54 protein-coding genes and 1 pseudogene (1 of these 55 only partly in view) are annotated in these 57,543 nt (G+C 59.6%); 24 read left to right on the top strand and 31 right to left on the bottom strand.

Annotation, left to right across the window (positions count from 1 at the left end; all coding sequences use genetic code 11):
• A protein-coding gene (gene gatA / locus EB809_RS00280; protein WP_123632572.1) for an Asp-tRNA(Asn)/Glu-tRNA(Gln) amidotransferase subunit GatA crosses the window boundary here: on the bottom strand, positions 1 to 74 show its start. Its footprint begins 1,375 nt before the window's first position; only the first 74 of its 1,449 coding nucleotides appear in the window; its start codon is at positions 72 to 74; its stop codon lies off the left edge, out of view.
• Positions 75 to 127: 53 nt separating this feature from the next.
• Positions 128 to 415: an Asp-tRNA(Asn)/Glu-tRNA(Gln) amidotransferase subunit GatC gene (gene gatC / locus EB809_RS00275; RefSeq protein WP_123632571.1), complete on the bottom strand. Its 288-nt coding sequence runs from the start codon at positions 413 to 415 to the stop codon at positions 128 to 130.
• A gap of 295 nt (positions 416 to 710) precedes the next feature.
• Here gatC and EB809_RS00270 point away from each other — a divergent pair, with 295 nt between their 5' ends.
• The 7 genes from EB809_RS00270 (at position 711) to EB809_RS00240 (ending at position 10,258) form a co-directional block, all read left to right on the top strand.
• Entirely contained in the window at positions 711 to 1,754 is a 1,044-nt protein-coding gene (locus tag EB809_RS00270; protein WP_004581576.1) for a rod shape-determining protein, read from the top strand.
• Positions 1,755 to 1,913: 159 nt separating this feature from the next.
• Positions 1,914 to 2,786, top strand: coding sequence for a rod shape-determining protein MreC (mreC, locus tag EB809_RS00265; RefSeq protein WP_411711033.1), 873 nt, complete (start codon positions 1,914 to 1,916; stop codon positions 2,784 to 2,786).
• A complete protein-coding gene (gene mreD, locus EB809_RS00260) occupies positions 2,783 to 3,262 on the top strand; it encodes a rod shape-determining protein MreD (protein WP_123632569.1) in 480 nt (159 codons plus the stop codon). The genes mreC and mreD overlap by 4 nt, the downstream gene beginning before the upstream one ends.
• 12 nt (positions 3,263 to 3,274) lie before the next feature.
• Positions 3,275 to 3,892 (top strand): Maf family protein, encoded by a 618-nt coding sequence (locus EB809_RS00255; RefSeq protein WP_123632568.1) that lies wholly within the window; start codon positions 3,275 to 3,277, stop codon positions 3,890 to 3,892.
• The gene (gene rng, locus EB809_RS00250) at positions 3,889 to 5,367 is read left to right on the top strand and encodes a ribonuclease G (RefSeq protein WP_123632567.1); all 1,479 of its coding nucleotides are present in this window, start codon (positions 3,889 to 3,891) and stop codon (positions 5,365 to 5,367) included. The genes EB809_RS00255 and rng overlap by 4 nt, the downstream gene beginning before the upstream one ends.
• 70 nt (positions 5,368 to 5,437) lie before the next feature.
• Positions 5,438 to 9,322, top strand: coding sequence for a YhdP family protein (locus EB809_RS00245; RefSeq protein ID WP_123632566.1), 3,885 nt, complete (start codon positions 5,438 to 5,440; stop codon positions 9,320 to 9,322).
• A 102-nt stretch (positions 9,323 to 9,424) separates the two neighbouring features.
• Complete coding sequence (locus tag EB809_RS00240) at positions 9,425 to 10,258, top strand: carbon-nitrogen hydrolase family protein (RefSeq protein ID WP_123632565.1); 834 nt, start codon at positions 9,425 to 9,427, stop codon at positions 10,256 to 10,258.
• Between the two features lie 22 nt (positions 10,259 to 10,280).
• Here EB809_RS00240 and yjgA read toward each other — a convergent pair whose 3' ends face one another.
• From yjgA to EB809_RS00175, 13 genes are all read right to left on the bottom strand, one after another.
• Positions 10,281 to 10,811: a ribosome biogenesis factor YjgA gene (gene yjgA, locus EB809_RS00235; protein WP_123632564.1), complete on the bottom strand. Its 531-nt coding sequence runs from the start codon at positions 10,809 to 10,811 to the stop codon at positions 10,281 to 10,283.
• A 40-nt stretch (positions 10,812 to 10,851) separates the two neighbouring features.
• On the bottom strand, positions 10,852 to 12,213 hold the full coding sequence (mgtE, locus tag EB809_RS00230; protein ID WP_123632563.1) for a magnesium transporter: 1,362 nt from the start codon (positions 12,211 to 12,213) through the stop codon (positions 10,852 to 10,854).
• Between the two features lie 303 nt (positions 12,214 to 12,516).
• Entirely contained in the window at positions 12,517 to 12,786 is a 270-nt protein-coding gene (locus EB809_RS00225) for an HPr family phosphocarrier protein (protein ID WP_123632562.1), read from the bottom strand.
• Positions 12,783 to 13,673, bottom strand: coding sequence for an RNase adapter RapZ (rapZ, locus tag EB809_RS00220; RefSeq protein ID WP_123632561.1), 891 nt, complete (start codon positions 13,671 to 13,673; stop codon positions 12,783 to 12,785). Before rapZ ends, EB809_RS00225 begins: the two co-directional genes overlap by 4 nt.
• A gap of 28 nt (positions 13,674 to 13,701) precedes the next feature.
• Complete coding sequence (gene ptsN / locus EB809_RS00215; RefSeq protein WP_123632560.1) at positions 13,702 to 14,169, bottom strand: PTS IIA-like nitrogen regulatory protein PtsN; 468 nt, start codon at positions 14,167 to 14,169, stop codon at positions 13,702 to 13,704.
• Positions 14,170 to 14,197: 28 nt separating this feature from the next.
• Positions 14,198 to 14,506 (bottom strand): ribosome hibernation promoting factor, encoded by a 309-nt coding sequence (hpf, locus tag EB809_RS00210; RefSeq protein WP_123632559.1) that lies wholly within the window; start codon positions 14,504 to 14,506, stop codon positions 14,198 to 14,200.
• Between the two features lie 107 nt (positions 14,507 to 14,613).
• Positions 14,614 to 16,137 carry an RNA polymerase factor sigma-54 gene (locus tag EB809_RS00205; RefSeq protein ID WP_190294789.1) on the bottom strand — a complete coding sequence of 508 codons (1,524 nt, stop codon included), beginning with the start codon at positions 16,135 to 16,137 and terminating at the stop codon, positions 14,614 to 14,616.
• 287 nt (positions 16,138 to 16,424) lie between these two features.
• Positions 16,425 to 17,150 carry an LPS export ABC transporter ATP-binding protein gene (gene lptB / locus EB809_RS00200; protein WP_123632558.1) on the bottom strand — a complete coding sequence of 242 codons (726 nt, stop codon included), beginning with the start codon at positions 17,148 to 17,150 and terminating at the stop codon, positions 16,425 to 16,427.
• Positions 17,150 to 17,698, bottom strand: coding sequence for a lipopolysaccharide transport periplasmic protein LptA (gene lptA, locus EB809_RS00195; protein WP_123632557.1), 549 nt, complete (start codon positions 17,696 to 17,698; stop codon positions 17,150 to 17,152). Before lptA ends, lptB begins: the two co-directional genes overlap by 1 nt.
• Complete coding sequence (gene lptC, locus EB809_RS00190; RefSeq protein WP_203141728.1) at positions 17,676 to 18,269, bottom strand: LPS export ABC transporter periplasmic protein LptC; 594 nt, start codon at positions 18,267 to 18,269, stop codon at positions 17,676 to 17,678. Before lptC ends, lptA begins: the two co-directional genes overlap by 23 nt.
• Positions 18,269 to 18,817 (bottom strand): KdsC family phosphatase, encoded by a 549-nt coding sequence (locus EB809_RS00185; RefSeq protein WP_123632556.1) that lies wholly within the window; start codon positions 18,815 to 18,817, stop codon positions 18,269 to 18,271. Before EB809_RS00185 ends, lptC begins: the two co-directional genes overlap by 1 nt.
• Before the next feature lie 46 nt (positions 18,818 to 18,863).
• The gene (locus EB809_RS00180; protein ID WP_123632555.1) at positions 18,864 to 19,832 is read right to left on the bottom strand and encodes a KpsF/GutQ family sugar-phosphate isomerase; all 969 of its coding nucleotides are present in this window, start codon (positions 19,830 to 19,832) and stop codon (positions 18,864 to 18,866) included.
• Positions 19,833 to 19,846: 14 nt separating this feature from the next.
• Complete coding sequence (locus EB809_RS00175) at positions 19,847 to 20,809, bottom strand: calcium/sodium antiporter (protein WP_123632554.1); 963 nt, start codon at positions 20,807 to 20,809, stop codon at positions 19,847 to 19,849.
• A gap of 378 nt (positions 20,810 to 21,187) precedes the next feature.
• On the opposite strand from EB809_RS00175, the gene EB809_RS00170 reads away from it, so the two are divergent.
• From EB809_RS00170 to EB809_RS00120, 11 genes are all read left to right on the top strand, one after another.
• Positions 21,188 to 22,000: an ATP-binding cassette domain-containing protein gene (locus tag EB809_RS00170; protein WP_123632553.1), complete on the top strand. Its 813-nt coding sequence runs from the start codon at positions 21,188 to 21,190 to the stop codon at positions 21,998 to 22,000.
• Positions 21,997 to 22,779 (top strand): lipid asymmetry maintenance ABC transporter permease subunit MlaE, encoded by a 783-nt coding sequence (gene mlaE, locus EB809_RS00165; RefSeq protein WP_123632552.1) that lies wholly within the window; start codon positions 21,997 to 21,999, stop codon positions 22,777 to 22,779. The genes EB809_RS00170 and mlaE overlap by 4 nt, the downstream gene beginning before the upstream one ends.
• Positions 22,779 to 23,228: an outer membrane lipid asymmetry maintenance protein MlaD gene (mlaD, locus tag EB809_RS00160; RefSeq protein WP_123632551.1), complete on the top strand. Its 450-nt coding sequence runs from the start codon at positions 22,779 to 22,781 to the stop codon at positions 23,226 to 23,228. Before mlaE ends, mlaD begins: the two co-directional genes overlap by 1 nt.
• A 27-nt stretch (positions 23,229 to 23,255) precedes the next feature.
• A complete protein-coding gene (locus EB809_RS00155) occupies positions 23,256 to 23,909 on the top strand; it encodes a phospholipid-binding protein MlaC (protein WP_123632550.1) in 654 nt (217 codons plus the stop codon).
• Positions 23,906 to 24,232 carry a lipid asymmetry maintenance protein MlaB gene (locus tag EB809_RS00150; RefSeq protein WP_190294788.1) on the top strand — a complete coding sequence of 109 codons (327 nt, stop codon included), beginning with the start codon at positions 23,906 to 23,908 and terminating at the stop codon, positions 24,230 to 24,232. Before EB809_RS00155 ends, EB809_RS00150 begins: the two co-directional genes overlap by 4 nt.
• Positions 24,233 to 24,425: 193 nt before the next feature.
• A complete protein-coding gene (locus EB809_RS00145; protein ID WP_123632548.1) occupies positions 24,426 to 24,668 on the top strand; it encodes a BolA family protein in 243 nt (80 codons plus the stop codon).
• A 72-nt stretch (positions 24,669 to 24,740) separates the two neighbouring features.
• Positions 24,741 to 26,003, top strand: coding sequence for a UDP-N-acetylglucosamine 1-carboxyvinyltransferase (gene murA / locus EB809_RS00140; protein ID WP_123632547.1), 1,263 nt, complete (start codon positions 24,741 to 24,743; stop codon positions 26,001 to 26,003).
• A 20-nt stretch (positions 26,004 to 26,023) separates the two neighbouring features.
• Positions 26,024 to 26,668, top strand: a complete 645-nt coding sequence (gene hisG, locus EB809_RS00135; protein ID WP_123632546.1) for an ATP phosphoribosyltransferase — start codon at positions 26,024 to 26,026, stop codon at positions 26,666 to 26,668.
• A gap of 60 nt (positions 26,669 to 26,728) precedes the next feature.
• On the top strand, positions 26,729 to 28,054 hold the full coding sequence (gene hisD / locus EB809_RS00130) for a histidinol dehydrogenase (RefSeq protein ID WP_123632545.1): 1,326 nt from the start codon (positions 26,729 to 26,731) through the stop codon (positions 28,052 to 28,054).
• Entirely contained in the window at positions 28,051 to 29,106 is a 1,056-nt protein-coding gene (gene hisC, locus EB809_RS00125) for a histidinol-phosphate transaminase (protein WP_123632544.1), read from the top strand. Before hisD ends, hisC begins: the two co-directional genes overlap by 4 nt.
• Positions 29,107 to 29,175: 69 nt before the next feature.
• Positions 29,176 to 29,934 (top strand): Nif3-like dinuclear metal center hexameric protein, encoded by a 759-nt coding sequence (locus EB809_RS00120; protein WP_123632543.1) that lies wholly within the window; start codon positions 29,176 to 29,178, stop codon positions 29,932 to 29,934.
• A gap of 63 nt (positions 29,935 to 29,997) precedes the next feature.
• On the opposite strand, the gene EB809_RS00115 is transcribed toward EB809_RS00120, so the two are convergent.
• Entirely contained in the window at positions 29,998 to 30,438 is a 441-nt protein-coding gene (locus EB809_RS00115) for a YhcB family protein (RefSeq protein WP_123632542.1), read from the bottom strand.
• 353 nt (positions 30,439 to 30,791) lie between these two features.
• Between EB809_RS00115 and zapE the strand changes: the two genes are divergently transcribed.
• From zapE to EB809_RS00090, 5 genes are all read left to right on the top strand, one after another.
• Complete coding sequence (gene zapE / locus EB809_RS00110) at positions 30,792 to 31,889, top strand: cell division protein ZapE (protein WP_123632541.1); 1,098 nt, start codon at positions 30,792 to 30,794, stop codon at positions 31,887 to 31,889.
• An 83-nt stretch (positions 31,890 to 31,972) separates the two neighbouring features.
• Positions 31,973 to 33,157, top strand: coding sequence for a thiolase family protein (locus tag EB809_RS00105; protein WP_123632540.1), 1,185 nt, complete (start codon positions 31,973 to 31,975; stop codon positions 33,155 to 33,157).
• Positions 33,158 to 33,657: 500 nt separating this feature from the next.
• Positions 33,658 to 35,523: a DUF1302 domain-containing protein gene (locus EB809_RS00100; protein WP_123632539.1), complete on the top strand. Its 1,866-nt coding sequence runs from the start codon at positions 33,658 to 33,660 to the stop codon at positions 35,521 to 35,523.
• Positions 35,524 to 35,555: 32 nt separating this feature from the next.
• The gene (locus EB809_RS00095; RefSeq protein ID WP_123632538.1) at positions 35,556 to 36,917 is read left to right on the top strand and encodes a DUF1329 domain-containing protein; all 1,362 of its coding nucleotides are present in this window, start codon (positions 35,556 to 35,558) and stop codon (positions 36,915 to 36,917) included.
• 358 nt (positions 36,918 to 37,275) lie between these two features.
• Positions 37,276 to 39,984 carry a LuxR C-terminal-related transcriptional regulator gene (locus EB809_RS00090; protein ID WP_123632537.1) on the top strand — a complete coding sequence of 903 codons (2,709 nt, stop codon included), beginning with the start codon at positions 37,276 to 37,278 and terminating at the stop codon, positions 39,982 to 39,984.
• Between the two features lie 221 nt (positions 39,985 to 40,205).
• Here EB809_RS00090 and EB809_RS00085 read toward each other — a convergent pair whose 3' ends face one another.
• The 14 genes from EB809_RS00085 to pilB all read right to left on the bottom strand — a co-directional run bounded on the left by EB809_RS00085 (position 40,206) and on the right by pilB (position 55,535).
• Positions 40,206 to 41,144 (bottom strand): acyltransferase, encoded by a 939-nt coding sequence (locus EB809_RS00085; RefSeq protein ID WP_123632536.1) that lies wholly within the window; start codon positions 41,142 to 41,144, stop codon positions 40,206 to 40,208.
• Positions 41,145 to 41,163: 19 nt separating this feature from the next.
• Complete coding sequence (locus EB809_RS00080) at positions 41,164 to 41,559, bottom strand: YkvA family protein (RefSeq protein WP_223807750.1); 396 nt, start codon at positions 41,557 to 41,559, stop codon at positions 41,164 to 41,166.
• A 3-nt stretch (positions 41,560 to 41,562) separates the two neighbouring features.
• Positions 41,563 to 42,474, bottom strand: a complete 912-nt coding sequence (locus EB809_RS00075) for a glucosaminidase domain-containing protein (protein WP_123632535.1) — start codon at positions 42,472 to 42,474, stop codon at positions 41,563 to 41,565.
• A gap of 328 nt (positions 42,475 to 42,802) precedes the next feature.
• Entirely contained in the window at positions 42,803 to 44,977 is a 2,175-nt protein-coding gene (locus tag EB809_RS00070) for a hypothetical protein (RefSeq protein ID WP_123632534.1), read from the bottom strand.
• Between the two features lie 204 nt (positions 44,978 to 45,181).
• Positions 45,182 to 45,736, bottom strand: coding sequence for a YfaZ family outer membrane protein (locus tag EB809_RS00065; protein ID WP_123632533.1), 555 nt, complete (start codon positions 45,734 to 45,736; stop codon positions 45,182 to 45,184).
• A 149-nt stretch (positions 45,737 to 45,885) separates the two neighbouring features.
• A complete protein-coding gene (gene yacG, locus EB809_RS00060; RefSeq protein ID WP_123632532.1) occupies positions 45,886 to 46,083 on the bottom strand; it encodes a DNA gyrase inhibitor YacG in 198 nt (65 codons plus the stop codon).
• A 141-nt stretch (positions 46,084 to 46,224) separates the two neighbouring features.
• Positions 46,225 to 48,573 (bottom strand): response regulator, encoded by a 2,349-nt coding sequence (locus EB809_RS00055; RefSeq protein ID WP_317848685.1) that lies wholly within the window; start codon positions 48,571 to 48,573, stop codon positions 46,225 to 46,227.
• Positions 48,574 to 48,724: 151 nt separating this feature from the next.
• Positions 48,725 to 49,465, bottom strand: coding sequence for a tRNA (N6-threonylcarbamoyladenosine(37)-N6)-methyltransferase TrmO (gene tsaA / locus EB809_RS00050; protein WP_123632531.1), 741 nt, complete (start codon positions 49,463 to 49,465; stop codon positions 48,725 to 48,727).
• Complete coding sequence (locus EB809_RS00045) at positions 49,462 to 50,520, bottom strand: hypothetical protein (RefSeq protein WP_223807749.1); 1,059 nt, start codon at positions 50,518 to 50,520, stop codon at positions 49,462 to 49,464. The genes tsaA and EB809_RS00045 overlap by 4 nt, the downstream gene beginning before the upstream one ends.
• Position 50,521: 1 nt before the next feature.
• The gene (locus tag EB809_RS00040) at positions 50,522 to 50,980 is read right to left on the bottom strand and encodes an HIT family protein (RefSeq protein WP_123632530.1); all 459 of its coding nucleotides are present in this window, start codon (positions 50,978 to 50,980) and stop codon (positions 50,522 to 50,524) included.
• Positions 50,977 to 51,606 (bottom strand): dephospho-CoA kinase, encoded by a 630-nt coding sequence (gene coaE / locus EB809_RS00035; protein ID WP_123632529.1) that lies wholly within the window; start codon positions 51,604 to 51,606, stop codon positions 50,977 to 50,979. Before coaE ends, EB809_RS00040 begins: the two co-directional genes overlap by 4 nt.
• A 15-nt stretch (positions 51,607 to 51,621) precedes the next feature.
• Complete coding sequence (locus EB809_RS00030; RefSeq protein WP_123632528.1) at positions 51,622 to 52,497, bottom strand: prepilin peptidase; 876 nt, start codon at positions 52,495 to 52,497, stop codon at positions 51,622 to 51,624.
• A 102-nt stretch (positions 52,498 to 52,599) separates the two neighbouring features.
• The gene (locus EB809_RS00025; RefSeq protein ID WP_123632527.1) at positions 52,600 to 53,817 is read right to left on the bottom strand and encodes a type II secretion system F family protein; all 1,218 of its coding nucleotides are present in this window, start codon (positions 53,815 to 53,817) and stop codon (positions 52,600 to 52,602) included.
• Positions 53,818 to 53,819: 2 nt separating this feature from the next.
• Entirely contained in the window at positions 53,820 to 55,535 is a 1,716-nt protein-coding gene (gene pilB, locus EB809_RS00020; protein ID WP_123632526.1) for a type IV-A pilus assembly ATPase PilB, read from the bottom strand.
• 310 nt (positions 55,536 to 55,845) lie between these two features.
• On the opposite strand from pilB, the gene EB809_RS21210 reads away from it, so the two are divergent.
• Entirely contained in the window at positions 55,846 to 56,382 is a 537-nt protein-coding gene (locus EB809_RS21210) for a prepilin-type N-terminal cleavage/methylation domain-containing protein (protein WP_123632525.1), read from the top strand.
• Between the two features lie 170 nt (positions 56,383 to 56,552).
• On the opposite strand, the pseudogene EB809_RS00010 reads toward EB809_RS21210, so the two are convergent.
• Positions 56,553 to 57,418: pseudogene (locus EB809_RS00010) on the bottom strand (IS3 family transposase); the annotation flags it as partial.
• Between the last annotated feature and the right edge of the window lie 125 nt (positions 57,419 to 57,543).

The following is a 57,543-nucleotide window of genomic DNA, read 5'->3' as shown; positions in this document are numbered from 1 at the left end:
CGGGTCAGTTCGACGCTGGAAACGGTGCCCTGCTCGAGGTCGCGGGCCAGTTCAGCAACAGTTTTGTCGTGCATAAAAGGTGTCCGTAACAGTCTGAGTCGTCATTCGGCTGGCAATGGGCTGCGCATCACTCGATCACGCGGGGCACCAGGTACAGGCCGTCCTCGGTCGCCGGGGCGATGCGCTGGAAGGCGTCGCGCTGGTCGTGTTCGGTGACTTCATCCGCGCGCAGTCGCTGGGTGGCTTCCAGCGGGTGAGCCAGCGGTTCGACCGACGAGGTGTCGGCGGACTGTAGCTGGTCCACCAGATTCAGGATGTTGCCCACGTCCTTCTCCAGGGCGCCGACCTGGTTGTCTTCCAGGCGGATGCGTGCCAGCAGGGCGACTTTTTCAATCTCCTCGCGGGATATGGCCACGTAACGTCTCCACTTAACGGTGAACTTATGGATGCTGAACCGGTCCAGGGACTCTGGTTGCGCGCCCCGGTCTGGTTCAGGCGTTTGTTTGATGGCGCAGTATGGTAACAGATTGCGGCGCGTTCGGGAGGCGGTGAGCGGCAGATTCCGGTGATGCGACAGGCAGTGGGGAGCATGCAGTAATCCAGATATGACGCTGCTTCCGGCCTGTTATGAGCCTTGCCTGTATACCGGCCCACTGCTAAAGTTGCCGCATTCATTTCGCGACTGTTTGTCTCAGGTTGAAAATACGCTAATGCTCATCAAGAAAATTCGTGGTCTTTTTTCCAGTGATTTATCCATCGATCTGGGGACGGCCAACACCCTTATTTATGTCCGTGACCGCGGTATTGTCCTGAACGAACCGTCTGTAGTGGCGATTCGCACCAATAATGCCCAGAAGATGGTTGCTGCCGTTGGTGGCGAGGCCAAGCGCATGCTGGGCCGTACACCGGGCAACATTACCGCCATCCGACCGTTGAAAGATGGCGTGATTGCCGACTTCGTGGTCACCGAAAAAATGCTGCAGCACTTTATCCACAAAGTGCACGAAAACAGCTTTATCACACCGAGCCCGCGAGTTCTGGTCTGTGTGCCGAGCAAATCGACCCAGGTGGAGCGTAAGGCCATTCGCGAATCTGCCATGGGCGCCGGCGCACGAGAAGTGTTCCTGATTGAGGAGCCGATGGCCGCGGCCATCGGCGCCGGCCTGCCGGTGGAAGAGGCCAGCGGTTCCATGATTGTCGACATCGGCGGCGGCACCACGGAAATTGCCATCATCTCCCTGAACGGCATCGTGTATGCGGAATCCGTTCGGGTGGGTGGTGACAAGTTCGACGAAGCGATCGTCACCTACGTGCGCCGCAACTACGGCAGCCTGATCGGCGACTCCACCGCCGAGCGCATCAAGCACGAGATCGGGTGCGCTTACGAAGGCGTCGAGATCCGAGAGATCGACGTGCGCGGCCGCAACCTGGCCGAGGGCGTGCCCCGGGCCTTTACCCTGAACAGTGAGGAAATCCTGGAAGCCCTGCAGGAGTCCCTGGCGCAGATCGTCCAGACCGTGAAAAGTGCGCTGGAACAGTCTCCGCCGGAACTGGCGTCGGATATTGCCGAGCGTGGTATCGTCCTCACGGGTGGCGGCGCCCTGTTGCGCGGCCTGGATAAGCTCCTGAGCGAGGAGACCGGCCTGCCGGTGATTGTCGCCGAAGATCCGTTGACCTGCGTGGCTCGGGGCGGCGGCAAGGCGCTTGAGGTGATCGACCGGGGCGGCATTGGCATGTTTTCACACGAAGGCTGATACAGCCTTCGCGAACAGATATTAGCGATGCGATGAGGCATCGCCTCTGGCCGCCGCTGTCGATTCGTCGCAGCGGCGGTTGTCGTTTTAAGCGGGGAGAATTGAGCTATCAAGACGCTGTTTGCAAGGGGGCCCATCCCGGGATTCCGGTTGTTGCTGGTGGTGGTTCTGTCGCTGGTGCTTGTGGTTCTGGATTCCCGCTTCGGGCGGGTCGACGAGCTGCGAAGCTGGCTCAGTTCCGCTTTGACGCCGGTGGTATGGCTGGGCCACGTTCCAGACAGTCTCTCGGACTGGGGGGCTGATGTTTTCACCAGTCGGGATGACCTGATCGAGGAAAACGAATCCCTGCGTGCCCGCTTGCTGGTACTCGAACGGCGCTCCATCAAGTATGCGTCCCTGGCTGCAGACAACATTGAACTGCGCAGTCTCAACGGCGTGGCCACACAGCTGGATGAGCGGGTTGTGGTGGCCGACGTCATTGGCGTCTCTCCCGACCCCTTCTCCCATGAACTGATCATCAACAAGGGATCCCGCGACGGGGTCACCGAAGGTCAGGCCATCCTGGATGCCAATGGTCTGATGGGGCAGGTTATCCAGACCAGCCGCTTTACATCCCGGGTGCTGTTGGTGTCTGACAGCAGCCACGCTGTGCCCGTGGAAGTCCTGCGCAGCGGCGTCAGGGCGATCCTGCTGGGCACCGGAAATCCCGATACACTCGATCTGGTGCATGTCCCCGACACGGCGGATATCCGCGAGGGCGATGAGCTGGTCAGCTCCGGCCTGGGCGGTCGGTTCCCGAAGGGGTACCCGGTTGCCACAGTCACTCGTATCCACAGCGAGCCCGGCGAACCCTTTGCCGATATCCAGGCTGAACCCAAAGCCAAACTGAATCAGAGTGACCTGGTGTTGGTGGTGTTCCAACCGCAGGTGCGCCATGGCGACGACGACTGCTCCCCGGGTGAGGTTGACTGCGCCCAGGCGGCTGCCGAAGCGGAATCCGGAAGTGCTTCAGACAGTGAGGGGAGCGAATGAGTCTATCCGTCATCAGTTACCCCGTGTTTGCGATCAGCGTCCTGATCTCCCTGGTCCTGAGCATTTCCCTGTTTCCGGTGGACTGGCTGGTCTATCGCCCTGAATGGTTAGGGCTGATGGTGTTCTACTGGACATTCAGGGCCCCCAGCCGGTTTGGTGTGCTGGTGGCGTGGGTGCTGGGGCTGTTCCTGGATGTGCTTGAGGCCAGCACACTCGGCATTAACGCTCTTGCCATGGCACTGGTGGCCTTTCTGGTGCTGACCACCCATCAGCGGCTGCGTATGTTTCCGATGCCACAACAGTGTCTGATGGTGTTTCTTCTGCTGGGCATCAACCAGATGTTCGTGCACTTCGTGAACCAGTTATTGGGCGCCGACAATCCGGGCTTTACCTATTTGCTGCCGGCGGTGACCAGCACCCTCGTATGGCCGTTTGTCTGTGGCATTCTTGATCGACTGAATCTGAAGCTGGCATAGCGCGAGGACACCATGAGCACGACGCGGCCCGTTATTCTGGCATCTGCATCACCCCGCCGCCGGGAACTGCTGGCGCAGATCGGACTCTCATTTTCGGTATGCCCGGTGGATCTCGATGAAACCTGCCTTCCTGGCGAGCGCCCCGAGCATTACGTGGAGCGCCTGGCCCGGGAAAAGGCCGAGGCGGGGCTGGCCCAGGCCGACGATCCGGCCAGTCTGGTCATTGGTTCGGACACCACAGTGGTCCGCGAAGACCGGATCATGGGCAAACCGACCAATGCGGCCGAGGCGGCGGACATGCTCCGCCATCTTTCCGGTTGCACGCACAAGGTGATGACCGCAGTGGCGCTGGCGGGCGAGTTTGGCTGCTACGCCCGGCTGGCGGTGACAGAAGTCCGCTTCAGGGCATTGAGCGACGAAGAAATTCATGCCTACTGGCAGACCGGTGAGCCCCGGGACAAAGCCGGAGGTTACGGTATTCAGGGCAGGGGAGCCGTTTTCGTTGACGGCCTATGGGGTAGCTACAGCGCCGTAGTCGGCCTGCCCCTGCAGGAAACTGCGGAATTGTTTGCAGAAGCAGGACAGCCGGTCTGGAAGACCTGGCTGCCGTCGGCGGAGAAGTCGGTATGAGTGAGGAAATCCTGATCAACGTGACGCCGGTCGAGACCCGGGTGGCCCTGGTCGAGAACGGCATGTTGCAGGAAACCTATATTGAGCGCACCAGCCGCAAAGGAATCGTTGGCAACATCTACAAAGGCAAGGTGGTCCGGGTCCTGCCCGGGATGGAGGCCGCGTTTGTCGATATTGGCCTGGAGCGGGCCGCTTTTATCCACGCTTCCGACGTTCTGGTGGTGGGCAACGGCGAGGAGTCCGCTTCCGACACGCCCAAGGCGGTGCCGGACATTCGCTCACTGCTGCGCGAAGGTCAGTCGTTGGTGGTCCAGGTCACCAAGGATCCGATCGGCACCAAAGGCGCGCGTCTGACCACGCAGCTGTCGATTCCCTCCCGTTATCTGGTGTTCATGCCAGAAGTCCAGCACGTCGGCATTTCCCAGCGGATTGAAGACGACACCGAGCGCGAGCGCCTGCGTAGCCTGGTCCAGGAAGGCGCGGAAGCGCTGGAGGCCAGTGGCGGCTACATTATCCGGACGGCGGCAGAAGGTGCCTCCCGCGACGATCTTCTGGGGGACATGACCTACCTGCACCGCCTGCACCAGTCGGTTGTGGAGCGCAACGCCACCGGTAAAGCGCCTTCGGTCATTTATCAGGACCTGCCGCTGTTTATCCGTACCATCCGGGACCTGGTGCGCCCGCAGACCGAAAAGGTGCGCATCGACTCCCGGGAGAGCTACCAGCGGGTGATGGAATTCGTGGAGGAGTTTGTCACCGAGTTCTCCGACAAGGTGGAGTACTACCCGGGCGAGCGGCCGATTTTCGATCTGTACAGCGTCGAGGACGAAATCCAGAAAGCCCTGAGCCGCAAGGTGCAGCTCAAGTCCGGCGGCTACGTCATCATCGACCAGACCGAGGCGATGACGACGATCGATATCAATACCGGTGCCTTTGTGGGGCATCGTAATCTGGAAGAAACCATCTTCAAGACCAACCTGGAGGCGGCCCGCGCAATCAGCCGCCAGCTGCGGCTGCGCAACCTGGGTGGGATCATCATCATCGATTTCATCGACATGGAAGACACCGAGCATCAGCGCCAGGTCCACCGGATGCTGGAGAAAATGCTCGAGCGGGACCACGCCAAGACCAAGATCACTGGCGTGTCGGAGCTCGGGCTGGTGGAAATGACACGCAAGCGGACTACCGAAAGCCTGGGCCAGGTGCTGTGCGAATCCTGCCCGATCTGTGACGGGCGTGGCTTCCTGAAAACCCCTGAAACGGTCTGCTATGAGGTGTTCCGCGAGATCATGCGGGTCAACCGGGCCTATGAGGCTGAAAGCTACCTGGTCATGGCCTCCCAGTCCGTGGTTGATCGCCTGCTGGACGAGGAATCCGACAACGTCGCGGATCTGGAAACGTTCATTGGCAAGAGCATTCGCTTCCAGGTCGAACCCTTTTACAGTCAGGAACAGTACGATGTGGTCCTGCTGTAACGTGTACCGCCGTCGCTGCTACCTCCCGACGGCGTTTTCCCCGGTTCAGGACTAGGCCGGCGGGCATTGCATGGACGTATCTGACCCGAAAGCCCGTCGCCGGGAAACGCCTCCCGACACCTCCCTGCCATTGCGCTGGCTGATCCGCCTGGCCAATCTGGTCTGGATGGCCGTGTTGGCTATCCTGATCGTCATCGCGCTCTATGTGGTGATCGGCCGGCAATTGATGCACGCCGTCGATCGCTATCAGGCGCAGATCGAAGCGGTGCTCTCCGAGCGCCTGGGCCAACCGGTGCACATCGATCAGTTGCACGGGCAATGGAAGGGCATGGATCCGGTGCTGGATCTTTCGGGCATGGAGATCCGCGATCCGAAACAACCGGAGAAGGTCATTGCCCGGGTCGAGCGCGTGGACATCCGGCTCGATTCGGTGGCTTCGCTGGTGCGACAGCGCCTGGTCTTCAATGACCTGGTCGCCAGCGGCATGGACCTGACGCTCGAGCAAAGCCCGTCAGGGGCCATTACTATCGAGGGACTGACATTGCCCCAGGCCGACGCCTCTGACGCCGAGGGAGACGAATCCGGGCCCCGAGCCTGGATCAATCGCCTGGGAGAGGTGCTGTCCGATCCTTCCGTCCAGCTCAACCAGGTGCACCTGGGCCTCAAGGTGCCTGACGAACCGCGTCGGACGTTCTTCATTCCACAAGTGGACCTGCGCTACTGGCGTGGCACCTTCAGTGCTTCCGGCCGTGCGATGCAGCCCGGCTCCACGACCCAGCTGGCCCGTTTCTATCTTGAGGGAGAGCACTTCTTCCGTGGCGATTTCGACGGCACGCTGTTTGTCGATGTGGATTCCGGTCGCCTGTTTGATGCCTTCCTGCAGCGTTATCAGTGGCAGAACCGTTTGATCGACAGCGTGGATGCCGGTGGTCAGGCGTGGTTGCGCTTCGCCGGTGGTGAGCTGGAGCGAGTCAATGCCCGCTTGTCGGTGCCGCACGTACAGATTCGGGCCGACGGCGAGACCCAGGCGCCGGTTGAATCGGTCCAGGCTCAGGTGGGCTGGCAGCGAACGGGGGACGACCGCTGGCGTCTGGATGTTCAGGGTCTGGGCTGGGATTGGGCCGGGCAATCGGCGCGTAACATCGACTTGCGCATCATCCGCGATGACGGCTGGAGCGTGGTCGCCTCAAAAGTCCCGTTGGGCATGTTGTCCGGCATGGCGCAGGCCATTGCACCGCTGGATGACGAGCTGCGCAACGCACTGGCGCATTACCAGCCCGGGGGCGAACTGCATGACCTGGCACTCCGGGTGCCGGAAACGGCCGATGATTTCCAGCTGACGGGGCGCTTGGCAGATGTGTCCGTACAGGCCTTCGATGGCGCGCCGGGCGTGCAGGGATTGAATGGCCGTCTGACCCTGTCCCGCTCAGCCGGTCAGGTGTCCGTGGACACCGACGATGTGACGCTGGGATTCCCGCAGGAATTCGCGCATGCCTGGATACTGGCGCACCTGCGGACCCAGGTTCATTGGCAGATTGATGGCCCCCACAAGCGCATCTGGTCTGACCGTATTGATATCCAGTATCAGGGTAAGACGAGACTTGCCGGCGCTTTCGATCTGAAGCTGCAGGAGCCGGGCGAGGACACGCTATCCATGCGGGTCGAAGCCTGGGATGCAACGGCGCCGATGCTGGCGGATTTCGTGCCGGGCAAGGTCGTGGATCCCGCTTTCTACGACTGGATCACCAGCGCTGTTGAAAGCGCAGACATTGACCACGGCGTCTTTTACGGTCACGGGCAGGTGAACAAGGGGTCTCCGCCGGGCAGTTTTACCACCAGCCAGCAATATCAGTTTACTGACGCCCGAATCCAATACGACGAGCGCTGGCCTGTAGTCACGGGCGCGTCTGGGCAAGTGGTGGTTCAGGGGGCAAAAGCTCGTATCCAGGTGGAGCAGGGCACAACCGGAGGCCTGACCCTCGAACCCACAACGGTGCGTGTGGACGGCGATGCCGAGCCGGCAGTGTTGCAGGTGCATACGGCGGCGCCTTTCAAGGGGGAGCAGGTGGCTGACTGGCTGGATCAGTCACCGCTGGGTGAGTTCGCCGGTTCCGCCGCCACGGCGCTGAATATCGGTGGCCAGTATCATCTGGATCTCGATCTGGATATCGGGCTGGCCGATGATGCGAAAACGCACGTCAAAGCGGATCTGAAAGCAGAAGACGGGCGCATTGCCTACAACGACTCGTCAGCAGTCTGGGAACAGTTGAACGGCACTGTGCACTACGATTCTGAATCCGGTTTTTCCGGCAAGCCGCTGTCCGCCCGCTTCCTGGACAGCCCTGTTGAACTGTCCCTGGCGCGGGATGGGGCCGACGCGCCGCTGAAACTGATCCAGACCGGGCGCATGAACCTGGATGACCTGGCGACCCGTTTTGGGATCGGCAACCTGCCAGGGATTGAAGGTCGTGCCGGCTATCGGGCGGAAATGGGGGTGTCTTCGGCGGGGGCGTCGTCCCTGAGGTTGACGTCGTCGCTCTCGAACGTTTCGATCGATTGGCCGGAACCTTTGCACAAGGCCATGGGCCAGCCGGTTCCCCTCAGTATGGTGATCAGTTGGGGCGACGATGGGGGCCTGATGCTGTCGGGTCACTGGTCGGATCGACTGGCTTTCCGTTTGCGTTGGCTGGACCAGGTGTTTGACCGGGGGCGGATTGAGTTGGGTGCCCAGTCCACGTCAGTGTCCGGTGCCGCGGGACTGGAGATTACCGGCCACCTGGCTCAACTGGATGCAGAGATTTGGCAAGATGCCCTGGAGAGCCACAACCTGGGTTCGGCGGGGGCCAGCTCCGGGGCGGGCAAGCAATGGCTGAATCGGGTGGCGTTGTCGGTCGATCGCCTTCAGGCCGCCGGTCAGTCGTTCAGCAAGGCACAGGTCACGGCGGTCGCGGATACTGAGGGGTGGCGCGTTACGTTCGACGGCCCTGACCTTGCCGGCCAATTGCGGCTGCCGTCCGGGAATGATCCCCTGACCGTGGATCTGGATCACATTGTCCTGGCGACCGGGGAGGACGACGGCGCAGCGGATCAGGCGCCGGTGTCGTTTGCCGAACGCGGCGTCGGGCAGTGGTCCGATGCGGACGTCACCATCGACAGCGTGCAGGTCGACGGCCGGGATTATGGCCAGTGGTCGTTCCTGCTGAGGCCGGCTGCCCGGGCCCTGAGCGTTGACAAGATCAAAGGCCAGGTCGGTAGTTTGGCGTTTGACGGCAGCCTGATCTGGTCAGCCGGAGAGAACGGCGAACAAACCCAGATCAATGGTGTGCTGGCCGGTAAAAACCTGGCGGACATCAGTCCCTGGATTGAGGGCAGTGTCCCGCTGCGCAGTAACAAGACCCGCGTGGAAATCGATCTGGGCTGGGATGGGCCGCCAGAAGCGGGCTCGCTGGAGACGGTCAAAGGAACGTTGGGATTCCGTATCGATGACGGTGTGATTCTCGAGCGCAGTAACACCGCCCAGATTTTCCGAGTGTTTGGCATTCTCAATTCGGACACCTTGCTGCGCCGTTTGAAACTCGATTTCTCGGATCTTTACGAGGCGGGCGTGGCGTTTGATGCCATTTCCGGAACGGCGCGCCTGGCGTCGGGAACGCTGACCTGGGATCCGGAACTGCAGATCGTCGGTCCGTCGGGTGCCTTCAAACTCACCGGCTCCGCGGATCTGGTAAAGGAAATGCTGGATATGCGCTTGGTGGTGGTGCTGCCGCTGACCCAAAACCTGCCGTTGGCCGCGATCCTGATGGGGGCTTCGGCGCCGATCGGCGGCGCACTGTTCGTCCTGGACAAGGTGCTGGGCGATCCACTGAGCCGTCTAACCAGCGCGACCTATTCCGTCACCGGGTCTTGGGGCGATCCCAAGGTCGAACTGCGCAACGTGTTCGACACCGGAAAGTGACCGAAGCTTGACGGCCCCCGGGTTTTCACGGTTTATTCAGGGCAGGTTGATCGTCGTCGTTGACGAGACGTCGACATGGAAAACGCCTCAGGAGGCAGCGCTATGACTCAAGAAAACCGCGTCGCGGTATTGCAGATGGTCAGTGGACACGATCTGGACCAGAACCTGGCGGATACCCGGGAGCTTCTGCAGCAGGCCAGCGACAAGGGCGCCCGGATTGCCGTGTTGCCGGAAAACTTTGCGGTGCTGAGTACCCGTCAGATGATGGAGCGGGGCCTGCTGGAGCGCGACGCGTCCGGACCTATCCGTTCATTTCTCGCCGAACAGGCCCGGCGCCTGGGCATCTGGATCGTTGGTGGCTCCCTGCCGATTGCCGCCCGCCCGGACGGAACCGAACTGGACAGCCGCGTGCGGGCCGCCTGCGTGGTGTTCAATGATCAGGGTGAGGAAGTGGCCCGTTACGACAAGATCCACCTCTTCGACGCGCAGGTAGAGGATGCCCAGGGCAGTTATCGCGAGTCCGATACGTTCGAGCCCGGCGAGGCGGTTGTGGTGGTGGATACGCCGGTCGGCAAGCTGGGATTGGCCATCTGTTATGACCTGCGCTTCCCGGAGCTGTTCCGACAGTTGCGAGGCAAGGGGGCTGAGTGGGTGACCTTGCCCAGTGCCTTTACCTACCAGACCGGGTTGGCTCATTGGCACCCATTGGTGCGGGCCCGCGCGATCGAGAACCAGTTCTGGATGGTCGCAGCAGGCCAGGGCGGTGAGCATGATTCCAAGCGGCGGACCTACGGGCATTCCATGGTGGTGGATCCGTGGGGTGCTGTGGTGACCGAACTCAGTGAGGGAATGACTCTGACGACCGCCGATCTGGACCCGAGTAAGCTCTCACTGACCCGGGATCGCATGCCCGTGTGGTCTCACCGGCGGCTCTAGTCGTGAATGTTTCGGGCGTCGCTCAGGCGCCCGGCGTTTCCTGCTGATCCACACACTCGCGCAGGTAACGAAACAGTTTCCGGGCGTGGCCGGTGTTCTTGTCTTTCTGCGCGTCCCGGCGGGCATTGCGGGCGAGGTTGCGCAGGTGCTGGATATCGGCTTCCGGGCAGTAGCCGAGAAATTCGCCCACTGCCGAATCACCTTCTTCCACCATGCGGTCACGCCAGCGCTCTGCCAGGTGATGGCGACGGGTATGTTCCGCACTGCCGGTATCGAACGCTTCGATGGCCCGGATGACCTCCTCTAGCTGATCCTCCTGACGCATCACCTTGCCAATGTACTGCAGATGACGACGCCGGGCTTCGTGCTGGCGAATGCGCTTGGATTCCTCAATTGCGGCACGTAACCGGTCACTGATGGGGAGGGGGTCGACCTGATCGGGCGTCAGTTCCAGCAGGCGTTTGCCGATGTCCTGAAGCGCATGCATCTCTCGCTTGAGTTCGGACTTGCTTTTGTAGTCCTCGTCATCCTGGTAGTCGTCGTCAGTGATCATGGTCTTTTCCGGGTTGTTGCAGATCGCCCTGGCGTGGCCATCAGGCGTATATCACGGTGGCCAGTCCCAGGAAGGACAGGAAACCCACCACATCGGTTACGGTTGTCAGTATCACGCCCCCGGCCAGGGCCGGGTCGATGTTCCTCGATTTAAGAAACAGCGGCAACAAGGTGCCGGCCAGTGCCGCCGCGATCAGGTTGATGATCAGGGCCGCGGCAATGATAACGCCGATCATCGGATCCCGGAACCAGATTGTGGCCGCGATCGAGACCACGACAGCCCAGAGGAGCCCGTTGAGCACCCCGGCCATGAATTCCCGGTTCAGCAGCCAGCGTACGTTGGCGCCGCTGATCTGGCCCACCGCCATGCCGCGAATGACGAGGGTCAACGTCTGGCTGCCGGCGATCCCGCCCATGCTGGCCACGATGGGCATCAGGACCGCCAGGGCCACGACCTTGGCAATGGTGCCTTCGAACATGCCGATCACGGATGATGCAATAAACGCCGTAATCAGGTTGATGCCCAGCCAGACCGCCCGGCGTTTGGTGGTCTTCATAACCGGCGCGAAGGTATCTTCGTCCTCGTCCAGACCGGCCATGCTCATCAGCGAGTGGTCCGCGTCTTCACGAATAACGTCGACCACGTCATCAATGGTGATCCGGCCCAGCAGCTTGCCTTCTTCGCTGACTACCGGCGAGGAGATCAGGTCGTAGCGTTCGAACAGGGTGGCGACCTGGGTGTCGGACAGGTTGACCGGGATCGGCTCGATGTCGGTGTCCATCACCTCCCGCACGGTGGCGCTGGGACTGGATACCAACATCTTGGTAATCGGCATGACGCCAATGTATTCGTCGCGGCGGTTAACCACGATCAGGCTGTCGGTCATCGGCGGCAGGGAGCGGTGGCGGCGAAGATACCGCAACACCACGTCGATGCTGAGATCCGGACGCACCGTGATGGTGTCCGTATTCATCAGGCCGCCGGCGGTGTCTTCCGGGTAAGCGAGGACTTCCTCCACCCGTTGGCGATCCTGGTCGTCCATGGTGTCGAGGACTTCCTGGATCACCGTGTCCGGCAGCTGCTGCAGCAGGTCGGCCAGGTCGTCCGACTCGAAGTCTTCGATAATGGACGCCAGTTCCTGGGCGTTCAGCTTGCTCAGGAAGTAGCTTCGGATGTCGTCGCTGAGGTACTGGAGGACTTCCCCTTCCAGGCTCTTGTCGACCAGGTTCCAGAGCAGGGCACGTTGGCGCGGCGGAGAGGATTCCAGCAGGTGAGCAATATCGCTGGGGCTCAGGCCACCATTGAGGATGCGCGCGACCTGCTGCAGGGCACCGCTGTCCAGCGCCTCGCCCAGGGTGCGGAGGCGCTGCCGGGCCTGGCTGTTTTCGACTGCGTCTGACATGACTTACCCATGAATCCGGATCAGGACGATCGGCGCGTCCTGCGGCTGATTCTCTGGCGGGCAATCCGGGGATTGCTGCGCCATCCTGTCTCGTTTTGTGGGATTCCTGGATAAGTCCTGAAATGTCTCGTCACCGAGCCGAGTGAAAGTGGACGGCCATGATCACCCTGAGGCGCTCCAGGACTTATTCAGAAGTTCCTAAGTATAGCGGACTTACGTTGCAGACGTGAGAATTCAGTGTAGGTGAATTCCACCGGCTTTGGGGTCACGTCGAGAGGGGCGTGCAGCGATCATCGCGAACCCTTATTCGCCTTCACCGAAGTAATCGTCGATCAGCGCTACCAGGGCGTCCCGGGCCGCCTGCTCGTCGGGCCCGTCCAGCACCAGCTCGATTTCGGTGCCGCAGCTGGCGGCCAACATCATGACGGACATGATGCTCTTGCCGTCGACCTCGCGGCCCTCCTTAGCAATCAGCACCTGGCTGTCGAAATCCGACGCCGTGCTGACCAGCTTGGCCGCCGCCCGGGCATGCAGTCCGAGCTTGTTGATGATGGTGATCGGCTGGCGAATCATGACGGATCGTCAGTCGACGCTGGATGAAGGTGCGGGAGCTCGGTGTGGCGAACCTGGACATTGCTGTACTTCTGGTTGAAGTAGCGGCCCAGTTGATCGCACATGTAAACCGAGCGGTGCTGGCCACCGGTACAGCCAATGGAAATGGTCATGTAGCTGCGATTGCTGGCCTGGAACGAGGGCAGCCAGGTTTCCAGGAAACGGGTGAGGGTATCCAGCATCTCCCGGGTTTCCGGCTGGCTCTCCAGGAACGTCTGCACTTCTGGATCGACACCGGTGAATTTACGCAGGTTGGCGTCCCAGTAGGGGTTGGGCAGGCAGCGCACGTCGAAAACGTAGTCGGAGTCGACCGGTACGCCGTGTTTGAAGCCGAAGGACTGGAACAGCAACGCCAGCTCCTGTTCCCGGCGGCCGACGATGCGCTGCTTGATCATGTCCCGCAGCTCGTACATCGACAGCTCGGTCGTGTCGATATACAGGTCGGCCAGCTGGGCCAGCGGCTCAAGCAGGTGTTTTTCGTCCGTGATCGCCTCGCGCAATGACGTCCGCCCATCGCTGAGAGGGTGCTTGCGCCGGGTGGCGTGGAAGCGTTGCAGCAGAGCCTGGTCGGTGGCATCGAGGAAGACGATTTCGACCTTCATGCCGCAGGTGGATAGGCGCTCGTGGATGGCCTCGAAGTTGGCGATCTCATCGGACAGGTTGCGCGCGTCGATGCTCGCTGCAATGTTGCGCAACTTGTTGGGCGAGGCGTTGCCCGCCTCCTCGACCAGGGGAAACAACAGGCCGATGGGCAGATTGTCGATGCAATAGTAGCCCAGGTCTTCCAGAACGTGCAGGGCCGTACTCTTGCCGGAGCCGGAGCGCCCGCTGACTATAATCAGTTTCATGCAGTGCCTTCGCCGATCAGCAGATGATTCACTCTGATTGCGTCATGACCTCAAACAGCTGCGACGCATCCTCACAGCGTCGCAGACGCTCGCAGAAAGAGCGGTCATTGAACTTCTCGGCCAGCTGGCTGAGAAGCTCCAGGTGTTCACTGGTGGCTTCCTTGGGAACGATCAGCACGAACAGGAGATCGACCGGCTGGTTGTCGATGGCATCGAAAGCCACGCCTTCTTCCAGGGTCAGGAGGGCGCCGACCACCTGATGACAGCCTTCCAGCCGGCAATGGGGGATGGCAATGCCCTGTCCGATCCCGGTGCTGCCGAGCCGCTCGCGGGACACCAGGTTGTTGAAAATCTGGGTCTCGTCGAGTTCCGGATAGCGCCGGGCGACGTTCTCGGCGATCAGTTCCAGGATGCGTTTCTTACTGGTTCCCGGCACACCACAGAGGGTGAGCTCGGGAACCAGGATGGATTGAATGGTTAGTGGACTTTCCGTCATGGATGGAATGCTTTCCCTTTATGAACCGCTAGCGGCTGGTCGCGCCGTGCATTCGATCAACCGTCTTTTCCTTGTGTTTCAGGATCTGGCGGTCGAGTTTGTCTAGGAGTCCGTCAATGGCCGCGTACATATCTTCGTTTTCAGCCTTTGCATGAATTTCACCACCAATAACGTGCAGGGTGGCCTCGGCCGTCTGGCGAAGCTTCTGCACGGACAGGGTCACCTGACAGTTGCTGATGTGGTCGAAATGGCGTTCGAGTTTTTCGAACTTTTCGGAAACATAGGTTTTCAGAGCGGGAGTCAATTCGACATGGTGACCTGACATATTGATTTGCATAGGCTTCTCCTATTGTCGACATGCCCGGATAACGTCTCCGTTTCCGGCGTTGAGCCCGTCGCGTGCGGCGGACGCTTGAAAATCCTGCTCTTCCGTCCCTCCGACGATTACACCAACCGCTTGCGCTCGTTGGAAGGCGGAATATGCATGGCTTCCCGATACTTGGCCACGGTGCGTCGTGCGACCTGGATCCCCTGGTCACCCAGCAAAGCGGCAATCTTGCTGTCACTGAGTGGCTTCTTCGGTGTTTCGGCGGCAACCAGTTTCTTGATCATGGCACGAATTGCCGTAGACGAACACTCGCCGCCTTCGTTCGTGCTGACATGACTTGAGAAGAAATACTTGAGCTCGAAGATGCCACGCGGTGTGTGCATGTACTTCTGAGTGGTCACCCGCGAGATGGTGGATTCGTGCATCCCGACGGCCTGGGCGATGTCAGACAGAATCAGCGGCTTCATCGCTTCTTCGCCCTGGTCGAGGAATCCCTGCTGATGCTCGACAATGCGTGTGGCGACCTTGAGCAGGGTTTCGTTACGACTCTGCAGACTTTTGATGAACCACTTGGCTTCCTGCAGCTGATCGCGCAAATAGTTGTTGTCGGCGCTGTTGTCGGCACGTCGGATCAGCGCTGCGTAACCCGCGTTGACGCGAATGCGCGGTGCGATCTCCGGGTTCAGCTCCACGCGCCAGCGGCCCTTGATCTTGGACACCACCACATCAGGCACCACGTAGTCCGGTTCAGCGCGATCGAGTGAGTCGCCGGGGCGTGGATTGAGGGTCTGGATCAGGGCCAGCACGGATTTGAGCTGTTCTTCCGAGAGGCGGCTGCGCCGCAGCAGCTGGGCGTAGTCCCGGTTCCCCAGCAGGTTGATGTAGTGACTGACCACCAGTCTGGCCTGTGGCAACCAGGGAGTGTCCGGAGGCAGCTGGTTGAGCTGGATCAGCAGGCATTCCTGCAGATCACGGGCGAAGACGCCGGGCGGATCAAAATGCTGAAGGCGACGCAGGACCGCCTCGACCTCGTCCATTTCCAGGGGATCTTCGTCCGCCTCATCAAGCAGGCCGGTGTGAATGTCGTCCAGGGACGTCACCAGGTAGCCACGCGGGTCCACCGAATCGAGCAGGGCATGGGCAATGGCACGGTCCCGATCGCCCATGGGCGTCAGGTTCAACTGCCAGAGGAGGTGATCCTGCAGGGTTTCGGTGGGGGAGTTGCGGGACTCGAAATCGGTGTCGTCCTCGTCTTCCCCGCGTGAGGCGGGAGCGGGTGCGGACTGGTAGATGTCGTCCCAGGCCGTGTCGACGGGCAGGTCGTCCGGAATGTCCTGGTTGGTTTCGGTGTTCCAGTCCGGTTCGTCAGCGGGCTCGTCCCAGCTGGTGTCTTCCTGCGACGCGTCGGAGTCGCTTTGCTCTTTGGAGTTGCTGTCGTCGGTATCGCCGTCGTTCTCGGCGGAGTCGTTACCGTCCTCCTCCTCGGAGGTCTCCAGCATGGGATTGGATTCGAGCGCCTGCTGGATTTCCTGTTGCAGGTCCAGCGTGGACAGTTGCAGCAGGCGAATGGCCTGTTGCAACTGGGGTGTCATGGTGAGCTGTTGACCCAGCTTCAGCTGAAGCGAAGCTTTCATTACCATCGATTTAGTCCCGTCACCCTATGCCTGTCGGCTGTACTTTTGTTGCCTGGTTTTCGCGAATCACGCCACGCCCGATATCGATAGGGCCTTGAAACTTAACATGTCGAATGACAATTTGGCGCGACAAGCAAATTCTTTGCCGAAGTTTACTGCTATGGGTGTCCAGATGACAACGTTTTGACCGTCAGGGCGAGTGGTTCGCCGTTCGGTCCTGCTTTTGAGTTTAGCGTCTCGGGGCGATTATGCGATAGCCCGGGGCGCACTTTGGCCGGATTTGTGACCGTTTTTCACAATCGGAACTCGTTGCCGAGGTAGACCTCCTTGACCTGCTGGTTGGCCAGGATGTCGTCGGCGTGACCGGAGGCAATGATGTGCCCACCACTCACGATGTAAGCATTCTCGCAGATATCCAGGGTCTCTCGCACGTTGTGATCGGTAATCAGCACGCCGATCCCTTTGTCCCGCAAGTGCCGGATGATCTGTTTGATGTCGCTCACCGAGATCGGGTCGACGCCGGCAAACGGTTCGTCCAGCAGAATGAACGCCGGTTCCATCGCCAGCGCCCGGGCGATTTCCACCCGGCGCCGCTCGCCACCGGATAACGCCATACCCAGGCTGTCCCGGATATGGGTGATGTGAAACTCTTCCAGCAGGCTTTCCAGTTGCGTCTCGCGCTCGGCCTTGCTCAGTTTCTTGCGCGTTTCCAGGATCGCCATGATGTTGTCTCGGACACTGAGCTTGCGGAACACGGACGCTTCCTGCGGCAGGTAGCCGATACCGGCGCGCGCCCGGCCATGCATGGGCAACGGCGTGATGTCCCGTTCGTCGATGGTGACGCGGCCGTTATCGGCCGGCACCAGGCCGACGATCATGTAGAAGCAGGTGGTCTTGCCGGCGCCATTGGGTCCCAGCAGTCCGACGATCTCGCCGCTGCGGATTTCCAGGGACACATCCTTGACGACCTTGATCTGCTTGTAGCTCTTGGCCAGGTTATTTGCGCGCAGGATCGCCATCAGTTGCCGCTCTCCCCGCCGGTTTTCTGGCGCGGCTGAATGACCATCTCGACCCGGCCGTCCTGATCGTTACCGTCGCGGCTGCCGCTGGCGGTGACCACGCGGGTGGCGGTGTCGTAGTTGATTTCCTCACCCTTGAAGACGTTGCCGTCCTGGTGAATCACGGCCTTCTCAATGAAGGTGATCCGGTTCTCGCCGGCGGCATAGATGATGGTCATGGCCTCGGCATCGGTCTTGGCCGTATCGGCGGTCTTGGGCTGGGTGTAATGGGCCGGTTTGCCGTGCGCCTCGATGCGGTTCAGTGCGCCTTGCTCCCGATACAGGACGACCTTGTCGGCGGTCAGTTCGGTGCCGTCCTGGCGGACCACCACGTCACCGGTGTAGATCGCGGTGCCCTTGGCGTCGTCGAGGCGTGCCTGGTCCGCGCTGACCTTGATGGGGCTGTCGGAATTGAGGTCGAAAGCCTGGGCTTGGGATGCCAGCACCAGCAGGGCGGCGCCTGCGATGCGTCGCAATAGGCGGGACTTATTGCGAAGATGACAATTCATACTGTCCTTCCACCTGTGATTGGAGTTGCACGATCCGTTGGTCGATCCAGGCTTTCATGCCGGTGGCCCGGGTGGTGCCGCGCGGATCCCGGAGCAGCACCGGGGCGTCAGTGTGCACAATGCGCTTTTGGTTATCCAGTGTCAGATGCGTGGTTTCCAGACTGCCTTCGGATCCCGAGGCCAGCACGCGGCTGATGACCACGTTGCCGGACAGGTCAATCACATCGCGATTGGTGCGGTAGTTGCCCTCGTCGGCACGCATGTGCCAGGGCTGGCCGGAGTCCGCATCGATCATGGTGGCCCGGGGCTGCTGCATGTGGGCCCGGTTCTGTGCGTCAAACTGTTCGATGCGGGGGCTACTGATCACGGTGGTCAGCTTGCCCTGTTCGTCGAAGGACCGGTATTCGCCATTGACCACAAAGCTGTCCGGCTCATCCGGGCCGCGCAGTTCCTGGCCGATGGAGGGGCCACCCTGGTCGTCGCTGCGCCATAGCAGGCCGATCAGGACCGCCGACAGGATGGCCAGGGCCAGGAAGCGCAGACGCGGATGGTTCAGGCGGCTCAGCAACATCAGGCGCCCCGTGCGTGATAGGTGAGGTGCAGGTCCGCCAGCTTGTTCTGGGCCTGCAGGATGAGGTCGCAGATTTCCCGGACGGCGCCTTCACCGCCGGCCGTTTCGGTCGTGTAATCGGCCTGCTCGCGGACATACCAGTGGCCGTTGGGCACGGACAGTCCCAGGCCGGCGTGCATGATGGCGCCCAGGTCCGGCAGGTCATCGCCCATGTAGGCGGACTGCTCGGCGGGCAGGTTGAGTTCCTGCAGGAGTTCGCGCAAGGCGGTTTCCTTGTCTTCTCGGCCCTGTTGCAGGTGCTTTATGCCCAGATCGCGCGCTCGTCTTGCGGTGAGTGGTGAATTGCGACCGGTTATGATGGCGACGTCGACTCCGGCCCGCTGGAGCTGTTTGATGCCGTGCCCATCGAGGATGTTAAAGGCCTTCATCTCGTCACCCTGGGCTGTGAAATACAGACGGCCATCGGTGAGGACGCCGTCCACATCCAGGGCCAGCAGGCGAATGCCGGCGGCTTTGCTGATCAGGTCGTCGGGCAGCGGACGTTCCATGAAGGGTTCCTTTAACATCACTTTCAGGTTAACGGGTTCTGGCGCCTCAGAGTACGCCGGCGCGCAACAGGTCGTGCATATTGATTGCGCCCACCAGGTCGCCGTTGCGGTCGGTGACCGGCAACGCGGTGATCTTGACCTCGTCCATGATTTTCAGCGCCTCGGCGGCGAGCTGTTCTTCGCAGATGCGTTTGCCGCCTACCGTCATTACATCGCGGACGGGCGTGATGTGAACGTCCAGGTTGCGATCGAGTGTGCGGCGCAGGTCCCCGTCGGTGAAGACGCCGATCATCTGACCGTTGTCGTCCACGACGGTGGTCATGCCCAGCCCCTTGCCGGAGATTTCCAGCAGCGCCTCGCTGAGCAGGGTGTCCGGAGACACGCGTGGAACGCGATCGCCGGTGTGCATGATGTCGGACACGCGCAGCAGCAGGCGCCGTCCAAGGCTGCCGCCCGGATGCGAAAAGGCAAAGTCCTCGGCGCTGAAACCCCGGGCCTCAAGCAGGGCGACAGCGAGCGCATCGCCCATCACCAGCGTTGCTGTAGTGCTGCTGGTAGGCGCGAGGCCCAGTGGGCAGGCTTCCCTGGGAACACTGACGTCCAGGTTGGCTTCGGCCTCCCGGGCGAGTACGGAATCCGGCTCGCCGGTCATGCTGATCAGCGGGGCACCCATGCGCTTGATGAGTGGCAGTATGGTCAGCACTTCAGCGGTCTGGCCGGAGTTGGAGATCGCCAGGACCACGTCGTCGCCCGTGATCATGCCCAGGTCGCCGTGACTGGCTTCGCCGGGGTGGACGAAAAAAGACGGAGTGCCTGTACTGGCCAGGGTGGCCGCAATCTTCTTACCGATATGGCCGGATTTGCCCATGCCGGTCACTACAACCCGACCGTTGCACTGCATCACCAGTTCGCAGGCTTTCTCAAAGGTGTGGTCGATGCGATCGGTGAGAGCGTCGATGGCCTCGCGCTCAATGGCGATGGCCTGGCGGGCCGATTCGATAAAGGAACTTCTCATGGGCCGGGTGATCCTTAACGTGCTGCGTGGTAGAGCACGACGGTGTATGCAATGTATCCGGCCAGCAGTATACCACCTTCAAAGCGCGCCAGTTTTCCCTTTTTCTGCATGCCGTAAGCGAAGGCGGCAAGCAGCAGGGTCAGCCCGGTCATGGTGCCGTAATCCCGGTAAAGGACATCGCTGTCGATGGCCAGCGGGTTGAGCAGGGCCGGCATCGCCAGTACGGCCAGGAGGTTGAACAGGTTGGAGCCGACGATGTTGCCCAGCGCCACGTCATGGTGGCCCTTGAGGGCACTGGCGACCGAGGCGGCCAGCTCGGGCAGGCTGGTGCCGATGGCGACGATGGTCAGGCCGATGATCAGCTCGCTGACGCCGAGAGACAGTGCCATTTCGGTGGCGCCCCAGACCAGAACCCGTGAGCTGAGGATCAGCGCGGCGAGGCCCACGACGAACCAGATCGTGGCCCGCTTCGTACTCATGACCGGCATCTCCTCCAACTCTTCAAGGAATTCCGGTGCTTCCCCCGGTTTGTTGCCGCGGCTCATCAGGAAAAGCGACAGGGCCAGCATGGCCAGGAAGATGAGACCGTCGGTGGGCGAGAGTTCGCCATCGAGCAGGAGCGGGAACACCAGGATGGTCACGCCCAGCAAGACCGGGAATTCGCGGAACAGGACGGTGCGCTTGAGCGGAATCGGCGCTATCAGCGTGGTGATGCCCAGGACCAGGCCAATGTTGGCGATGTTGGAGCCCAGCGCGTTACCCACGGCCAGCGCCGGTGCGTCGGTGAGGGCTGCCGTGGCGGACACCAGCATCTCCGGCGCCGAGGTGCCGAAGGCGACGATGGTCAGACCGATCATCATCGGCGACATACCCAGGGTGCGGGCCATGGCCACGGCACCTTCGACAAAGCGGTCGGCACTCCAGATCAGGAGAACAAGGCCGGCGATGATGGCGCCGATGTAGGGAAGCAGAGACATAAAGTCATTCCATGGATCGCTGAACAAGGCGGGAAATTGTGATGGAGTTGCGGGGCGGTCGCAACCGGGAATGGTGCAGGTGTATGGATCGTCAGGAATAATTGATACGTCGCATTGGTGCGGGCTGCATTTGAGCTTCCCGCCAAGTTGTCATACTGTAGCGCCCTTTGTGGTCGACCGTGTCCGCAGGGACGTCAGATTTTTCGGTGTGGCATGGATTTAACGACACATTAATGTGTCCGACGTGAATATCTGGAACAATGCCGTGCAGACAGGGATGAAGACGATTGCCGAAGGGCAAGCGGTCCTCCCGGCAAAGAGCCGGTGCGGCGCCCCGCTATCCCGGTTGTCAGGGTGCCTCCAACAGGAAAGGTCTCGATGACATCAGAGTCCACTTTTATCGATATCCAGAACCTCGTTTTTCTGCGGGGCGAGCGTCGCATCTTCGATGGTCTGTCGTTGCAGATCCCCCGGGGGAAGGTGACGGCGATTATGGGGCCGAGTGGGACCGGCAAGACCACTCTGCTCAAGCTGATCGGCGGTCAGTTGCGCCCCGAAAGTGGCCGCATCACCGTGGACGGCATCTGTGTGCATAAACTGCGGCGCTCAGCGCTGTACGACCTGCGCAAGCGGATGGGTATGCTGTTCCAGAGTGGTGCCCTGTTTTCAGACATCAGCACCTACGAGAATGTGGCGTTTCCGCTGCGGGTACACACCAAGCTTCCGGAAGACATGATCCGCGATATCGTGCTGATGAAGCTGGAAGCCGTCGGGTTGCGTGGTGCGCGGGATCTGATGCCATCTGAATTGTCCGGCGGGATGACCCGGCGTGTGGCACTGGCCCGCAGTATCGCCCTGGATCCTGAACTGATCATGTACGACGAACCGTTCACGGGGCAGGATCCGATCGCCAAGGGCGTTCTGGTAGAAATGATCAGTAAGCTCAATCGTTCGATGGGCCTCACCAGTGTGCTGGTGTCTCACGATGTTCCCGAATCCCTGAGCATCTGCGATTACGCCTGTATCGTGTCCAATGGGCAGGTGATCGGTGCGGGTACACCGGAGGAGTTACAGGACAATCCATCCGAGCGCGTGCAGCAATTCCTGCAGGGTAAGCCCGACGGCCCTGTTCCTTTCCATTATCCGGCGGAGCCGATCGCCGAGGATCTGGCAGGTGGGGCACAACGATGATTGATCGTCTCGCAACGATCGGACGTGGCACTTTTGATATCCTGGCCTCCCTGGGGCGGTCCAGTGAATTTCTCGTGCGCAGCCTGATTGCCGTGCCGCGGCCAGCGACGGGCTTGCCGCTGCTGTTCAAGCAAATCTACGCGGTCGGCGTGCTGTCGCTGGCCATCATCGTGGTCTCGGGGCTGTTTATCGGCATGGTGCTGGGGCTGCAGGGCTACAACATCCTGACCGACTATGGCTCGGAGCAGGCGATCGGTCAGATGGTGGCCCTGACCCTGGTGCGTGAACTGGGGCCGGTGGTGACGGCGCTGCTGTTTGCCGGTCGGGCCGGTTCCGCCCTGACGGCGGAAATTGGTTTGATGAAAGCCACCGAACAGTTGTCCAGCATGGAGATGATGGGGGTGGATCCGCTGCGCCGGGTCATCGCGCCGCGGTTCTGGGCCGGATTCATTACCATGCCGCTGCTGGCGATGATCTTCTCCGTTGTGGGTATCTGGGGCGGCATGCTGGTCGGCGTTGACTGGCTGGGCGTATTCGAAGGGTCTTACTGGGCCAACATGCAATCGTCGGTCGATTTCGGCGAAGACGTCCTCAACGGTGTGATCAAAAGTATTGTGTTTGGTTTTGTCTGCACCTGGATCGCGGTTTACCAGGGCTACGACAGTGTGCCGACCTCCGAGGGGATCAGCTCGGCGACCACCAAGACCGTGGTCTACTCCTCGCTGGCGGTACTCGGTCTTGATTTCATTCTCACTGCAGTGATGTTCGGAGATATCTGATGCGTCAGAGAACAATGGAAATAGTGGTGGGTGCGTTTGTGCTTGCCGGATGTGGCGCCCTGCTGTTCCTGGCGCTCCAGGTCAGCGGCCTCACGCCGCAGGCGGCGGAACCGACCTACAAGGTCTACGCCAACTTCAACGACGTCGGCGGTCTGGCGGTGCGGGGGCAGGTGTCGATGGCCGGGGTTACGATTGGCCGGGTCACGGGCATCACGCTCGATCCCAAGACCTACCAGGCGCGCGTCGAAATGGAAATCAACACGTCCGCGGAAATCATTCCGACCGACAGTTCGGCGATTATCCGCACCGCCGGTCTGCTGGGCGAGAAATACGTGGATGTATCCGTTGGCGCCGATCCGTCGTACATGAAAGATGGCGACACCTTTTACGGCACCCAGTCGGCGCTCAACATTGAACGTTTAATCAGTAACTTTGCCTCAGGGAAGTAAGAGGCCAATTCAGTCAGGAGCCGGGTTATGAAAGCAGTCCGACAGGTCTGGGGCAGTCTTATGGCAATGCTGCTGGTCGTAGCGGCGATGCCGGCCTCAGCAGACAGCGATTCGCTGCGTCAGTACGTGGATGACAACACGCAGGCGCTGGTCCAGGAGCTCAACGAAAAACGGGGGCTCTACAACTCGGATCGTGAGGCGTTTTACGAGCAGATGGAATCGGCGCTTTCGAACTTCGTCGATTTTCGCCGCATCGCGGCCCGGGTCATGGGCCGTTACGCGCGGCAGGCGTCACCGGAGCAGCGGGATGCTTTCGTCGAGAAATTCAAGCGCAGCCTGTTCGACAGTTATGCCAAGGCCCTTGTCGAAGCCGACAACTTTACCATCAGCGTGGGCGATGCCACGATCAATCCGAACAACGATGAGCGGGCGTCCGTGGAACTGCAGGTCACCACGGCCTCCGGCAATCGTTATCCGGTGGTCTATTCGATGTACCTCAACGACAACGACCGCTGGATGATGGAAAACGTGATTGTCGAAGGGGTGAACATCGGCCTGGCGTTCCGTGATCGTTTTACGCAGGAAATGGAAGAAAACCGCAACAACGTGCAGGCGGTGATCGACGGCTGGACGGATACGGTCAAGGAACTGGATCTGGACAAGAAGGTGGATCAGTCGTGACCGGGCAGGCTCAGGCTCAAGCTGTCAACGCGGCCGGTGACTCGCTGCCCACGTTCCAGTTGGCTCCTGAGCTGCTGGACCGGGATGTCCTTGCGCTGCGCAAGCTGGGCGAGGGCTTCCTGGCCGAGCAGGGCGGCAGTGCCTGTCGTATGGACCTGGCCGGCATCGATCGGGCCAGCAGCGTGCTGGTGTCTCTGATGCTCTGTTGGAAGCGTCAGGCCGAGAAACAGGGGGCTGCGCTCGAGTTCACGGGTGTCAGCGATCGTCTCGTCGACCTGGCCCGAATGGGCAGCGTGGCCGATTATCTCGGGCTCGTCGGCTGACCCACCGGAATGGGGCGGCCGCTCCAATCACATCCATTGGCCGCTTTCATCCATCCGTTGTTTAGCCTTCCGCCGGAATTCGATACAATTCCGCTTCTGAAATTTCGATGCTTGCCGGAGACCCTTGCTTCGGGAGCTTAGTAGATTGGAGTCGCCGGACGGCTCGCATTCCCCAAACGATTGAGGTACGCACATGCAGGCGGAGGACGTGGCAGAGCTGGTTCGTAAAGAGCTGCCCGACTGTGAGATCCAGGTCCAGAATGACGGCAACCACTATCTGGTTGTGGCCATCGGTGATCGATTCGAAGGCATGTCGCCGGTCAAGAAGCAGCAGCTGATCTACGCTGCGCTCAACCCGCAGTTGTCTGACGGTACTATACACGCCCTGACCATCAAGGCATTCACTCCGGCTCAATGGCAGGCCCGCCAGGGCTGATCCGGTGGGGTGGCCTGATGCCGTTCAGGCCCCGACCGGGACCCTGCGACCCACATTAACAGGACAAGATTCGTGGACAAATTGCTCATCCGCGGCCGTAAGCCGCTAGACGGGGAAATCCGGATTTCCGGCGCCAAGAACTCCGCGCTGCCGATTCTGGCTTCGACACTGCTGGCTGACGAGCCGGTGACCGTTGGCAACCTGCCGCACCTGAACGACATCACCACCATGATCGAGCTGCTGGGCCGCATGGGCATTGAGCTGATGATCGACGAGAAGATGAGCGTCGAGGTGCACGCCAACACCATCAAGGAATTCCACGCGCCGTACGAGCTGGTCAAAACCATGCGTGCGTCGATCCTGGTGCTGGGTCCGCTGGTGGCTCACTTCGGCCAGGCGGAAGTCTCCCTGCCGGGTGGGTGTGCGATCGGCAGCCGGCCGGTCAACCTGCATATCCAGGGGCTGGAGCAGATGGGCGCCGAAGTGAAGGTCGAGAACGGCTACATCAAGGCGCGCAGCAATGGCCGTCTGAAGGGCGCCCACATCTTCCTCGACACCGTCACCGTGACCGGCACCGAGAACCTGATGATGGCGGCTGCGCTGGCGGACGGCAAAACCATCCTGGAAAACGCGGCGCGTGAGCCGGAAGTCGTGGACCTGGCCGAGTGTCTGATTGCCATGGGCGCAGACATCAAGGGTGCGGGTACGGCGACCATCGAGATCAACGGGGTTGAGCGCCTGCACGGCTGTCATTACGACGTACTGCCGGACCGCGTCGAGACCGGCACCTACCTGGTGGCGGCGGCAGCGACCGGCGGTCGGGTCAAGCTGAAGGACACCCGCGAAGATCTGCTGGAAGCCGTCCTGCTGAAGCTCAGCGAAACCGGGGCGCACATCTCCACCGGCAAGGACTGGATCGAACTCGACATGAAGGGCAACCGCCCGCGCGCGGTCAGCTTGCGGACGGCGCCATATCCGGCTTTCCCGACCGATATGCAGGCCCAGTTTGCCGCCATGAATGCCGTGGCCGAGGGCAGTGGCGCGATTACCGAAACGGTGTTCGAAAACCGCTTCATGCACATCCAGGAACTGAGCCGGATGGGTGCGGACATCACCCTGGAAGGCAACACCGCGATCATTCGCGGCGTGGAAAAGCTGAACGGTGCGCCCGTTATGGCAACGGACCTGCGGGCATCGGCCAGCCTGGTCATCGCCGGTCTGGTCGCCGATGGCGACACCATCGTCGACCGCATCTACCACATCGACCGTGGTTACGAATGCATTGAAGAAAAGCTGCAGTTGCTTGGGGCCAGTATCCGCCGACTGCCTGCCTGATCCCGGAATTTGGACAGACTATGACAGACAGCATCACCATCGCACTTTCCAAGGGGCGGATCCTCAAGGAAACCCTGCCATTACTGGCGGAGGCGGGCATTGAGCCGGTCGACGACATCGACCGCTCCCGCAAACTGGTCTTCCCCACGACCGATCCGGCCGTGCGCCTGCTGATTATCCGCGCGACCGACGTGCCGACCTACGTCCAGTACGGCGGCGCCGATCTGGGCGTGACCGGTAAGGACGTCCTGATGGAGCACGGCGGCGCCGGTCTGTATGAACCGCTGGACCTGAACATTGCCCGCTGCAAGCTGATGACCGCCGGTCCGGTCGGGCAGACATCCCCCGAGGGGCGCGTGCGGGTGGCGACAAAGTTCGTCAATCTGGCGCGTCAGTACTACGCCTCACAGGGCCGCCAGGCGGATATCATCAAGCTGTATGGGGCTATGGAGCTGGCGCCCATTCTCAATCTGGCGGATGAGATCGTGGACATTGTCGACACCGGTAATACCCTCAAGGCCAATGGTCTGGAGCCACGCGAACTGATTACCCACATCAGCACCCGTCTGGTGGCTAACCGCGCTTCCATGAAGATGAAGCACCGGGTCCTGCACCCTATCATTGAAAAACTGGGTGAGGCGGTCGACCGTCGTCGCGAGGCCTGACGGCCGCCACGCCCCTGCCAAACCCAACCAGTCTTTGTCCGTATCCCGAGAGGATGTGTTATGACCGAGGTTACCGTAAAACGCCTGTCCGCCAATGCGGCGGATTTCGATGTCACCCTAGATCGCCTGCTGGCGTGGGATGACAGCGTCGATCATCAGGTCAACGAGTCGGTCCGGCATATCCTGCATGAAGTGCGCACCCGGGGTGACGCGGCGCTGCTGGAATTCACCGAGCGCTTCGATCGCGTCACGGCAACCGGCGTGGCTGAACTGGAAGTCTCCAAAGCGCGCATGGCCGAAGCGGTCGACTCGATTCCTGACGCCCAGCGTGAGGCGCTGGAGTCCGCCGCGGCCCGTGTTCGCGATTACCACGAACGCCAAAAGGCGCCGTCCTGGCAGTACGAAGAAGCGGACGGCACCGTCCTGGGCCAGAAAGTGACCGCACTGGATCGGGCCGGGCTTTACGTGCCCGGCGGCAAGGCTGCCTATCCGTCATCCGTTTTGATGAATGCCATTCCGGCAAAAGTGGCCGGCGTGGGTGAAGTGGTGATGGTCGTGCCTACGCCCGGTGGAACGGTGAATGAGCTGGTCCTGGCTGCGGCTGGTATCGCCGGCGTGGACCGGGTTTTCACCATCGGCGGCGCCCAGGCGGTAGCCGCGCTGGCGTATGGCACCGAAACCGTGCCGCGGGTCGACAAGATCGTCGGTCCCGGCAACATCTTTGTCGCCACCGCCAAGCGCGAAGTGTTCGGCACCGTGGGGATCGACATGATTGCGGGCCCGTCGGAGATTCTGGTGATCTGCGACGGCCAGACCGATCCGGACTGGATCGCCATGGACCTGTTCTCCCAGGCCGAGCACGATGAACAGGCCCAGTCGATCCTGATCAGCCCGGACGCTGACTTCCTCGACCGGGTCGAAGCCAGTATCCGCAAGCTCCTGCCCACCATGGAACGGGCCGAGATTATCGCCACATCAATTTCCGATCGCGCGGCGCTGATCCATGTCGACGACCTGGCCCAGGCCGCTGCGGTCAGCAACCGCATTGCGCCGGAACACCTGGAGTTGTCGGTAGCGGATCCCGAAGGCTTGCTGCCGTCCATCCGGCACGCCGGCGCCATCTTTATGGGGCGCTTCACGGCGGAAGCCCTGGGCGATTACTGCGCCGGCCCCAATCACGTACTGCCGACATCCGGCACGGCGCGCTTCTCGTCGCCACTGGGCGTCTACGACTTCCAGAAACGCTCATCCATCATCGGCTTCTCTGCGGAAGGTGCGAGCGAAATGGGGAAAGTCGCTTCCGTATTGGCCCGTGGCGAGGGGCTGACAGCGCATGCGCAATCCGCTGAGTACCGTATCCGGGATAAGAATGGGGAGGCATCATGAGCCGATTCTGGAGCCCCCGGGTCAAGGAACTGACTCCCTATGTGCCCGGCGAACAGCCCAAACTCAAGGATCTGGTGAAGCTCAATACCAACGAGCACCCCCTGGGCCCGTCCCCGAAAGTGCTGGAAGCCATTCGTGCCGAGGCGGGCGACAACCTGCGTCTCTACCCGGACCCCAATGGTGATGTCCTTAAGGCCAAGCTGGCGGATTACCACGGGGTGTCGACAAAACAGGTGTTCCTGGGCAACGGGTCCGACGAAGTACTGGCGCACATCTTCTTCGGCCTGTTCCAGCACGGCAAGCCGGTCCTGTTTCCGGACATCACCTACAGTTTTTATCCGGTCTATTGCGGTATCTACCACATCGAGGCCCGGGCGATCCCGGTGGCGGAGGATTTCTCGATCCGTCCGGAGGATTACGCTGGCGATTGTGGCGGTATCATCTTTCCCAATCCCAATGCGCCTTCCGGTCGGGCACTGGCCTTATCCGACGTCGAGCGGATTGTGGCGGGCAACCCGGATGTGGTCGTGGTGATTGATGAAGCCTACGTGGATTTCGGGGCTGAGAGCGCCATAAAGCTGGTGGATCGTTATCCCAACCTGCTGGTGACGCAGACGCTGTCCAAGTCACGCTCGCTGGCCGGTCTGCGAGTGGGTTTCGCCGTGGGTCATGAGGACTTGATCGAGGCGTTGGAGCGCGTGAAGAACAGCTTCAACTCCTACCCGCTGGATCGTCTGGCACTGGTTGGGGCCGTCGCCGCCTACGACGACGAAGACTATTTCCGCCACGCGACCGACTATGTGATCCGCGAGCGCCAGCGGGTGACGGCCGGACTGGAACAGTTGGGCTTCGACGTGGTGCCGTCAGCCGCCAATTTCGTGCTGGCTCGCCATCCCGGCCACGCCGGTGCAGACCTGGCTGCGGCATTGCGGGAGCGCAGCATCATCGTGCGCCACTTCAGCAAGCCGCGTATCGAGGACCACCTGCGCATTACCATCGGTTCCGAAGCCCAGAACGACGCCCTGCTCGGGGCCCTGCCTGATATCGTGTAAGAACGAGGCCGGCGGTCTCTCGGGTCGCCGGCCTGTCATTTTTTCAAGCATCCACTCCGGAGGTCTCCCATGACGACGAGCACGACCCGTGACAAAGTGGTCAGCCTTGTAGAATCGTGGCTTGAACCCGGTCGATTCCAGGATTACTGCCCCAATGGCCTGCAGGTCGAGGGGCGTGATTCGGTGGCGCATGTGGTCACCGGCGTCACCGCATCCCAGGCGTTTATCGATGCTGCGATCGAGGCGGGCGCCGACTTGCTGCTGGTGCACCACGGCTACTTCTGGAAGGGTGAAGACCAGCGCATTCGCGGCATGAAAAAGCGGCGTTTGCAGACCCTGTTGCGTGAGGACGTCAGTCTGCTGGCCTATCATCTGCCGCTCGATGATCACGCAGAGCTGGGTAATAACCGGCAGCTGGCCGAGGTGCTGGATCTGCGCAACGCCACACCGTTGCAGGCGGGTAGCCTGGTATGGACCGGCGACCTGGAATCACCGATGACAGCGACCGAGCTGTCCGGTCTGCTGGAAGAGCGGTTGCGCCGAACGCCCCTGCACGTAGGGCATGGCGCCGACCTAATTCGTCGGGTGGCCTGGTGTACCGGGGCTGCTCAAGGGTTCATCAATCAGGCTTTGGACGCTGGAGCGGACGCCTTTATCAGCGGTGAGATTTCCGAGCCCACCGTGCATACCGCACGTGAAGATGGCATTCACTATTTCTCGGCAGGTCATCACGCGACGGAGCGTTACGGCGTTCAGGCGGTGGGTGAGCGTCTGGCCCGGGAGCTGGGAATTCGTCACACCTTCATCGATATCGATAATCCGGTGTAGGGAAGGGCGGTGGCAACCGGTTGTCGGGTTGCCACCGTCTGGCCACGTCGGAACGTAGCCGTCTTATTCGGTCTTGCTTTTCTCGCGCAGGCCGTAGTCTTCGGCCAGTGTGCCTTTCTCTTTGGGGTCGCTTTTGGGCGCATAGTCCCGGGGCGGCTCAAAACCGGAGTCGCCTGACTTGGCGTCCCCCAGGCGGGCGGTGTCGTCTTTCTTCTCCAGCTCATGGAGCCAGTCTTCATCGTGGCACAGCCGGTTGGCGCCGCGGGCCATGTGCTGGCTGACGTCCCGGTAGACATCGTTGAGCCGGCGCATCAGATGAGCAGATTCCATGAAGTGCTCGTTGACCTGGGCCTGGTACCGGGTATATTCGCTGCGCAACTCGTCGATCTGCTGCTCCAGACGGCGCTGGCGCAAGCTGGTGCTCTGGCCTGAGCGGCCGACCAGTACGCCGACAACGAGCCCGATGACGAGGGTGGCTAAACCGATGAGAATGAGTTGCGTCATACTGTCCCTGACCCTGAATTCGAGAATGAGTATCAAGACGCCGATGGTGGCGTCCCGGTGCCTTTGTGGCGGTTGATTACCCTGACTGCCCAGTCTTGCACCCTGGCGGCGCTCACTGGTTGGAGACGCATCGCAGGGTATTAACGCGGGCATCCTAAGTATACCGGCTGACCGGTATATCGCCCATGCCTGTTCGGCCCTCCAATCGTCGCATAGACCATCGATGGACCGGTATCGCCTGTAACGGGCGCGGTCTTGCCGCGTGCGAGCCGACACAATGGAGAAAAGGGACAAAATCAGCGACAATACGCCGCTTTATTGACCAGTATTATCCAGCGAGACAAGAGCAACGCATGACCCCGTGGGAACGCTATCAGCAAGACCTCCAGAAAGACGGTTTCGAGAAGGATGCCGCTCAGGCGGACGCGGTACAGCGTCTTCAGGCACTGTACGACAAACTGGTGGAATCCGAAAGCCAGCGACAAAAGACATTCACCAAGCTGCGGCGTAAGCTGCGTGGCGGCCGGGAGGAGCCCATTACGGGCCTGTACTTCTGGGGCGGAGTCGGTCGGGGCAAGACGTACCTGATGGACACGTTTTTCGAATCGCTGCCGTTCGAGCGCAAGATGCGGGTTCATTTCCATCGCTTTATGCAGCGGGTGCATAACGAACTCAAGACGCTCAAGGGAACCAAGAATCCCCTGGAAACCGTCGGCGAGCGCTTTGCCGAAGAAACGGCCGTCATCTGCTTCGATGAGTTTTTCGTGTCGGACATTGGTGATGCCATGATCCTGGCTACGCTGCTCGATACGCTGTTCAGCCACGGCGTCACCCTGGTCTGCACCTCGAACATCGTGCCGGACGGCCTCTACAAGGACGGCCTCCAGCGCGCCCGATTCCTGCCGGCGATTGACCTGGTCAAGAAGTATACGGACGTCGTCAACGTCGATGGCGGCGTCGACTATCGTCTTCGGACGCTGGAGCAGGCTCGCCTGTTCCACACGCCACTGGGCGCTGAGGCTACCGAGAGCCTGCAGTCCAGTTTCGACCGGCTGTCGGTGGACTCCACCGGTCACTCCCTGAATCTGGAAGTGAACGGCCGCAAGATCCCGGCCATCGGTCACGCCGACGATGTCGTCTGGTTCGACTTCAAGGCCCTGTGCGACGGGCCGCGCAGCCAGAACGACTACATCGAGCTGGCGCGGGAGTTCCATGCGGTGATTGTCAGCGATGTGCCGGTTCTCGGCCGCGAGAAAGACGATCAGGCCCGGCGCTTCATCAACATGATCGATGAATTCTACGACCGCCACGTCAAAGTCATCATTTCGGCTGAGGCCCCCATCCACGAACTCTACGCCGGCGGCCGGTTGGGTTTCGAGTTCGAGCGGACCGAATCGCGTCTGCTGGAAATGCAGTCGAAAGAATACCTCCAGGCACCGCATAAGCCCTGACCCGGCGGGCGGAGCCGACGAAACACCAATAACAAGCCCGTGCCTTACAATAAAACGGGCTCGACCACAGATGAGGAAATACCATGAGCAACGATAACGTCGTCATCGTCAGCGGTGCCCGCACGCCGATGGGCGGTTTCCAGGGGAGCCTTGCGGCGGTCAGTGCCGTCGAGCTGGGTGCGCTGACCATTGCCGAGGCCGTGCGCCGCGCCAAGCTGCAACCGGAAGACGTGCAGGAAGTCATCATGGGTAACGTGTTGCCCGCCGGCCTCAAGCAGGGGCCCGCGCGTCAGGCGATGCGTCAGGCGGGCCTGCCTGACGGCACCGGCGCTACAACGATCAATAAGCTGTGCGGCTCGGGCATGAAAGCCGCCATGCTGGCCCACGATCTGATCAAGGCCGGCACCAATGACATCATGGTGGCCGGTGGCATGGAAAGCATGTCCAACGCGCCCTATGTGCTGCTTGGTGCACGCCAGGGCTATCGGATGGGACCGGGTCAGGCGCCGCAGGACCACATGTTCCTGGATGGACTGGAAGACGCGGAAACCGGTCGTCTGATGGGCGCATTCGCCCAGGATATGGCCGACAAGAAGGGCTACACCCGTGAGGAGATGGACGATTACGCCATCAACTCGCTCAAGCGGGCCCAGCAGGCGATCAAGGACGGCGTGCTGAAAGACGAGATCATTCCGGTTACCGTCAAGACCCGCAAGGGCGAAACGGTGGTCGAGGATGACGAGCAGCCCATGACGGCAAACCTGGAGAAGATCCCCACGCTGCGGCCTGCCTTCAAGAAGGATGGTACGGTGACGGCAGCCAACGCGTCCTCCATTTCCGATGGTGCTTCCGCGCTTCTTTTGATGCGTGAGTCCGAAGCGGAGCGTCGCGGTCTCCAGCCCATGGCACGGATCGTCGCCCATTCGACTCATTCCCAGCATCCCTCGGAATTTACCTGTGCGCCGGTTGGTGCGATCAAGACGCTGTTCGAGAAAACCGGCTGGGCGAAGGATGACGTGGATCTGTTCGAGATCAATGAGGCGTTCGCGATGGTGGCGATGATGCCGATTCGGGAACTGGAGCTGGATCCGGCCAAGGTCAACGTTCACGGGGGCGCGTGCGCCCAGGGTCACCCGGTTGGCTCGACCGGTTCCCGCCTTGTCGTGACGCTGATGCATGCGCTCAAACGCCAGGGCAAGTCCCGGGGTATCGCTGCACTGTGTATCGGTGGGGGCGAAGCCACCGCCATGGCCATCGAAATGCTTTAATCACGGCCTCTGCGGGTTCTTAACCGGCAGAGTGTTGTTCCAAGCCCGGGCGTTGGTCGTGCCCGGGCTTGCCAAATTCCCACCTGACCGATTCCGTTCCCTTGCAGTCCATCACAAATATCCTGCCGTCGTGCCTGAAACCGGTTTGCCTGCGCTGGTTGCCCCCTGTTTTACCGTCTATATTGAGGGTGCGTTGCGAGAAGTCTTTACCGGGCGCTGGCGTCCGGCTGTGGCGAGCAGGCATTTTTCGGCGTTTTGGGCCGGCCAGGACAGAAAACCGGCATGCAGCACAAAAAGGGTGATCCGCAGGGGGCGGTGCCGCGATGGCATCACGGGAGACCCGGCGGTGAGGGGGCCGCAAAATCATACTTTTGATCGATCAAAGCGTCCCGGAGCCTTAGCTATAGTGCCATCATCACGAGCACTGTGCGTGGAGTCTCCGACATCGTGAAAACAAATAACTAGAGCGCGACTCAGAACAACAATGGAGTAGCTTTCCAATGACAAGAAAAATCCAACAGCGGCAACAGTGGGTCAAACTGCCCCTGGCAGCAGCCATTACGGCCGCACTGTCGACACCTGCCGCCGCCTTCCAGTTCTATCTGGGCGACGTTGAAGCTTCCTTTGACACCACACTGACAGCCGGTGCGGGCTGGCGTGTAGAAGACCGGGACAAGCGTCTGATTGCGCAGGGTAACCTGGGGCCGTCCTACGCGCCGGGTGGCGCCAACGCCAACATTGGTGCGTCGACCAACAACTATGACGACGGCAACCTGAACTTCGAAAAGGGCGACACCTACAGCAAGATCGTCAAGGGCACCAGTGAGTTGTACCTCAACTACAACGTGGACAGTGAATACCTGACCCGTGTCGGCGGTTTCCTGCGTGGCCGTTACTGGTACGACTTCGAACTGAAGGATGAATCCCGCGCGACCGACTACGTCGGCCAGCAGCGTGAACTGAACGATGAGGCTAAAGACAACGCTTCCGGTGGCGAGTTCCTGGACGCGTACGTTTTCAGTGACTGGTACTTCGGCGAGACGCCGGTCAGTGTCCGTTATGGCAAACAGGTCCTGAGCTGGGGTGAAAGTACCTTCATCCAGGGCGGCATCAACGTCATCAACCCGGTCGACGTTAACGCCATCCGGGCACCCGGTGCGGAACTGAAAGACGCACTGCTGCCGGTCGAGATGCTGTATTCCTCCATTGGTCTGACCGAGAACGTCACCCTGGAAGCCTTCCTGCAGACGGACTGGGAAAAGGTCCGTCCGGATGACTGTGGTACGTTCTTCTCCACCAACGACTTTGCAGCTGATGGCTGCGGGCCGGTCCTGCTGGCCGGCCAGCTGCCCGACTCCCAGGCCTATGCTCAGGGCTTTATCTCGCCGCGTGTTGGCGACAAGGAACCGGACGACCGTGACCAGTTCGGTGCTGCCATTCGCTGGTACGTGCCGGCGCTGAACGATTCCGAACTGGGCTTCTACTACATTCGTTACCACAGCCGTCTGCCATACGTGAGTGGCGTCGTGAACGACGAGGACAACGGCAAGCAGTTCCCGAGCTACTACATCGAGTATCCGGAAGGCATCAACCTGTACGGTGTCAGTATCAACACCACGATTCCGGGTGGCTGGTCACTGGGGGCTGAGTACAGCTTCCGTGACAACATGCCGCTTCAGTGGAACGCCTTTGAGCTGATCTACGGTGGTCTGCAGCTGGATAACCCGGAAACCGGCGAGGCGGCCAGTTTGCTGCAGCAGCAGCGTGAGGCGGAAGCCAACGGTGCGGATCTGTCCGGTTCCGAGGTAAAAGGTTATGACCGCTTCAAGGTTTCCCAGGCGCAGTTCACCCTGATCAAGTTCTTCGATCAGGTGATGGGCGCGAGCCGTCTGACCTTCGTCGGCGAAGTGGGCGCAACCTACGTTCACGGTCTGCCTGACTACGACGAAGCCCGTTACGGCCGTTCCGGTACCTACGGTATCGGTCAGCTGCCCGGCGGTGCCTGTGACGGTTCCGGTTCAACCGGTGCGGCGCTCAACATCAACACCAACTACTGCAACAACGAAGGTTTCACCACATCCTTCTCCTGGGGCTACCGCACCCGTTTCGTGTGGGACTACCCGAACGTGTTTGCCGGTGTGAACCTGAGCCCGCAGCTGGCCTTCTCTCACGACGTACAGGGTTACGCGCCGTCGCCCGGCGGTAACTTCCTGGAAGGCCGCAAGGCGATTGGTCTGTCGCTGACCGGTGTCTACCAGAACCGCTACAGCGCGAACGTTGGCTACACGAACTATTTCGGCGGTAAACCGTACAACGAACTGACCGACCGGGATTTTGTCAGTGCCAGCGTATCGGTCTCCTTCTGATCGGGCCTGAATTCGTATTACGAGGTATAACAATGAAACTGAACAAGACACTAATCGCCACCGGCATTCTGGCTGCGTCTCTCTACGGGGGAGCCGCCAGTGCCGCTGTTTCTGCTCAGGAAGCGGCGAAGCTCGGAGACACGCTCACGCCGATCGGTGCCGAGAAGGCCGGTAACGGCGGCGCCATCCCTGCGTGGGACGGCGGCCTGCAGACCATTCCGGCGGGCTACAAAGGCGATGGTATCTACGTCAATCCGTACCCGGATGACAAGGAGGAGTTCCGCATCGACCAGAGTAACGTCGATCAGTATGCGGACAAGCTGTCTCCCGGCCAGGTGAAGATGATCAAGAAGTACGACGATTACTTCATCCCGGTCTATCCGACCCATCGTCCGGCGGCGTACCCGCAGGACATTTACGATGTGACCAAGCAGAACGCCACCCAGACCAAACTGATCCCCAGCGGCAACGGAATGGAGAACTACACCAACGGTGTGCCGTTCCCCATTCCGCAAAACGGTCTGGAAGTCATCTGGAACCACATCACGCGATATCGTGGTGGCTCGGTGACTCGCCACGTTGGTCAGGTGACTCCAACGGCGGATGGCAACTTCAGCGTTGTCCATTTCCAGGACGAGCTGACCTGGCGTGCGGCGCTGGAGGATTTTGATCCGAAAGAAGACCAGAACGTCCTGTTCTACTTCAAGCAGGCGATCACCGGTCCGGCCCGTCTGGCCGGTAACGTCCTGCTGGTTCACGAGACCATCAACCAGGTTCAGGAGCCGCGCCGGGCCTGGGTTTACAATGCGGGTCAACGCCGGGTTCGCCGGGCACCGCAGGTGGCCTATGACGGTCCGGGTACCGCTGCCGACGGTCTGCGTACGTCCGACAACTTCGACATGTACAACGGCTCGCCTGACCGCTACGACTGGGAACTGATCGGTAAGCAGGAAATGTACATTCCGTACGACTCCTACAAGCTGGTCGACCGTGACCTGGACTACAACCAGATCATCAAGGCCGGTCATATCAACCAGGCGCTGACCCGGTATGAACTGCACCGCGTGTGGCACGTGCGGGCGACCCTGAAGAAAGGGGAGCGCCACGTCTACGCCCGTCGTGACTTCTACATTGACGAAGACACCTGGCAGGCGTCCGTCATCGACCATTACGACGGTCGTGGCGAACTTTGGCGGGTAGCTGAAGCCCACAGCATGTACTTCTATGACCACAAGGTGCCCTGGTACGCCATCGAGGTGCTGTACGATACCCTCTCCGGTCGTTATCTGGCCCTGGGTCTGACCAACGAAGAACAGGATCCGTACGAGTTCGGTACCAAGCGCAACTCTCGCGAATACACGCCGGCCGCACTGCGCCGCGCAGGTACTCGCTAAGAGCGGATATCGTTCTGGAAAAGCCCCGGCCCTGGCCGGGGCTTTTTTGTTTACGGCGTCGTAAATGGGTCCAATGGCTCTGCCATGCGTAACAAATTGTATCCAGCACGCTGAAATTACGAGATTTTTGCCCTTATGGTCCAAACTGTATTAATCTAGTCGCTAAGCAGAACCGGGCACTTTCAGTGCGATATAACCGGTCGGAGACAACAAGAAAAACAGGGAGAACAACAACAGGAGTCTCTGGACAATGCGTGGATGATGACAGTCCGCTGTCATCGGGAGCATGGGACAGAAGACCAGACGCAACACCACACCCGCGATTGGCCTGGATCGCGACGTTTGATTGGGGCACATCTTGAAAACAATTCTCGACGTACAGGCGGCGAACGACGATTTCGCCGATCAGGCCCGTGCCGTGCCGTCCGGCGAGCTGATCCGGGATCTGCTCGGTCACCGGATCAAGGTACCGGCTGCACCCACTGACTTCCTGGCTCGACCTGGCCTGCAACAAACGATTGCGGAAGCGCTGCAGCCCGGCAGAACCCTGTTGCTTGAAGCGCCCGCCGGCTATGGGAAAACGCAGGCGTTACGGGAATGGGTCGTGGCCGCTGAGGCTGACCGGGTGGCCTGGCTCAGCATCGAATCACGAGACAACGACCCCCGGCGCCTGATGGCCCTGTTGGGTCTCGCCCTGGGACAGGATCAGCGGCAGGCCCAGGGGGCATTGCAGCGTGATCTTTATCCTGACCTTCTCAGTCTCTTGTTGCAGCGTTATGCCCGGGAATTTGACAAGAATCCTGCCAAGCTGCCGACCTGCATCGTTCTCGACAACGTACACTGGCTGGCCCATCCAGATGCCCGGGATCTGATTGAGCAGCTGGTCGCCGAGTTGCCGGATACGCTCGCACTGGTGCTTGTTTCCCGAGAACAGGTCACTTTCTCCACGCATAGTGCAGCTCTGAGCGGCCGGCTGACGCGGCTGGGTGCCGAGCATCTTCGTCTTTCTCTGGCCGAAACCGAGGCCCTGTTTGCCGGGGAACTGCAACAGGAACGCATCCGCCCGGCGGACGTCGAGCAGGTGCATCATCTCAGTGAGGGCTGGATGACGCCGTTGCAGTTGTTCCGGATGGAGCTGCAGGGCGACTCTGATACCCCGCGAACCATATTGGAAAGCCCGTCGGTTGCCCGTTTCTTTCGCGACGGTCTTCTGAGCGGTTCCAGCACCGTCGCCCAGGTGATGTTGTTCCACATGGCTGAGCCGGAACTCATCAGCGACGCGCTGCTACAGTCCCTTAATGAGGCGCTATTTGATCTGGAGCTTACGCCTTCCATGGCCTGCCAAAAGGGGCTGCCGATCTGGCCGGTCTCCGGTCAGGGGCGCTGGTATCGATTCAATCCCCTGTTCCGCGACTGGCTCCTGGGCAGGGAGCTGCATGGCCGGCAGGCGAGGGCATTGCGTGCCAGTCACTGGTTCGAAGCCCGGGGTGACCGCACCGAAGCACTGACACACGCGTTACGAGCCCAGGACGCCGACCGGGCCCTGGAGATAGCCGCCAGCGGGTCTGAAGCCTTGTTGGCCGGTCAGAACACCGGCGAGTTATTGAGCTGGCGCCAGCAGTTGCCGGCTCACCTGGTTGATAAGAGTCCTCGTCTGCGTCTGGTTTACGGCTGGGTGCATGCGATTGGTGGGCAGTTCAGTCAGGCCGAGAAGTTGATCGATGGCCTGCCGGAAGCCGAACGCGATGCGTTGGGCGGCCGCCTGATGACGTTGCGTGCGTTTATCCTGCGCGGGCGTGGTGCGATCGAACCGGCGCTTACGGTCGTGGATCAGGCCCTGGCCGATGCCGCGTTGTCTGATCACGCCCGACTGATGGCGTTGTGGATCCGCTCCAGTGCCCTTTGCGCCGGTGAGCGCTATGCCGAAGCGCGCAGTGCCAATCGACATGCGGCGCGGCTGGCCCGTGAATCCGGTGATCCGGGCAGCGAAATCCTGGCGGTTTACGATCATGCCCGGATTGAACTGGGCAAAGGCTATCTCAAGCGCGCCGAGACCCTGATTCGTCGCGGTATGGACGTTGCGCTCAACGCACCGTACCAACCTCCGCGAGTTGGCGAGAGCCGTTTGCAGCTCAGCTTGGCCCTGCTGCTCTGGCACCAGGGCCGCTGGCAGGAGGCCGAAGCCTGCCTGGTGCGCGCCGCGCGTCAGGCCGAGCACTGTCGCGATCTCGGGTTGCTGATGAACCTGGCATTGCGTGCGTTGATTGCCAAGTCCCGCGGCGAGCTGGAACAGGCTTTCAGCTGGATCGGGCAGGCCGAGCGCACCATGCAATTGTGGCAGGTGGATGATGTGGCCTACCGTCCGGTTCTGGAAGCGTTGAAGCTGTCCTGTTGGCTGCAGGGTGACCAACTGCAGCGCGTGGATTCCGCTCTGGGTTCTCTCGCGGTTGAGGGCCAGGAACCCTGCGTGCCCGAGCTGTTCCCCATGCTGCCCGGTTTGGTGGAAACCCTGCGGATTCGTCAGGAGATTGCCCGGGGAGACCTGGCCGCAGCCCAGGATCGCCTGTCGGCCTACAGCCAGGCGGTCGACGGTCTCGAGTTGCCGCTGGGACGGCTGATATACGGGCGAATTCTCCAGTCCCTGATCCACGACAAGGCCGGCAAACCGGACAAGGCCCTCGTCGCTCTGCGCGAAGCATTGCAAGAGGCGGCACGCGAGGAATACGTCAGTCCGTTCATCGAGATGGAGAGCGCGCTGCGCGAACTGCTGCCCAAGGTCCTGGCGTCTGCAGGCGAATCGCCCTTCTTTGATCGGCTACGGGCCTATTTCCGGGTCGAGAAACACCAGGCGTCGAAAGCCGGTGGCGAACTGGCTGAACCCATCAGTGATCGTGAACGAGGTGTGCTCGAGCTGATTGCCATCGGCCTGTCCAACCAGGACATTGCCGATCGGCTGCATATCTCGCTGCACACGGTAAAAACCCACGCAAGGCGACTCAACGCCAAACTGGGCGTGCGGTCAAGGACCCAGGCCATCGTCCGCGCGCGGGAGTTGGGTGTGCTCTAATATCGTCGGTTGGGCTGACGCAGGAAGCCCAACGATAAGCGGGCACTGGGTATTCCCTTAATCGTGGACCTGTTGGAAATGTGGGGTCTCAAAATCCGGTTTGGCGGCCATTGGATTGGATGAGATTGGCCGCAACCCGGTTTGTTGGGCTTCCTGCGTCAGCCCAACCTACGCTCGTTGCGCGCCGGAGTAGCCACTGGGGGTGTGGCACTGAAGCAAGATCAAACGAGCGTCGCCTCTTTCTTCGGAATCGCCGTATCCGAACCGGCATGCCCCATTAATCGGTCGATTCTGCGATCCTTCGCCAGCCACAGGTCATCGACCCAGGCCTGGAATTCCTTTCTCAGCTGCTCGTCACTGGTGTAGTCCATACCCAGGAAATGAGCCGGTATCTCAATGGTCCGAACGTCAACGATCACGCGCTTGATCCGGCCACAAAGATAGTCCCAGAACCCGTGTCGTCGATCGGGATAGACAATGGTGACGTCCAGCAGCGTGTGCAGTGTTTCGCCCATCGCGCCGAGTACGAAGGCCGTACCGCCGGCCCGGGGCCTCAGCAGGTGCTTATAAGGCGACTGTTGGGCATCGTGCTTGGCCTGGGTGAAACGAGTGCCTTCCATGAAATTGAAGACAGTCACCGGCGTGTAGTGAAACTTCTCGCAGGCGGCGCGGGTGGTTTCAAGGTCTTTGCCTTTCAGGCTCGGGTTTTTGGCCACCTGTTCCTTGGTGTAACGGCGCATGAAGGGGAAATCCAGAGCCCACCAGGCCACGCCCAGCAGGGGCACCCAGATCAACGCCTGCTTGAGGAAGAACTTGAGCAATGGAATGCGGTCGTTCAGGACGTACTGGATGACCGGAATGTCCGCCCAGGATTGGTGGTTGCACGTCACCAGATACCAATCGTCCTGCGACAGCGCGTCAACGCCCTCAACCTGCCACTCAATCCGATGGAATAGGTCGGCCAGACGGTTGTTGAAGCCAATCCAGAGGTAGGCGATCCAGCTCAGCACCACCGTGCAGCCGGCACGAACCGGGCGGATGGGAACGATCAGCTTGATGAACGCAAACAGCAGCAGTACCGGGAACAGGACCAGCGTGTCTGCGAGTATCAAAAGGGCAGCCAGGCACCCTTTGAGTGTCGCAGGCAGAAAGTTCAGCATGACATTGTCTCGTTGGCGATCAGAGCGAATCCTGAGGGATGTCTGGCTTTCTGGACTCGCCCATCAACTGGTTGGTTTTCGCGCGGGCCTGGTCGCGGATTGCCGGTGTGACATGGACACCGAGCGCGGCGAGTGCAGCCAACATGACTGAAATATCGTCTGTGTAACCCAGAACCGGTGTGAGGTCGGGGATGGCATCCACCAGGCTGATGAAATAGCCCAGGCTGCCGGAAATGACCGTCTTGCACCACAGCGGTGTCCCGGGTGCCCGCATTGTATAGAAGAGCGTCAGCCCCAGCTCCAACGGCTTTCGCCCGAGGTTGTAGGCGCCACGCCGCAATTTATCGCGAAACCCGGTTTCCGAGTAGTGTCCGGACCACTCGGCGATCCGGCTGCTTTCCGGTTGTGTCGTCACAGGTCAGCCCTCGCTTTTTGCAATGCCTCCCGGCGTAAACGCCGACTTGTCGCCGGTCGCCAGCTGAAGCAGTTCCGGCAGCGTATTGCTACTGCCAATCAATGCTTTGTATTCCTTGTCGTAGTATCCAAGGTTGTTGTGCCGGATCATAGCCTGGATTTCCTCGACGTAGGCCGCTCCGCGCTCGGAGTAGCCAATCAGCCCCTGAGCCAGTGCGATGCCGCCAGGGAAGCGATCCTTCGTGCGGGCCTGCTCGCGGGTGTTGCGCAGGGCCTGATAGCTGTCGTGACGATTGAGATTGGTGATGTAGGCCCGGATCGACTCATAGGGAGACGGGAACGCGGCGACCTCGTGCGTCGCACCCTCTACACGGCTGCGGGGCACCAGTCCGCAGCCTTTGGTGAAACACCACTGGCCGAACAGGTTATTCCCCTGGGTAGCAAAGCGTGAGGTGCCCCAGGCCGATTCGTTGGCCGCCTGGGCCAGAATCAGCGACGGCGGGATGACATCGAGGCGGCGGTTAAGCTTGTCGTACATTTCGGGTGAGGCGACCTCAGCGTCCACCCGCAGGCGCTTGGCCTGACGCTTCAGCCAGGCGCTTTCCTGATCGGTCAGCTCCGATTTGCCTTCCAGGATTTCCAGGTTGTCACGCAGCATCAGGACGCGCGTGTTGGCGAGAACAATGCGTGGATACAAGAAGGAGAAGAACGCGGCTTTCTTTTCGGCGGTGTCGTGATACCCGGAGAAGTCCGGCAGGTCCGCCATGGCCCAGTCCGGCAGCGGTGGCAATGCGTCCAGGGTCGCGTTGTCCTGGTCGTATTCCGGCTGGTAGTCGGCGGGCTTGTGGAATGCGCCCCATCCAAAAGCCAGGACCAGCGTAGCGGCCATGGCTGTCAGTTTTACACCTGCTGACATCACGTTCTCCCATTACTGCAGTATGACGCGTATTGTAACAGGTTACGTTTGGGGCACTGTTTGGTTCAGTTACAGTGGGTATATAGAGCGTTGTAAAGGCATCGCGAGTGACGCCCAGAATCTGTAGGTTGGGCTGACGCAGGAAGCCCAACAAACCAGGTTTGCGGCCAAACTCATCCAGCTCAATGGTTGCCAAATCGGTTTTTGAGCACCCATGATTCATGCATATCCGCGCTAACGGGAGCTTCCGGTGCTCACTTATTGTTGGGCTTCCTGCGTCAGCCCAACCTACGCTCTGGGGCTATTGTAGCGCTCTGTGTGCGTTCTTCTACTCCGGTTCCCGGGCACCCAGTAGCAGGCCGATGTACTCCTCGCCGGAGGCCTTCGTTTCACGGTACCGCAGCACCATAAATTCGCGGTCGCTGGACAGGTAGCCGTCCAGGGTGACCGAGCCGTCGCTGCTGTCGAACGTCAGCCGGTCATCGGATCGAGTGTAGGTCAGATCGATATTGGCGTCGCTGACCGACGTCGGTGTTTGTTGGCTTGTGGTGCTGATGGATTCCCTGATCTGGAAACCGGCCAGCGACACGGTGGCTTCCTCTGCTGAGACATCAATGATCGACAGCCGGCCACCATCCACCTGTCGCAGATACTGCTCGTCGTCGCCCAGGCCGGCGATGGTGCCAGACAGTCGGTACGTTGCTTCTTCTGGACCGCTGCTGCCTTTTTCCAGGGCAAACAGGATGCCTTGTCCATTCACTGGGTTGTCCAGGTTGAACGCCAACAGGCTGGCATCGGGATTGCTGGCGCCAATTCCTTCAACGCCGTAGAAACCGGTGGTGCTGCCATACAGCAGGTTAAGTCGGCCGGTATTGGCTTCACCGGCATTCAGTTGGGACGTGCGGTTGCCGACACTCGCGTTTTCGTCCCGGTTGGGTGCGGTCGTGTCGATGGCACCGCTGGCGTCCCTGCGAATGGCCTCTGCGGTGGCCGTCTGGTTGTAGTCGCCATTGCCCGAACCGCTCCAGTCGCCAATAAACGATTCGGCGCGGAAGGGGTAAGTACTGTCACCGAGTTGGGCGGAAAAGCTGATGACGTTGTAGCTGGAGTGCAGGGTACCTGTATCAAAATCATCACTTTGAGCGAGGCCCACGTCAAACGCGGACACGAAATAGCTTTCCAGTTCATCCTGGCGCTGATAGTTGCCGTCATTGTCCTGTTCCAGTTCGATGGCTTTGCCGGCACTGAAGTAGTTGGCCAGGAGCGTGTCCGGGTAGTCGTCGTCAGACAGCAGGATGTGCGCGTCCAGGAAGTAAGGATTGCGAGTCCAGCCCACGGGCAGAGCGCCGGTTTTGTCGGTGATGCTCTGGTAGAGCGAGGAGCCGGCCAGCAGCCGGTCCTGGTTGACGATGCTGGCGGCGCTGGGAGAGGTGGCATGGCTGTTGATTTCCCAGAAGCCCCGGCCCTTGGTGTCATAGAGACCGTTGTCGTATCGATCGAGGGTGGCGCGTTCGTAAGGGTAGTCGCTCGCCATCGAGGTCACGTTGATGCCGAAGACCGAGAAGGACGTCATGCTTAAACTGGAGTAAACATAAGAAACGCCGTTGCTCTCAAGGCGCTCCTCATAAGCACGCTGCGTGGCCCACTGTGCTGCGGTGCCGCTGGAAAAACGACTGCTGCGGCCCAGTTCCAGCCCGAAATAGACACCGTTCATATTGACCGAGTCGGCCGAAATGGCGCTGGTGGACACGGGGGACACCTGGGCCAGTTCCGCCATCCGTTCGACGTAGTTGGCCAGGTCTGTACGATTGGCCAGCAGGCTGACAGCGCCTTCCAGTGAGGTGCCGTCGGGAATGTTGATCTCGAAGTCCTGGATCTGGTCGGCCAGGGTCGACCAGACAAATTTGTTGATGCACAGACCTTCGCTGTCGGTGGACTCGACACAGTCCATGACGGCTGCAAATTCACTGCTGTTGTACCCGCCCAGTCCGTAGCGGACCACGTATTCGGAAAACGGGTTTACCTTGACGTCGCGATCGCGGTCCGTAGCAAAGGCCCGGATGCGGGTGCTGCCGTATTCCACCTCAATCAGCACGTCGGGGCCGACCGGCTGACCGTCCGGGAAATTAATGATGGTGTAGCCGTCGTCGTCCTGGCGCTGCTCCGTTTCGACGGTGCTGATTTTGGTCAACGTCTGGTTGGTTTTATAGACACTGACGCTGTCGGGTTGCACCAGATGCAGGTTGCGGCGAGACAACGGGGCATTGGGAGCCAGCGATTGAGGCACTTCCACCGTGATCCGGACCTCGCTCTTGGCCAGGCCTGATGAATTGTTCGAGTCACCCGTGCTGGATTCGGTGAAGTCTTCAGCGGGGTTTTTCTCGCCCGAGAAACTGTTGGGGCGGTCGCCGGCCCCCTGGACCGCGTCGTCTCCCCCGCCGCCACAGGCGGTCAGCAGGGTGGTGAGGGTAATGAAACTCAGCAGGCGCAGGGCAACAGACATAGAAATCGGGCATCCAGGATTTTTGAGTTCCCGGCAGATTAGCAGGACCGTTAACCCGAAAAAGTGAGGTTTGGCACGGAACGGAGAGGAAGGCTTATTTCGGCGTGTTGTGCGTTAGCGGGGGGAGATCGATAAGCCGAGAAATAAAAAACGGGATTCATCCGGAATCCCGTTTCTTGCTGAAAGCGCTCTGACGTTCGGGTTTTAGAAGTAGAGCTTCATACCGGCCATGGCGCCTTCATCCAGATCGATGTCGCCGCGGGGGTCGAGATCGGTGTTCAGGTAGCGGTAGCCAGCGAACAGTTCGGCGTTGCGGATGACCCGATAGCTGACCCGTCCTTCGAAACTGGTCATATCGTCGGAGTCCCCGAAGGACAGGATGCTGGGTGCATAGTGCAGGGCGCCGGTCACCGACAGGCCAGGAACGTTGGGGATGTTCATGGTGGCGAAACCACCGATGCCCACCGCGCCGCCATCAAAGTCGTCATCATCCCAGCCAATACCCTGAACGCCGATACCGGCGGTCGTTGGCAGGTTGCCCAGTGCCGTGCGGCCTTGCGCGTGCAGGTCCAGGTTGACGATGTGGCGGCTGCCTTCGTGGTAGGTGTAGCCGGCGCCGGCCTGGAGATCGGCGGTGTTCGGCATGAAGTCGATCTGGCCTTTGGCGGAATCGTTGGTCAGGCTGAGATCAAAATCGGCGGCCAGCGCCGGTGTGGCGGCCACGGACAGTGCCAGAATGGAAAGGCGGCAATATTTCATGGATTTACCCTTATCGTTCGTTGGTTCTGCGGCCCATAGTAGCCATGGGCTAAGGGCCTCTCAACTTAACATCTGGTCATTCAGCCGGGTCTTCCATGACGCCGATCAATGGGTTGCAGACGTATTAGTCTGAATCCCGATTGAGTCGTTCAGTGCTTCGGAAAGTCGTGCTCGTTGTCAGCGTCCGGAAATTCACCCGGGTCGGCGTCTTCAGCAGGGATTCGGAATTCCTCGTTGGCCCAGGCGCCCAGGTCAATCAGCTTGCAGCGCTCGCAGCAGAATGGCCGATAAGGATTGTTGACGTCCCACTCGACGTCGTTTTTGCAGGTTGGGCAGGTGACAAGCATGGATCTCTGACTACCGGTTGAGATTGCCCGTTCGCGTTGGGGAAATGTGTTCAACGCTTGGACGGGATGGACCAGACAAGCGCAACGAACTGATTTAACTGGCTATCTATTCGTTGTGCTCTGAGGTCTATGGTAACCGGCTCAGACGTCGATTGCACTCCGGCAGAACTGTTCGATCACGGCACGGAGCATCTCCATGTTCACGGGTTTGGCAACGAAGGCGTCCATACCCGCCCGGCGACAGCGCTCTTCGTCCTTTTCCATCGCGCTGGCGGTCAGCGCGATCACCGGCACGGCCGGCTGGTTGAGAGTGCGTTCGCGCTCACGCAGACGCCGGGTGGCTTCGTAACCATCGACCCGTGGCATCACGCAGTCCATGAAGATGATGTCGAATTCGTGCCACTGGATCAGGCCCAAGGCGGCTTCGCCATCGTTGGCTGTGGTGACCTCACACCCCAGCTTCTCCAAAAGTCGGCGGGTCAGTGTGCGGTTGACCGGATTGTCCTCGACCAGCAGAACGCGCATACGCTGGCTGGGCAATGGGTGCGGACTGCGCTGTTCCGGGCTGGGCTGCAGGGAGAATCGGGTCAGGAACGCGCGCTCGCCGCTGGCGCGATCGCTGAACATCTGGTGCAGGATCGGGGTCAGGCAGGATTCTCGTAGCGACTTGCTGAGGAAGCCGTCCGCGCCGGCCTGTCGGAAGTGTTCCGCGTCTCCGCGCTGCGGGTTGGAGGACAGCACAAGGATACGGGTATCCTTCCAGTCGGGATTTTCACGCACCTGCTGGCACAGGAGATCGCTGTCCATATCCGGGACGAAGCCGTCCAGGATCATGGCATCGAAGGGGACGCCGCTGTCACTGCTCTGGCGCAGGGTCAGCAGGGCTTCGGCGGCGGAGTGGACGGCTTCGATCTCCACCTCGTTGCGGGACAGCATCTCCAGGGTGATTTTGCGGGATAGCGCGTAGGAATCCACTACCAGCAGGCGTTTACCGCGGATCATGCGGGTGTCCGGGCGTACACGGGTGGTGCCTTCCGGCGCGGTGGCCAGGTCCAGTTCGATCCAGAATGTGGAGCCTTCGCCGGGGCAGCTCTGGACATCCAGGTGCCCGCCCATCAGTCCAATCAACTGCCGGCAGATGGTCAGCCCCAGGCCGGCTCCCGGCAACTGCCGGCGAAAACGTTGTCCCAACTGGACGTAGGGTTCATAGACCAGCGGCAGATCTTCAGCGTGGATGCCCACCCCGGTGTCTTCAACGGCAATGCGGAGCTGAATGCGGTCGTCCTTGTGGCCGAGCACTTCCAGATTGACCAGGACATGGCCTGAATCGGTGAACTTGATGGCGTTGGAGGTCAGGTTCAGCAGGATCTGGCGCAGGCGGATCGGATCCCCCCGCAGGGCGCTGGGCAGGTTCTCATCGACGCGCAACTCCAGCGCCAACCCTTTCTCCCGCGCCCGCTCGCCGAGCATGACCACCAGGTCATTCAGGGTGTCGCGCAGGTCGAACGGAATGTCCTCAAGCACCAGCTTGCCCGCTTCCATGCTGGAAATGTCCAGCAGGTCGTTGATGATGGCGGACAGGCTCTCGGCGGAGTTTTGCAGGGTTTTGACGAAATCCCGTTGCTCGTCGTCAAGTTGCGTATCTTCGAGCAGGCTGGCATAGCCCAGTACGGATTGCAGGGGCGTACGCAATTCATGGCTGACGTTGGCCAGGAACAGGTTCTTGGCATGGTTGGCCCGTACCGCTTCATCCCGTTCGTCCCTTGAGCGCAGGCTGGATTGGCGCAGGTCGCGTGCTTCTTCCAGCAGCTGGGCGCGCATGATGTTCAGTGCATGCTCGACTTCGCTGAGTTCATCGGCCCGGCGTGGTGGACGGCGTCGAAGCTTGAGCGGGGCGATCAGGGCATCGAAGTTGAGTCGTTTGATGTAATCGGAAATGGTTTCCAGGTGCCGGGTCAGGGTCAGGCGCACGATGACCAGCAGGCCCAGGGTGCCCAGCATCGCGATCATGCTCTGGAACAGCAGCAAAATCAGGCCGCGGCTGATCACCTCCTGGTAGACCGTGCTCAGGGACGAGCTGATGGTCAGCGTGCCCAGCTGTTGCCCCTGGTGTTCGCCGTCGCTCATCTTGATCGGGTAGGTCTGCTCAATGCGATCGTGATCGACCGGCTGGCCCGCGCGAAAGACATCGCCGGTTTCGGAACGGACTTCGGCGTACTGCATCGACGGGAAGGCGAGCAGTCCATCAAGACTGGTTTCCACGGCCTTGAAATCGAGCATCCAGAGATTGCTGCTCAGCACCGGTTGCAACATCTCCGCGGCGCGGTTCTGGACTTCCTGCAACTCACTCTTGCGACGGCCGAATTCACCCAGCATCTGGGCGCCCGTGGCGACAATGGAGAGCAGGAAACTGAAAATCAGGACGTAGACCAGCAGGCGTGCCGCGAGTGGCCGGACACCGAATTTCTTGAGGGATGTTCGTAATGCCACGCTACCGTTTCCCTGGTGAAGTGATGCGACTACGGCAAACCTGAGGCACCTGTGTCATGCCGGTGGCCCCTTTCTATACCCCGAATGCCCGGGTGTGTTCCGAGGCTACTTTATTACAGATGTCTTCTGCAGCCCTGTTCTGGCTGAAATCTCAGTCTAGCAGACTTATCGTCAAAACGGTCACGCCTGACTCGGTGAAGCGGAAGCGGACATTGTGGTCGTACAGATGCGCGCCATAGATCCGGTCCTCGATGCGCCCACGGCGAAATGACGGGCGCGGATCATAGGCCACCACATCTTCGATCAATGCGCGAAACTCAGGGTAGTGCTCGGGATCCAAAGCATTCAATTGGTCCTCGGCTTCTGCCGCAAACTCGACTGGCAAACGTTCGGTGGGCGGCGCTGAGGCCCATGGAATTTCCGCATCCGAGACCGCATCGGCAAACGGCAGGTAGGGCTTGATGTCGAGGATGGGCGTTCCCTCAATCAGGTCATGCTCCCGAATGCGCAGCACCAAATCGCCGTTATGCCGGCGTAGCCCTTCGTTGCGCACGACGGACAGGCCCAGGCTGTTGGGGCGGAAGGGCGAGCGGCTGGCAAACACGCCGACTTTTTTGTTGCCGCCGAGCCGGGGTGGGCGAATTGTCGGCCGCCATTCGGCTCTCACGGCTTCATGGAACTGGAACGTCAGCCAGAGATGGGAGCAGTCTTCGAGGCCCCGGAAGGCGTCTTCCCGATTGTAGGGCGGCTGGATGACCAGATCCGCCCAGGCGTGTCGGGTGAGGCCCGGCTGGCGGGGGACGCCGAACTTGTCCTGGAAGCAGGAGCGGGTGATCGCAATCGGTTCAAGCGTCAGGGCGTCCTGTGCCGGTCGGGATGGATGTCGGCTCATCGGATACTTCCGGCAAAATACATTTCGATACGAAAGGTGATGGACGTGGTTTCGCCGAAATTGTCGTCTCGGTAAAAGTTCACGGCCGGGATGGCCTCGCCATAAAGCCAGGTGCTGTAAAGACGATAACGGTAGGTGAAATCAACGAAGTATTCCGTCGGACGCCATGAGGGCTGGCTCTCGCCGAGGACGCCCATGCGGGGATTCAGTTCGGCCCGATTGTTGGGCCGACTGTAGAGGCTGAAGATCTCGGAAAACTCGAAATTCCGGTCGGAATGTACCCAGCGCAATTCAGAGGCGCTCCGGAACCGCCACTCTCCGTACAACCTGGAAAATCCCAGCCAGGTGCTTTCGCCCCAGCCGTCCTGGTGAAAATAATAAACCCGCTGGTCGATATCCAGGTCCCAGTCGTCGGCGAGGTCGAACCGCCCGCGGGAGCGTGCCCGCCAGAACGCATCCGGCGGCAGTCGCAGCCGGGCACCCACGTCGTTGGTCAGGTTCAATGTGTCCGTCAGATCCGTGATATAGCGCAAGGCACCGGTGGCCTCGGAGTCACTGCGTTCGTCTTCGGTCAGCTGGCGATCCCGATCCCGCTCAGACAGGGATTTTGTCTCCTCGCTGTCACTTTCCACGACCAGACGCAGTTTTTCTTCAACGGTGGGCAGATCCAGCTTGAAGCGGGCTTCCGGCTGGATTTGGGCCAAATTGCCGGTTTCCGAGCGGGTAGCGAAACCGATCCGCAGGTAGCTCTGGTTGTCTGGAAGGGCGAGCTGATCACCGGCCAGTGTCTGGTCGGCCCACGCGCCCATGTTCTGGACTTGTTTGGAGCGTTCTTCGTGCTGGCGGATGATCCACTCTGACGTATCCAGCCACCAGGAGTCCTGCGGCTGCGTGTAACGCTGGTCCTCAGTGTAGGTAAAAAAATCCGCATCAAGCGCGTCCATTCGCAAAGGAGAAACGAACGGCTCTTCCCGATCCGCCATGCTGCCCAGGGCGGCCAAGGGTAGGGTGGTGAGGCAAAGAAAGAGCGTCTTGGTGTAGCTGGTTGGACGCACTCTATTCCTGGAAACGATCCATTTCATGCCGAAGCGCTTCCGCCTGTTGTTGCAATACCGCTGGCTTCTGGCGAGGACCGAACAAGCCAGTCACGTGCAGCAGAAGACGTCCCATGGATTTCAGGTTGTCCCGGGATTCCCGGGGAATGACGTGGATATGAGCATGCGGCACCGTCTGGTTTGCTGCCTTGCCATCGTTCAGGAGAATATGGGTTCCCTTCAGTCCCCAACCGAGTTGGCGTTGTGCCTTGAGTACCCGGCGAGCAACCTGGAACAGTCGATCCTGAAAAGCACCGTCCAGCTCGGTTATCTGAACCGCATGTTGTTTCGGAATAACAAGAACGTGGCCCCGTCCAAGCGGATGGATATCCATGAAAGCGCTGCATTCAGCATCTTCGTAGACCAGGGCGTGGGGCGCTTCATTGGCCGCGATCTGGCAAAAAATGCAGGGCTTGCTCATGAATGTTGATCCACAGAATTCGCGTCCAGCAATGCGTGAAGCGCCTTGACCTCGTCTTCGACCACCGCGAGAGGTTGGGTGTTATCAACCACGTGATCGGCTTTCTGGAGTCGATCCTCCCGGGGCATCTGTGCGGCAATGATGCGCTCCACCTGGTCTCGATTGTTCTGATCGCGACTCATGGTGCGTTCGATCTGGGTTTCAACAGGCACGTCCACCACAATCACCTCATCCGTCAACTGATGCTGATCGGTTTCCAGGAGCAGCGGAGAAACCAGCAGGACATACTGGTGAGGATAGTCCGACGGAGCGGGTTCATCATCCAGCCAGAGCTGGCGTCTGATTTCGTTTCGAATGATGGGATGGAGCAGATTCTCCAGCCATTCCCGCTCGGCTGGCGCTTCAAACACGATCTGCCGCAAGGCCGCGCGATCCAATGCTCCTTCGGACGTCAGGATATTCTTGCCAAAGTGCTCAGCAATCCGGGCCAGCGCCTGCGTTCCGGGCTCCACGACTTCACGAGCAACAATGTCGGCATCCACGGCGTGGACACCCAACTCCTGGAAGAAACGAGCGACCGTGGATTTGCCACTGCCAATACCGCCCGTCAGACCGATGACTCTCAATGGATAGACCTGTTGTTATACTTTGAGGAAGTTGACCCAGGCTGCCGTCATCTCCGGACCGAACCAGAGTGCAAGCAGGCCGGCGATCGCCAGATAGGGCCCAAACGGAATCGGTACCTCGCGCCCATGGCCACGGAAAACGATCAGACTGATGCCGATGACGGCACCCACCACGGACGATAGCAGAATCACCGCTGGCAGCAATTGCCATCCCAGCCAGGCCCCCAGGGCGCCTAACAGCTTGAAGTCACCATGCCCCATGCCCTCCTTGCCTGTTACCAGCTTGAACAGCCAGTAGATGGACCAGAGGGATAGATAACCAAAGATCGCCCCCCAGAAGGCGCTGCTGAAATCGGTCAGTACTCCGAAGTAGTTGAGAATAAGACCCAGCCAGAGCAGGGGAAGGGTGATGCTGTCCGGTAGAAGCTGGGTATCGAAATCGATCACGGTCAGGGCGATCAATGCCCACACCAGAACCAGCGCCCAAAGCCCCTTCTCGCCGGCGCCCAGCCAGGCCACGGTAAAGACCGACAGAATGGCAGTGGCGGCTTCAATAAGCGGATAGCGAATCGAAATCGGTGCTTTGCAGGAGGCGCACTTGCCACCAAGGAACAGGTAGCTGATGACCGGGATGTTTTCCCAGGGCTTGATCTCGTGCCCGCATTTTGGGCAGGTTGAGTTTGGAGAGGAAAGGGTGAATTTCTTCTCCGGCTTTCGCTCGCCTTCTGGAATTTCCAAAAACTCCTCGCATTGGCAGCGCCAGTCCTGCTCCATCATTTTGGGGAGGCGGAGGATGACGACGTTTAGGAAGGAGCCGATGCAGAGGGAGAGAAAGATCAGGATCGGGTAGAGATAGGCTGGATAATCAAGTAGTGCTACGAGGGTGGGCATGAACGGCCTTGGTTTACAGGTTCCGAGTATCTTGACAGCTCACAAGAGTCGCCCGGCAATGATAGTCCTGCCGGGCGGTTCTGGCTTCAGCGTTATAAAGCGTTAGACAACTTGGCCCATTTGGAATATTGGCAGGTACATGCCAACTATTAGACCGCCCACTAGCACGCCTAGAACTGACATGATAAGTGGCTCCATGAGAGACGTAAGGTTGTCAACCATATCATCAACCACTGCTTCGTAGTGTTCTGCAACTTTACCTAACATGGCATCCAAATTGCCCGACTCTTCGCCGATGGAAGTTAACTGAATTGCCATCACGGGAAAGACACCGACTGATCTCATTGCCGCTTGTAGCTGAGTACCGCTCGAAACCTCACTCTGTATTTTGAGAATTGCATCTCTGTAAACAGCATTGCCTGTCGCTCCTGCAACTGATTCCAGTGCGTCGACAAGCGGAACACCGGCGGCAAAAGTGGTCGACAACACTCTCCCAAATTTTGCTACCGCAGATTTATCTATGATTTCACCCACAACCGGGATCCGTAATAAATACTTTTCTACGGCGTCAGAAAACTTTTGAGAACGACGCTTAGCTTCCTTGAACAGATAGATTGAGGAAGCAGCCGCCAATAATATAATGAACCACCATGATTGCATCCATTCTGACAAGTTCACAATAAACTGTGTGAACATTGGAAGTTCCGCGCCAAATCCTTCGAAAAGGCTCTGGAACTGAGGCACAACTTTCACCAGAAGGATCCCGGTGACGACAATAGCTACAGCTACTACGGCGGCTGGATATGTCATCGCCTTTTTTACTTTCTTCTTTAATAGTTCTGTCTTTTCCAAGTATGTGGCCACACGGTCAAGCATATGTTCCAGTGCGCCGGATTTCTCACCAGAATCAATTAGATTGCAGTAAAGGTCATCAAAATATTTTGGGTGCTTTCTGAGTGAACTAGCAAAGCCCGTACCCGCAGCAATATCGTTCCTAATGGCTAATACCAGATCTTGCAGCGACTTATGCTCCATGCCTTCTGCAACAATATCAAAGCTTTGCACTAATGGAACGCCTGCTTTCATCATGGTTGCAAGTTGACGTGTTAGTAGAGCAATATCGAATGGGGATATTTTTTTTCCGCTCCCAAACAAAGGCTTCGGCTTCTTTTTTACCTTGTCAGGAACAATGCCTTGTTTTCGAAGCTGAGCCTTCACCAGAGCTATGCTCGGGCCGGATAATTCTCCATTAACTTTGTTCCCACGGCGATCTTTGCCATGCCAGACAAAAGTTGCTAATTTCTGTGCGTTCGCTGCCATTGTCAATCCTTCGTCACGCGGTTCGCTTCCTCGAGGCTTGTCACGCCATCCATGACCTTCTTGAGGCCGGACTGCCTGAGGTTCGCGAAGCCTTCCGCCTGCGCTTGTTTTGCGATCTTAATCGAACTCGCCTCTTCCATAATCATGTTGGCGAGGTTGTCGGTGACCTTGACGACTTCGTAGATGCCGACGCGGCCTTTATACCCACCATTGCATTTATCACAGCCCTTGGGGCGGTACAAAGTAAAGCCTGTTTCAATTTGTTGCTCTGTGAAGCCTTCCTTCAATAGCACGTCTTTCGGAATGTCGGCCGGCTCCTTGCAACTACAGAGGCGGCGAGCCAGCCGCTGGGCGATGATCAGACTGACGGAGGTGGCGATGTTAAAGGCGGGAACTCCCATGTTCATCATGCGGGTGAGGGTTTCCGGTGCGCTATTCGTGTGCAGTGTGGATAGAACCAAGTGGCCAGTCTGGGCGGCCTTGATTGCGATGTTCGCGGTTTCGAGATCCCGAATCTCGCCAACCATGATGACATCCGGATCCTGCCTCAGGAACGCGCGCAGCGCTTCAGCGAAGCCTAGGCCAACCTTATTATTGACGTTAACCTGGTTGATGCCCTCCAGATTGATTTCTGCTGGGTCTTCAGCTGTGGAAATGTTGCGCTCTTGCGTATTCAGGATGTTCAGGCCTGTGTAAAGGGATACCGTTTTACCGGAGCCGGTTGGGCCAGTTACCAAAATCATACCCTGAGGCTGTTCGAGGGCCTCCATATACATCTGCTTTTGCTCGTCCTCGTAGCCCAGAGCATCAATCCCCAGTTTCGCCGAACTTGGATCAAGGATACGAAGGACGATTTTCTCGCCCCAAAGCGTCGGAAGCGTATTGACCCGAAAATCGATGGCCTTGGTCTTGGACAGCTTCATCTTGATCCGACCGTCCTGCGGCACCCGACGCTCGGAAATATCGAGCTGGGCCATGATCTTTACACGAGCCGCGATTTTCGGGGCCAGCTTTATGGATGGTTTGGAGACTTCTTTGAGGATGCCGTCTGTCCGCGTTCTTACGCGATAAACTTTTTCATAGGGTTCGAAGTGAATGTCAGATGCACCGCCTCGAATAGCATCCAAGAGAACCTTATTGACGTATTTTACAATAGGTGCGTCATCGACATCCGATGCGGCAACCGCAGCGTCGTCGTTATCCTCTTCGCCCCCTTCAATATCGATGTCTTCAAGGTCCCCATCTTCCAGGTCTCCCATGGATGTCTCATGGGATTCCAGGTAGCGGTCGATCAACTCCCGAAGCTTGGCATCATCAACCAGGATGGCATCCGTGCTTAGCCCCGTATTGAACTTGATCTCATCCAGCGCCTGGATGTTGGTGGGGTCGGATACGGCTATAAACAGCCGCTTGCCTCGCTTGTAGAGGGGGAGAGCGTTGTGCTTGCGAACCAGCTTTTCGTCGACAATCTTCTCAGGAAGCATCTCCGGGGAGAATGAGCTTAGGTCGAGAACAGAAACTCCGAATTCCATTGCGGCTGAGAATGCGAGCCCCCGACTATCAGCCAGGTTGTTCTGGACCAGATAGGTGATCAGCGGGATTTTGTTGTTGGAAGCTTGAATAAAGGCATCGCGCGCCGCAGCTTCATCCAGGAGACCGTCCTCGACAAATCGGCGAGCGAGTCCGGTCAGGGTAACGTTTTGATTGCTTGGAGGCATAAATTTGAGTGCTGTCGACAGGTTGCTGAATGTTTCTGACGCTCAAGTTTAGATCGGACCTAAATGTTTTGAAAGGTTCGTTTGTAGTCATGTCAGCCCTCTCGGTCGCAAATTTATCAGGGTGACAAAAAACGTCAGTAGTCGGCGCCGTATGTCACTGCCATCCAAGGGTCGTGGCACAGTTTTAGGGTTTTTGTTTTAAAATAAATTGATTTTATTGAATTTTATTGGTGTGGCATGGTTCGTGCTTTATTTTGCGCAGGCTTCCCCGACCGGGGCGTCAAATGAAAGAGATAATGCGGAGATTTATATGAAGCGCGTACAACAGGGTTTTACTTTGATTGAATTGATGATCGTTGTTGCGATTATCGGTATTCTGGCCGCGGTGGCGATCCCTGCCTATCAGGATTACACCCAGCGCTCAGAGGTCGCTGGTGCGGCAGGTGGTATTGCAGGTGTTAAAACTGCTGTTGCACTCTGCTTTCAGCAGGAAGGTGCACTTGGAACATGTGATAATGGGTATAATAATAACGAGATTCCCCCCGCGATCACGGCGGGTAATGACGGCGCAACTATTAATTATATAGACGCCATGAGTGTTACCGATGGAGTGATTTCAATAACAACAACGGCTACTGATGCAGGCGGAATTAACCTGACTCTCTTGTGGACTCCAATGCCGTTTGATTCCACAAATGGTACAGCTCCAACCGGTGCTATTCAGTGGGTGATGTCAGGCACAGGTTGTCGTGATGATGTTGCTGCTGTTGCGGGGGTTGGCAACAACCCGGCTGTTGCTGCGACTACTGGTACTGCGGGTCGTGGCATTGATTGTACTGGCAATTGATAGTGGCAAGCTTGGTTTGATTGAGTAGATACTGTTAATCATGCTCTAAGCTGAAATGTATTAGTCATATTTAGCAAGCCAATGCCAAGCTTGGACTGGGAACCTCTCGCTGCAAAGGTGAGGGGTTCTTTTCGTGGTGGCAAGCTAATCCTTGGTAGTATTTTAAGGTCTTCCTCAGCGACAACAGGTGAAATGCCGTCGTTGAACCCATGGGGTCGTTGCCGGTGTAGTAGTCCATCAGATAGCCACCAACATCCTTTTTAGCCTCGGGCAGGTTCCGATATCCAAAGGCCGGTATCCATTCCGATTTCAGACTCCGGAACAGCCTCTTCATCGGAGGATTGTCCCAGCAGTTGCCGCGCCGGCTCATGCTTTGCGTCATTCGATAGCGCCAGAGCCGCTGACGGAACTTGCGGCTGGCGTACTGACTGCCCTGGTCCGAGTGGAACATGACTTTCTCCGGTCGACCACGCTGTTCCCAGGCGTGGTCCAGAGCTTTGACAACCAGGTCGGCATCAGGACTGGATGACATGGCCCAACCAACAACCCGGCGGGCATACAGATCCAGCACCACAGCCAGATAACTCCATCGCTGGCCGCTCCAGATGTAAGTGATATCACCGCACCAGACCTCGTTAGGCCGTTCTGCTGCAAACTCACGATCCAGATGGTTCGGGATATCCGGTCGCTCAACGGTCGCCTGCGTGTAGGCGTGAGGCCCCGGCTGCTTACAGATCAGCCCCAGCTCACTCATCAATCGTCGAACCTTGAAGCGCCCGATGACAACGCCGTCGTCATTGAGCATGCCCTTGATCGTTCTACTGCCGGCAGAGCTGCGGCTCTTGTTAAACAGGCGGTTGACCTGAGCCTTCAGGGCCAAGCGTTCTACATCCACACGGTTCCGCCGTTGGCGGTATTCGTAGTAGCTGGAACGGCTGACTTCAAACGCTTCACAGACCCGTTCAATCGACTCCTGCTCTCCCAACCGGTCTATCAGCGCGTACGATTCATGTCGTCCGACATCAAGAGAGCTGTGGTGAGTTCAACCGGTCAACGCAAATATGCTTTGCAGCTTCTCCACAGGTGTCAGGTAGTCGAGTGTTTTCCTCGGTCGTTCATTCAGCTTCCTTGCAAATTCATTTAACTGCTTCTGGGAATAGC

It is taken from the genome of Marinobacter sp. R17 (genome assembly GCF_003789045.1).
Lineage (GTDB): Bacteria > Pseudomonadota > Gammaproteobacteria > Pseudomonadales > Oleiphilaceae > Marinobacter_A > Marinobacter_A mangrovi.
Note: the sequence above shows the minus strand (reverse complement) of the source record. Positions and strands in the feature narration are given on the sequence as shown.

Excerpts from the sequence above, each read along its gene's own strand:
- tsaA (WP_123632531.1), bottom strand. The coding sequence starts at position 49,465 with ATGAGCCGACATCCATCCCGACCGGCACAGGACGCCCTGACGCTTGAA.
- EB809_RS00030 (WP_123632528.1), bottom strand. The coding sequence starts at position 52,497 with ATGCCCACCCTCGTAGCACTACTTGATTATCCAGCCTATCTCTACCCG.
- EB809_RS00095 (WP_123632538.1), top strand. The coding sequence starts at position 35,556 with ATGAAACTGAACAAGACACTAATCGCCACCGGCATTCTGGCTGCGTCT.
- EB809_RS00105 (WP_123632540.1), top strand. The coding sequence starts at position 31,973 with ATGAGCAACGATAACGTCGTCATCGTCAGCGGTGCCCGCACGCCGATG.
- hisC (WP_123632544.1), top strand. The coding sequence starts at position 28,051 with ATGAGCCGATTCTGGAGCCCCCGGGTCAAGGAACTGACTCCCTATGTG.
- EB809_RS00120 (WP_123632543.1), top strand. The coding sequence starts at position 29,176 with ATGACGACGAGCACGACCCGTGACAAAGTGGTCAGCCTTGTAGAATCG.
- EB809_RS00025 (WP_123632527.1), bottom strand. The coding sequence starts at position 53,817 with ATGGCAGCGAACGCACAGAAATTAGCAACTTTTGTCTGGCATGGCAAA.
- mlaE (WP_123632552.1), top strand. The coding sequence starts at position 21,997 with ATGATTGATCGTCTCGCAACGATCGGACGTGGCACTTTTGATATCCTG.
- EB809_RS00145 (WP_123632548.1), top strand. The coding sequence starts at position 24,426 with ATGCAGGCGGAGGACGTGGCAGAGCTGGTTCGTAAAGAGCTGCCCGAC.
- yacG (WP_123632532.1), bottom strand. The coding sequence starts at position 46,083 with ATGCTTGTCACCTGCCCAACCTGCAAAAACGACGTCGAGTGGGACGTC.
- EB809_RS21210 (WP_123632525.1), top strand. The coding sequence starts at position 55,846 with ATGAAGCGCGTACAACAGGGTTTTACTTTGATTGAATTGATGATCGTT.
- EB809_RS00115 (WP_123632542.1), bottom strand. The coding sequence starts at position 30,438 with ATGACGCAACTCATTCTCATCGGTTTAGCCACCCTCGTCATCGGGCTC.
- hpf (WP_123632559.1), bottom strand. The coding sequence starts at position 14,506 with ATGCAAATCAATATGTCAGGTCACCATGTCGAATTGACTCCCGCTCTG.
- pilB (WP_123632526.1), bottom strand. The coding sequence starts at position 55,535 with ATGCCTCCAAGCAATCAAAACGTTACCCTGACCGGACTCGCTCGCCGA.
- mgtE (WP_123632563.1), bottom strand. The coding sequence starts at position 12,213 with ATGTCAGACGCAGTCGAAAACAGCCAGGCCCGGCAGCGCCTCCGCACC.
- rng (WP_123632567.1), top strand. The coding sequence starts at position 3,889 with ATGAGTGAGGAAATCCTGATCAACGTGACGCCGGTCGAGACCCGGGTG.
- EB809_RS00155 (WP_123632550.1), top strand. The coding sequence starts at position 23,256 with ATGAAAGCAGTCCGACAGGTCTGGGGCAGTCTTATGGCAATGCTGCTG.
- zapE (WP_123632541.1), top strand. The coding sequence starts at position 30,792 with ATGACCCCGTGGGAACGCTATCAGCAAGACCTCCAGAAAGACGGTTTC.
- EB809_RS00170 (WP_123632553.1), top strand. The coding sequence starts at position 21,188 with ATGACATCAGAGTCCACTTTTATCGATATCCAGAACCTCGTTTTTCTG.
- EB809_RS00185 (WP_123632556.1), bottom strand. The coding sequence starts at position 18,817 with ATGGAACGTCCGCTGCCCGACGACCTGATCAGCAAAGCCGCCGGCATT.
- EB809_RS00065 (WP_123632533.1), bottom strand. The coding sequence starts at position 45,736 with ATGAAATATTGCCGCCTTTCCATTCTGGCACTGTCCGTGGCCGCCACA.
- EB809_RS00085 (WP_123632536.1), bottom strand. The coding sequence starts at position 41,144 with ATGCTGAACTTTCTGCCTGCGACACTCAAAGGGTGCCTGGCTGCCCTT.
- hisD (WP_123632545.1), top strand. The coding sequence starts at position 26,729 with ATGACCGAGGTTACCGTAAAACGCCTGTCCGCCAATGCGGCGGATTTC.
- EB809_RS00240 (WP_123632565.1), top strand. The coding sequence starts at position 9,425 with ATGACTCAAGAAAACCGCGTCGCGGTATTGCAGATGGTCAGTGGACAC.
- EB809_RS00180 (WP_123632555.1), bottom strand. The coding sequence starts at position 19,832 with ATGAGAAGTTCCTTTATCGAATCGGCCCGCCAGGCCATCGCCATTGAG.
- lptA (WP_123632557.1), bottom strand. The coding sequence starts at position 17,698 with ATGAATTGTCATCTTCGCAATAAGTCCCGCCTATTGCGACGCATCGCA.
- EB809_RS00040 (WP_123632530.1), bottom strand. The coding sequence starts at position 50,980 with ATGAGCAAGCCCTGCATTTTTTGCCAGATCGCGGCCAATGAAGCGCCC.
- yjgA (WP_123632564.1), bottom strand. The coding sequence starts at position 10,811 with ATGATCACTGACGACGACTACCAGGATGACGAGGACTACAAAAGCAAG.
- mreD (WP_123632569.1), top strand. The coding sequence starts at position 2,783 with ATGAGTCTATCCGTCATCAGTTACCCCGTGTTTGCGATCAGCGTCCTG.
- EB809_RS00245 (WP_123632566.1), top strand. The coding sequence starts at position 5,438 with ATGGACGTATCTGACCCGAAAGCCCGTCGCCGGGAAACGCCTCCCGAC.
- EB809_RS00075 (WP_123632535.1), bottom strand. The coding sequence starts at position 42,474 with ATGTCAGCAGGTGTAAAACTGACAGCCATGGCCGCTACGCTGGTCCTG.
- hisG (WP_123632546.1), top strand. The coding sequence starts at position 26,024 with ATGACAGACAGCATCACCATCGCACTTTCCAAGGGGCGGATCCTCAAG.
- EB809_RS00070 (WP_123632534.1), bottom strand. The coding sequence starts at position 44,977 with ATGTCTGTTGCCCTGCGCCTGCTGAGTTTCATTACCCTCACCACCCTG.
- EB809_RS00270 (WP_004581576.1), top strand. The coding sequence starts at position 711 with ATGCTCATCAAGAAAATTCGTGGTCTTTTTTCCAGTGATTTATCCATC.
- rapZ (WP_123632561.1), bottom strand. The coding sequence starts at position 13,673 with ATGAAACTGATTATAGTCAGCGGGCGCTCCGGCTCCGGCAAGAGTACG.
- EB809_RS00205 (WP_190294789.1), bottom strand. The coding sequence starts at position 16,137 with ATGGTAATGAAAGCTTCGCTTCAGCTGAAGCTGGGTCAACAGCTCACC.
- lptB (WP_123632558.1), bottom strand. The coding sequence starts at position 17,150 with ATGGCGATCCTGCGCGCAAATAACCTGGCCAAGAGCTACAAGCAGATC.
- lptC (WP_203141728.1), bottom strand. The coding sequence starts at position 18,269 with ATGTTGCTGAGCCGCCTGAACCATCCGCGTCTGCGCTTCCTGGCCCTG.
- EB809_RS00100 (WP_123632539.1), top strand. The coding sequence starts at position 33,658 with ATGACAAGAAAAATCCAACAGCGGCAACAGTGGGTCAAACTGCCCCTG.
- mlaD (WP_123632551.1), top strand. The coding sequence starts at position 22,779 with ATGCGTCAGAGAACAATGGAAATAGTGGTGGGTGCGTTTGTGCTTGCC.
- ptsN (WP_123632560.1), bottom strand. The coding sequence starts at position 14,169 with ATGACGGAAAGTCCACTAACCATTCAATCCATCCTGGTTCCCGAGCTC.
- EB809_RS00225 (WP_123632562.1), bottom strand. The coding sequence starts at position 12,786 with ATGATTCGCCAGCCGATCACCATCATCAACAAGCTCGGACTGCATGCC.
- EB809_RS00175 (WP_123632554.1), bottom strand. The coding sequence starts at position 20,809 with ATGTCTCTGCTTCCCTACATCGGCGCCATCATCGCCGGCCTTGTTCTC.
- EB809_RS00255 (WP_123632568.1), top strand. The coding sequence starts at position 3,275 with ATGAGCACGACGCGGCCCGTTATTCTGGCATCTGCATCACCCCGCCGC.